Origin of the sequence: Streptococcus cristatus, assembly GCF_003943535.1 — a bacterium.
GTDB classification, from domain to species: domain Bacteria; phylum Bacillota; class Bacilli; order Lactobacillales; family Streptococcaceae; genus Streptococcus; species Streptococcus cristatus_L.
In genome coordinates this window covers 403,701-460,846 of record NZ_RJPU01000001.1, presented here as the reverse complement: position 1 = coordinate 460,846, position 57,146 = coordinate 403,701, and the positions used below count along the sequence as shown (strand labels likewise).

The following is a 57,146-nucleotide window of genomic DNA, read 5'->3' as shown; positions in this document are numbered from 1 at the left end:
CAAAAACGGGTCCCTGCTGTCCACCACCACAAGCTAAACCTAATATCTTTTTTCCATTTGCTTTTTCAAACCATTCTTTTGGAACTTTTTTCCCAACAGTTAAAGCAACAGAAATTGGATGATTTCTAACTTCTTCTAATTCTTCATGTGTCAATGGCTCAGTATAGGCATTTTTTACGTTATTCCATCTATCTTCATTTAATTTTATATAATCGTTCATCTTATAATCTCCTCGTAATTTTATACTGTTTAGATTTAGGTTAGATGTGTTGCCAGCACTTGATTTCATTCTATTATACCATATGTTCAATTACTATTTTTTATGCCATCTTTGACATATTTGAAGCTTTTGTACTAGCTATTCCTGTCATTCTAATTCAAACGTTAAACGTCGGCGCTCAAACTCTCGTACTAATGACGATTCTATTTCAACTCACATTTTTCGTCACACACATATCAGCTTTTTAGCTGAGCAAGGAATTCCACTCGAAGCAATTCAAGATCGTGTTGGGCACACACAAGGAAGTCGTGTTAGAGATATCTATTTGCACCTTACACAAAAAACAAAGAAAAAAGGTTTATCCAAATTGGATAAACCCTGTTATATCAAGCTTTTACAAGCTTCTTATGCTTTACCTTCTGAACCGAATACATCGATACGCTCTTCAACTGATGCTTGGATAGCTTTTACACCGTCAGCCAAGAATTTACGTGGGTCGAAGAGTTTCTTCTTGTCGTATTCTGCTTCGTTTGCTTCGTAGTCACGAGCAAATTTACGAGTTGCGTTAGCGAATGCGATTTGGCATTCAGTGTTAACGTTAACTTTTGCAACACCAAGTTTGATAGCTGCTTGGATTTGGTCATCAGGGATACCTGAACCACCGTGCAATACGATTGGGAATCCTGGTACAGCTTCAGTCAATTTTTGCAAGTGGTCAAGATGAAGACCTTTCCAGTTTGCAGGGTATGGACCGTGGATATTACCGATACCAGCTGCCAAGAAGTCGATACCAGTTGCAACCATTGCTTTAGCATCTTCGATTGGAGCCAATTCACCATCACCGATGATTCCGTCTTCTTCACCACCGATAGTTCCAACTTCAGCTTCTACTGATACACCATTTGCGTGAGCAAATTCTACAACTTTACGAGCTTTTTCAAGGTTTTCTTCAACTGGAAGGTGTGAACCGTCAAACATAACTGAAGTATAACCAACTTGAATACACTCAAGTGCATCTTCGTAGTGACCGTGGTCAAGGTGGATCGCTACTGGTACAGTGATACCCATTGATTCAACAAGGTTAGCGATCAAGTTGCGAGCAACTTTGTAACCACCCATATATTTAGCAGCGCCCATTGAAGTTTGGATCAAAACTGGTGCTTTTTTAGCTTCTGCTGCACGCAAGATAGCTTGAGTCCACTCAAGGTTATTTGTGTTAAATCCACCAACTGCATAACCATTGTCACGAGCTGCTTGGACAAATTTTTCTGCTGAAACGATTGCCATTTGTAATAGGCCTCCTCTAATTTTTTGTGGAATGAACCACTTACATTGTTTATTTTATCACTTTTTCATTAAAATTGCTAGTTTTTCCTGAAATTTTAAGTAATTCCCAAGCAATTTTTGAATTCAGAGATCTTCAGCTTCTTTGAGAAAACAAAAAAACTGACCGAAGTCAGCTAATCCTATGCGGAGAGAGGGACTTGAACCCTCACGACCTAAAGCGGTCACAGGATCCTTAGTCCTGCGCGTCTGCCAATTCCGCCATCCCCGCGATTGAGTACTTTACTAGTATAACAGGATAATCTCCCCTTGTCAACACCTTTTTTCAAAACTTTTAAAAAGTATTTTCAAAAATAAAAGTGAGACAGGACTCGTAAACACTGCCCCATCTCACTCTTTTCATTAATGTTTTTCTAAATTGCGTAACATTTGATCAATCTTATTACCGTACTCAATAGACTCGTCTTTGACGAAGGTCAAATCTGGAATCTTATACATCTTGAGGTTTCGGCCCAGTTCACGCTTAATGGTACCGGTTGCCTTTTCCAAGCCCAGCTGCGCCTTTTGATTGTCCGAAGCCAAGTCACTCATGATACTATAGTAAACCTTGGCCATAGACAGATCGCCCAGCATTTGGACATCGGTAATGGTCACACCTTGGACACGTGGATCACGGACTTTCTTTTGCAAAATCTCATTGACTTCACGCTTGATTTCCATTCCCACACGGTCGGTACGAAAATGATTTGCCATAGAATTTCCTTTCTAATTTTTTCTTCTGCAATATGAGGCTGGGACAAAAGTCCTAGCCTCTCAATTGTCTTTGGATTGTCGAGCAAGACGCAGTGGTTGAGCGGGCTCTACTACGCTGATTTCATCAGCTTTTACAGCCTTACTCAACTGTGCGGAGGTGGGACGACGAAATCGAATTCTAACGAATTACCGATTTCTGTCCCACTCTCATATTTTTAGTTTTAGTTGAATGAAATTCGCTCTAAACTCTTTGTGAGAAGGTTCTTGGACTAGAAGTATCGACTTCCATCCAATATGCTTTTCACTGGGAGTTTTCGACGGAATTCTCTTATTTCTTAATTTCTTCCATGATGTAGGCTTCAATCGTATCATCCACTTGGATATCGTTATAGCCGTCAATCATGAGACCACCTTCGCGGCCGTTAGTGACTTCTTTCACATCATCCTTGAAGTGCTTCAAGCTCGCCAACTGACCGTCGTAAATTACGACGCCATCACGGATGACACGAACCTTAGAATCACGGGTAACTTTACCATTGATAACCATGAATCCACCGATAGTACCAACCTTGGAAACTTTGAAAGTTTCGCGGATAAGGGCTTCCCCGATGATTTTTTCTTGGTATTCTGGGTCCAGCATTCCTTTCATGGCATCTTCCATTTCTTCGATAACCTTATAAATAATACTATGAAGACGGATTTCTACATCATCAGCTTCTGCTTGCTGGCGAGCTTGCGGTGTAGGGCGAACGTTAAATCCAATGATAAAGGCATTTGAAGCTTCTGCCAATGTTACGTCAGACTCATTGATGGCACCAACTGCTGAGTGGACAATGGTAATCTTAACGCCTTCCACTTCAATCTTCTGCAAGGAAGCAGCCAAGGCTTCTACAGAACCTTGTACGTCGGCTTTTATAATGACGTTAACAGACTTGACTTCACCAGCTTTGAGGGTATCAAAGAGATTTTCCAGACTAACACGATGAGTAGCTTGGCGTTGCTTGAGAAGGGCACGTTTAGCACGTTCTTCACCGGCTGCACGCGCAGCTTTTTCATCTTCATAGACGGCAAAATGATCACCTGCCATCGGAGTTTCATTGAGACCTGTGATAGAAACCGGCGTAGATGGACCTGCCGCTTTGACACGACGACCTAAGTCATTGGTCATAGCACGGACACGTCCGAAGGTATTTCCGACAACGATTGGATCTTGAACATTCAGCGTACCTTGTTGGACGAGAAGGGTTGCAACTGCACCTTTTCCTTTATCCAAACGGGCTTCGATAACCGTACCGATAGCGCGAACAGTCGGATCTGCCTTGAGTTCTTGAATTTCTGCTACAAGCAGAACTGTTTCCAAAAGCTCATCGATGTTTTGGTTGAACTTAGCTGAGATTTCAACAAACTCAGAATCTCCACCCCAAGCAGTTGACATAACACCATGCTCAGCCAATTCACCAATTACGCGCTCAGGATTGGCACCTGGCTTATCGATCTTGTTAATAGCCACAATAATTGGCACATTAGCCGCTTTAGAGTGGTTAATCGCTTCAATAGTCTGAGGCATAACACCGTCATCAGCTGCTACGACCAAGATGGTAATATCGGTAACAGAAGCACCACGCGCACGCATCGAAGTAAAGGCCGCGTGTCCAGGTGTATCCAAGAAAGTAATCTTCTTGCCATTTTCCTCAATCTGGTAGGCACCGATATGCTGAGTGATACCACCTGCTTCACCTGTCGCAACGCGAGAGTTACGTAGAGTATCCAAGAGGGTTGTTTTACCATGGTCAACGTGTCCCATGATGGTAACAACTGGCGGACGCTCTACCAATTCATCTGGATTGATATAGCCTTCTTCGACAAAGAAGCGCTCAATATCAGCTGTATCCACTTCTACCTTCTTCTTAGCTTCGATACCGTAATCCACCATGAGGAGCTCAATAGTATCACCGTCAAGAGATTGGTTTTGTGTTGCCATCACGCCCATCATAAAGAGCTTCTTAACAATTTCAGCTGGCTCGCGCTTGATCCGTTTTGCGATTTCCGCAACGGTCATGCCATCTGTGTATTCGAATTCGCTTGGCAACTCATGGAACTTGCGTTCTGTAACAGGTTTTGGAACCTGATTCTGGTTACCTTTTCCTTTTTTATTTTTCTTATTGTTATTCCAGTTACTGTTTCTTTGATTTCTCACTTGATTTTGACTATTTCGATTCTTTTGTTGTTTTCTTGGACCTTCTTCTTCGCGATCAAAATCATCGCGCTTCTTATCTGGTCGAGCTTGCTTTTTACGACGAGTATCTACCGCAGCTTGTGCTGGTGCAGGAGCAGCCGGTTGGACTGTTTCAGCTGGAGTAGCTTTAAATACTTCAGCAGTTGTTGGCTCTGCTTGGACTGGCTCTTTTCGTCTATTCTGGCGTTCCTGCGCTTCTTTAGCTGCTTGAGCCTGTTTGAAACGCTCCTCACTAGAACGGGCGTACTCCGCATTTTGCTCTGCTTTCAGAGCTGCTGCCCGAGCCTTAAAGTCAATTTTCGGACCTTGAGGCTGTTGGCGGTTTTGACCGTTAAATCCTTGATGATTCTGACCATTCCGACGGCCATCTTGACCACGATTATCACGACGGTCATTGCGGCGCTCTTGGCGATCGTTGTTGGCCTTGCGGTCATGACGATCACGCTCTTTACTTTCCTTCTGGTCAGAATTTTGTGGTTTCCGATTTTGTTGCTGCTTACGACGCTCTGCTTGTTCCTTGGCACGTGCTTCACGCTCTGCCTTAAAATTTCGACTTTGTGGCCGAGCTGGAGCCGGTTTAGCTGGAGCTTCAGTTGTCACTGCTTCGGCAACTTTTGGCTCTTCTCTTTTAGCTGGAGCCGCTTCCTTTTGAACTGGAGCAGCTGGTTTTTCAGCTACTTTATTTGATGCTGGCTGGACAGCCGCTTCTTTCTTTGGAAGAGGCTTAGCAACTTCTTTAGTCGCGAAGCTAGCCTTGATGCGCTGGCTTGCTTCTTCTTCTACGCTGGACGAGTGGCTTTTAACTTCTAGACCTAATTCCTTAGCCCGAGCTACTACCTCTTTACTTTCCTTCCCCAGTTCTTTTGCGATTTCGTACAATCTAATTCTAGACAATTCTTGTCCTCCTCTTCTATTGCATAAGAGACCTCATTTTCTTTGTAAAACCAGCATCTGTGATGGCGGCTACTTTACGAGCCTTGCCAATCGCAGTGCTTAATTCCAGTGTTGAAAACACGGTTGACACTTCTATCTTGTAATAATGGCTTTTATCAGTCATTTTTTTCGTCAGATTTGGTCCGGCATCCTCAGCTAGAAAGATCAGATGAACCTTTCCTTCTTGGATGGCTTTGATGACCAATTCTTCTCCTGAAATGATGCGGCCAGCCCGCTGGGCCAAACCCAGCAAGTTTGCTAGTTTTTCTTTATTCAAGACCCAACTCTCTTCTCTTGACCTTGTGATCGACATAGGCAATCAGCTCGTCGTAGAAGCTTTCTTCTACTTCCATACTGAAACTACGGTTAAAGACCCGTTTTTTCTTGGCCTGCTGAGCTTCTTCATTATCTAGCTTGATATAAGCGCCCCGCCCATTGGCCTTGCCTGTCGGATCAATGAATACTTGACCTTCTTTATTCTTGACGATGCGCAACAGATCACGCTTGTCAATCACTTCATTTGACACAACTGATTTTCTTAAAGGGATTTTTCTTGTTTTTGCCATATCTGTCTCCCTTATTCTGCGGCTACTGCTTCACTTTCTTCGAGTTCGATTTCAGTTGCCACTTCTGTATCATTCAGCTCTTCCGCTTCAAATTCTGCTGAAGGAGCATCTACTTCGGCTGGTACTTCTTCTGGTACGTAATCTTGGCCAAATCCACCAAGCTCGTTGGCTGCTTCCATTGCTTCAAATTCGCTGGCTGACTTGATATCAATTCTAAAGCCAGTCAAATGAGCTGCCAAGCGAACGTTTTGCCCACGACGGCCGATAGCCAGTGAAAGTTTATTATCCGGCACGACAACCAAAGCTCGCTTGTTGTCTTCTGCATGGAAGATAACTTGATCGACCTCTGCTGGAGCAATGGCATTGTAGATGTACTCGGCTGGATCAGCGACCCACTCAATAACATCGATATTTTCCTCAGTCGGAATCATACGGCCACTTTTGGCATCGTATTTGGCTGGGTAGAATTTGCTGGTAATCTTCTTGATATTGGCACCACCACGTCCGACGATGGTTCCGATCGCATCCACGTTTGGATTGTGGCTGCGAACCGCTACCTTGGTCCGATCGCCCGCTTCACGAGACACGCTCATGATTTCAACAGTTCCGTCGTAAACTTCAGGAATTTCCTGCTCCATCAAGCGCTTGATCATCTCTGGATGGCTACGGCTAACGAAGACATTGACACCACGAGGATTGTCTTCTACTTTGTAGACGAAAACTTCGATGCGGTCATGAGAGGCAAAGACCTCACCAGGAATCTGGTCTTGTTTAGATAATTGTGCTTCAATCGTGCCTAGATTGACATAGATAAAGCGATTATCAAAGCGCTCCACTGTTCCTGACATGATTTCATTTTCATGTTCTTTGTAGGTATTGTAAGTGATGGCACGAGTTTGCTTGCGCATCTTTTCCATGATGGTCTGCTTAGCAGATTGAGCTGCTACCCGGCCAAATTCAGCTGGCGCTTCTTCAAACTTGATCTTATCTCCCAACTCATAGGCAGAGCTGATAGCCAAGGCGTCCTTGAGGCTGATTTCCAAGCGGCTGTCAAAGACCTCGTCCACGACTTCACGGACAGTATAGACATGGAAATCACCTGTTTTTTCATTAAACTCAATGGCTGCGCTGTCTGCCTGACCGTAGCGACGACGATAAGCAGAGCGAAGGGATTCTGTCACTGCTTCGATAATATCTTCTTTTTTAATACCTTTGTCCTCTTCCAAAATACGGAAGGCCTCTAGCATTTCTTTACTCATCTTCATGTAACTTTTGCTGAAGCAAAAGTATTCCTTTCTTCATTATATTATTGCGATCTGTTACTAAAATTTAACGGCCAGTCTTGCTTTTGACACTAGATTATATGGAATTTCAACTTCTTTTTTGCGTGTTTTATCCATATATTCCATGAGCAAGACATCGTCTTCAAATCCAAGTAACGTTCCTTCGAAAACCTTATTTTTATCCAGTGCCTTATAAAGACTGACATGGATATAGCTTCCAACTGCGGCTGCCACAGCTTCCTTGGTCTTGAGCGGACGCTCCAAGCCTGGGCTAGTCACTTCCAGAAAATACTGGTCAGGAAAAGGATCGGGCTTGATAGAGTCCAACAGAGGACTGATTATATCAGTCAAATCTGCTGTATCATTGACCGTAATCCCCTCGGGCTTGTCTACAAAAACACTGAGAACATGGTCACCGCCCATCTTGCCGTACTCAATATCTACTAATTCATAGGGTTCTTGGATGGCTGGCTCAATAACTTCTCTTACTAATTCAACAATCGTTGTGATAAGACTGCACCTCCTCACAGACAAGAGGCGAAGATACTTCCTCGCCTCTCTTTTATATTCACTAAGATAATTATAGCATAGTCTGCCTTGAAAATCAAGGGATATACTTCTATTTCTCTACAAAGTCTAAAATAGACCAGATAGGATAACTGTAGCTAGACGCCTTATTGATGGTCTGTTGATGCTGTTGTAGAGCTGCTGGAAGAGCTAGAATGACTTTCACTCTCACTCGTGGTGCTGCTGGAAGGCGATGACGACGATGAACGTTCGCTTGTACTAGAAGAACTTGTTACCGTACCGTCTGTCACGTAGAAAGTAATCTTGGTATTTGATTTCAATTTAATACCTTGACCAGCTGCTGGAGACTGGGATGTCACCAAATCAGCTTGACTGGACTCCACGGAGCGATCAATCACTCGCTCAATACGAGACGAAGCGATTCCCATCTCCATCAGATAGGACCGCGCATAAGCATACGAAACTTGGAGATGACCAAAGTCCGGCATTGGAACAGTAGTCACTGTTTTAGCAACGGTCAGAGTAATCTGTTTATTGGACGTCACATCATAAGAAGAGCCTGCAGCTGGGGTTTGGCTGATGACCACTCCTTCTTCAACATCAGAACTTTCTTCTTCTACAATCTTGATCAGCTTCTCAGGAATATTGTAAGTGCTTTTCAGATCTTCAATCGCCTCTGAGGACTTCTTACCAACGTAATTTTCTATTGTAAAGGTTTTTGCTCCTTTGGAGACAATCAAATCCACTTTACTGTTTTCACGGCGTTGACTATTAGCTGGTGGATCTGTCTTGATGATCTTACCTTCCGCCACTTTATCACTGTAGTCCTCCTTGATTTCTCCTACCTCAAGACCCTTAGCAGTAATGGTCGAACGGGCTTCTGCCACTGTTTGCCCTGCTACATCTGGAACCGTAGTATTGGCAGGACTCTTGTAGATCAGAAAGAAGAAGGCTGCAAAAACTAAGAGAATAGCTAAGAACAGAACTTTGTATCTAGCTCTTAAATGACGTTTTTTCGTTTTTTTGACTGGAGCTTTTAAAACAGGGGTCTCTCTCTTCACATCAGCTGCAGCTTTAGGAGCCACTGCTTCTGCAACAGGACTTGGAGCTGACTGAGGAATTGGAGGAACTTTTGGCAAAGTTTTAGTATCTGCCTTGGCCCCATCATCAAAGACCAGTTTCTTTTCATTTCGGCGGTCATAGGATAAGCTGCTAGACAAGTCAACATACATCTCTGCAACGGATTGATAGCGATCGCTCAACTTTTTAGCCGTTGCCTTAATGACCACATTTTCCAAGGCCTGAGGAACATTCGGATTTTCTGCGATGATTGAAGGCAGGGGCTTTTGGAAATGCTGCAAAGCTATCGTCACAGCACTATCTCCATCATAAGGGATATGCCCTGTCAACATCTCATAGAAAATAATCCCCATGGCATAAATATCGCTCTGAACAGTGGCTTTGGAACCCCGTGCCTGCTCTGGCGAGAGATAATGCACCGACCCCAGCATCGAATTGGTCTGGGTTAGGCTGGTCTCTGCGAAAGCCACGGCAATTCCAAAGTCTGTTACCTTAGCATCGCCATCTGGTGTCAAGAGGACATTTTGTGGTTTTAGATCACGGTGGACAATCCCGCGTGTATGCGCCAGGCGCATAGCCAATAGGATTTGCCCCATAATTCTAACTGCTTCTTCGTTTGAAAGTGGAGAATTTTCTTTGATGTAGCGTTTGAGGTCAAGCCCAGACACATATTCCATGGCCAGATATTGCTGACCATCTTCTTCTCCAATATCGGAAATCCGGACAATGTAAGGATGATCCAAGTCCGCCATTGCTTTGGCTTCTCTTTGGAAGCGGGCAACTGCAATAGGATCTGTCTGATAATTGGTTCTAAGAACCTTTACAGCAACCTCCTCACCATCAAGTATCAGATCTCGCGCCAGATAGACATCTGCCATGCCTCCACGGCCAATCTGTTTGATGATTTTATATCGCCCGGCAAAGATCTTGCCGATTTGAATCATTCCTGTTCCTCCTTGTCAAAACGAACCAGAGCAACTGTGATATTATCCAGCCCTCCAGCATTGTTGGCAAAGCGAATTAAGGTTTCAGTTTTTTCAGATAGGCTGATATCGCTAGTGACAATATCATAAATTTCGCTGTCTGAAATCATATTGGTCAGACCGTCACTGTTGAGCAGAAGGTAATCACCATCTTCTAACGTGATCATGCCGTAGTCAGGCTGCACTTCGTCTTTTTGACCGATAGACTGAGTGATAATATTTTTCTGCGGATGGCGTTCCGCCTCTTCTTGTGTAATCTGTCCAGCCTTGAGCAAAGCATTAACAAGTGAATGGTCACTAGTTAATTGGCTATATTCCTCACCGCGAATCAAGCCAATGCGAGAATCACCAATATGAGCATAGATAGCTTGATTATCAATAATAGCCAAGGCTTCTAGCGTCGTGCCCATGCCCTTGTATTCTTCGTCCTGACCAAATTGGTGGATCCGCTGATTTTCTTGTTCCAAATGCTCTGCAAACCATTCACGGACTTGGTTCACTGAGTCAATCTGAGTATCAACCCATGCGGCACCCAGGTCTGTTACTGCCATTTCACTGGCAATGTTACCAGCTCTGTGACCACCCATACCATCAGCCAAGATAATCATAGTCTTGCCAGCCCGATTTACAAAAAGATTGGCATAATCCTGATTATTTGTCCGCTTTTGACCAACATCTGTTAATATTGAAATTTCCATACTGTCAGTTTCCTCCTCTTAGTCCGATATCTTCCTAAATTGACTGATAAAAAATCCATCGCTTCCGTATAATTCCGGCGTAATCAAAATACAACCGTCTTTCACGATATCTTCTCTTTCATTTTCTAGTCTAACTTGCTCAAAATTTGGGTGTCTTTCTAGAAATTTCTTGACTACTTCAAAATTCTCTGCAGACACAATCGTGCAAGTACTATAAGTTATTATACCACCTTTACGTAGACTTTGACAAACGCTGTCTAGTATATCCAGCTGAATTTTTTGTAAATTTTCAAAATCAGCGTTTTCTTTATTGTACTTAATGTCTGGCTTGCGGCGAATTAAGCCGATGCCAGAGCAAGGAGCGTCTACTAGGATTTTATCAAATGCATTTGGTCCAAAAGTCTCAAACACCTTGGTCGCATCCAGCTTTTTAGTGGTGATTTTATCTGTCAAGCCTAGACGTTCTGCATTTTGACGAATCAAGTTCAGCTTGTGATCGTAAAGATCTAAGGCTGTAATCTGGCCGCTTGTCAGATAGGAAGCCATGTGCACAGCTTTACCACCTGGCGCACTGCAGGCATCCAGAATCTGCTCATTCCCTTCAATATGCAAGGTTGGAGCAACCAGCTGACTAGACTCGTCTTGAATAGTGATCAAGCCTTTTTCAAAGAACTCATGACCAGCAAAATGACCTTGCTTCTTGACCAAGGCTGAAGGGGCCAAGAGCGAATCGTCCGCACTCAAAACTGCTTTAATTTCTTCCTTTCGAGCCACATCCGTCACTCGAATGCTGGCCTTGTTGCGCTCAAAGAGACTAGCAAAGATAGCTTCCGCGCGTTCCTCCCCGTATTCGTCAATCAACACCTTGACCAACCAGACCGGCAGAGAATACTGGACTGAGTAGCGCTTGTTCTTGCGTTTGATAGTAGTTGGATCAGCTGCGCCTTCCCGCTCGATCTTCCGCAGGATTGCATTGATATATTTTTCACTGCCACGCTTGCGTCCTTTTGCAATCTCAACAGCTTCACTGACAACAGCATGCTGGGGGATTTTATCCAGATAGAGCATCTGGTAGAGGCTGAGCTCAAGCAGGATATAAAGCCAAGCATCCAGCTTGTCTCTATCCTCCACCCAATGAGCTAGCTGCCATTCTAGAGTAATTTTGCGAGCGACCGTTCCATAGACCAGCTCCGTGACCAAGCTTTTATCAGCTGAACTGAGGCTACTTTGTTTCAGAGCCTTGTTGAGGGCAATATTGGAATAAGCTCCCTCTTCAAAGACTTCTTCTAGAATTTCAAGAGCAAGCTCTCGGGCTCTTTTTTGCTTACTTTCCAAATTCATCACCTACCGCTAAGTTCCGACCCAGACCGTTGAGAAAGTCCTTGATGTCCATTTTGGGCTTGCCGAATGGCTGTACCGTCTTTAGAGAAAGGGCTCCCTGACCCGCCGCGACCACCAATTCTTTCTTGCTGATCGTCAGGATTTCACCCGGACGACCACTGCCTTCTACTTGGCTAACCTCGTAAATCTTGAAGCGCTGGCCAGCTAGCAGGGTATGGGCCACCGGCCAAGGATTCATGCCCCGAACCTGATTGAAAATCTGGCGACTGGTCTTTGTCCAATCAATCCGCTCTTGCTCTGGGCTGATATTCGGTGAAAAAGTCACCAGCTCTGGATCCTGAGGCTGAGCTTGAATCTCTCCCGCCACATAGGCTGGCAAAACTTCTAAAAGAAGGTCGCGGCCAATCACTGCTAGTTTTTCAAAGAGAGTTCCTACATTATCAGACTCTTCAATAGCTGTCGCTCGACTGGCAATCATATCACCAGCATCCATCTCCTTGACCATCTCCATAATGGTCACACCCGCTTCTTGATCACCATTTATCAAAGCATAATGAATGGGCGCTCCGCCACGGTATTTAGGCAAGAGAGAGGCATGGACATTCACCGCGAAGTTAACGCTGTCCAGTAAGCGGCTCGGCAGAAATTGACCAAAGGCTGCTGTCACGATGCCGTCAGCTCCCAAATTCATAATCTCTTCCAAGTCCGCGCTTTTAGCCAACTTTTCTGGTTGGTAAACTGGCAAGCCGTTAGCTAAAGCCACTTCCTTAACCGGTGTCATGCGGATTTCCTTCTTGCGGCCCACCGCTCGGTCTGGTTGAGTGACCACTGCTAAAATTTCATATTGTTCACTCTCCAGCAGGCCTTTTAAGACCGTTGCTGAAAAGTCAGGCGTTCCCATAAAAATTAATTTCACTGTCATTTCCTCAAATCTGTCGCAGAATCCCATCCCTGCGACTGTTTTTCTTTCTATTATATCAGAAAAGCGAGCAAAGCTGACAGCTCTCGCTCACTTTTGCCATCAGATAAAATTCTGGGGTTCATTATCAATACTGAGCCGCAGGTCCTTGTTTTCCGCTTGCTGCGTTAATTCCAAGACCTGATTGAGTGTAGCTTGCAGGTCATCCTCAAAACGATATTTCAGTAAAATCTGATAGTGGTAGAGGTTGTGGGTTCGAGCAATGGGCTTGGGTGTGGGACCCAAAATTTGCACCTTGTCCGATAAACCACTCCGTAAAATATCCATAACCTGATAAGATTTCTTGACTACCGTTTCCTCATCCTTGTGGGATAGGGTCAGCCCAACTGTATAGTAATAAGGAGGATAGCCCAACTGCCGACGAATTCCCATTTCATAGGCGTAGAAGCCTTCATAGTCCTGCTTTCTGGCAAAGTCAATGGCATAGTGATGCGGGTTGTAAGACTGGATAAAGACTTGTCCTGCTTTCTCAGCCCGACCTGCCCGACCTGCTACCTGAGTCAACAGCTGAAAGGTCCGTTCCGAAGAACGAAAATCTGGCAGATTCAGAGCCGTATCCGCATTGAGAACGCCGACCAAGGTCACATTAGGAAAATCCAGTCCCTTGGCAATCATCTGAGTTCCCAGCAGAATATCTGCCTGCCCCTGACTAAAGGCCTCTAGGATTTCTTCGTGACTCCCTTTTTTACGGGTCGTATCCACATCCATGCGCAGAATGCGAGCCTCTGGAAAAAGAGTCGTCAGCTCATCATAAGCTTTCTGCGTCCCAGTACCATAATAGCGAATGCTGCGACTGGCACAATTAGGACAGGCTTGCGGAATGTCCTTGGTAAAGCCACAGTAGTGGCAGTTCATAGTCTTGGTATCCATATGCAGGGTCAGGGAAATATCACAGTTGGGACAGGTGTCCACCGTGCCGCATTCCCGACACATGACAAAGCTGGAATAACCTCGCCTGTTGAGCATGAGAACCGTCTGCTCGCCTTTCTCCAGACGATCCTGAATAGCTTCTAGCAGGACTGGAGTGAAATTACTAGCTTCATTTTGCCCGATATAATCTCGGAAGTCCACCACTTGAACCTGAGGAATCTGCGCCAGCGGATTGGCCCGCTTGGTCAACTGCAAAAAGTCATAAACGCCACGGCTGGCTCTGGCCCTGCTTTCCAAACTCGGAGTCGCCGAACCCAGCACCAAGACAGCTTGATTGTAACGAGCTCGCAAGAGAGCCACTTCTCTAGCATGGTAGCGAGGATTGGAATCCTGCTTATAGGAGGACTCATGCTCCTCATCAATGATGATAACTCCGATATTTGTCAGCGGAGCAAAGATAGCTGAGCGCGCACCAACAACGACCTGAGCTTCTCCCCGCTCCACCTTGCGCCACTCATCATACTTCTCACCGTCAGATAGACCGGAATGCAAAATAGCCACCTTGTCACCAAAGCGCGAAATAAAACGATCGGTCACCTGAGGAGTCAGGGAAATTTCTGGCACCAGCATAATCGCCGTCTTGCCCTGAACCAGAGCTTCCTCAATCACCTTGAGATAAACCTCGGTCTTGCCACTCCCTGTCACTCCTTCTAGCAAAACGGGTTGAGCCTTTTCTTTACCGATTTTTTGACAAATCGCAGCGACCGCGGCTGCCTGTTCCTCATTAAGAACCAGCTTTTTATCCTGTCGCTCCTTCTGGAAATGCGCCGCAGATCGGCTGACCTCTCTCTCCTCTGTATGAAGAAGCTCCTTTTCTAAGAAAATATTGACGACTGCAGGTGAAAAGAGTTTTCGTAAGTCTTTGAGAAGACCTGATTGCGGATTTTCCAGCAGAAATATCTGAAGCTCCTGCTGCTTTTTCGCTCGGGCAGAAGGCAGAAACTGAGCCAATTGCTCTCTATCAACTTGATACCAGGTTTCTGTCTTGATATGCTTACGGTCCGTCGCTTGGTATTCCAAGCGAATCTTACCAGCCTGAGTCAACCGCATGAGCTTGGACTGACTTTTCTTGTCCAAATCAGAAAAGCGAAGACTAGCTTCCTGACCAAAAATGGCCTGCCGCTCCTCAACTGAAAGCTGCTCCATTGGATAAAGCAACTTGTCATAGCTGGAATTAAGAAGACTCGGCAACATGGCCTTCAGGATGGAAATTTTATAGGAAAAGACAGACTGGCGCAATTGGTCAGCTAGCCAGAGCTGCTCCGCATTGAGAACCGGCCTAAAGTCAAGAACTTCAGCAATATCTTTCAATTCTCCGATATGCACCGCCAAATCTTCAGCTTCCTCATCAACCAAGCCAACAATCAGCCCCTGAATCAACCGACCGCCCTTACCAAAAGGCACATGCACCCGCATCCCAGCTTCCAGCATTCCTGAAAACTCCTCTGGAACCGCATAGCTATACGGTTTGTCCGTCTGCATCAGAGGAACATCGACAATAACCTTGGCAACTTTCACACTCTCACCCCGCTTTCCCTAAACGAAAAATAAGATTGAGTAACCCCAACCTTAAATTTTCTCACCCTCTTCTTTTTCTTTGGCAATTTGTTCTTTGATCTTGCGCTCTTCTTCTTCTTTACGCAAACGTTCTTCTTCCGCACGACGGCGAACCGCTTCGCGTTTTCCTTCTGGATCTGGATGAATCACAACATTACCAGATTCAATTTCTTCTAAAGCGCGTAGCGTTGATTTCACTGATTTGAAGTCTTGAGTTGGCTTAGCGCCAGCTTCTAGCTCATGGGCACGCTTAGCTTCTAAGATAACCAAAGAATATTTTGATGGTACCTTGTCCAACAAGGTATCAATAGACGGTTTTAACATCATAACTATTTACCTAATTTCTAACTTTATTAACGGACGACTGCTTCATCCTTAGGAAGCATGTCTTGATAGTGACCGATGACACGGTCCACACGAAAATGCTCGGCTTCAATCACACGTTTCACACGTTCAGCTGCCAAAGGTACTTGGTCATTGACAATAGCATAGTCATACTCACGCATCAAGGCAATTTCTTCTTTTGCTTTCTCAATCCGCTGAGCAATGACATCTGCACTGTCTGTACCACGGCCAACCAAACGGTCTTTCAGCTCTTCCAAGTCTGGCGGAGTCAGGAAGATAAACACAGCATCGGGCACTTTTTTCTTGACTTGGAGTGCTCCTTGGACTTCGATTTCCAAGAAAACATCTATCCCCTTATCCAAGGTCTCGTTGACATAAGTGAGCGGAGTCCCGTAATAATTGCCGACATACTCTGCATACTCGAGCATCTGCCCTTGACGGATCAACTCCTCAAACTCTTCACGAGTGCGAAAGAAATAATCAACACCATCAACTTCTCCAGGACGCTGCGGACGAGTCGTCATAGATACAGAATACTGAAACTGATTGTCCGTACTCTCAAAAATTTCCCGTCTTACTGTTCCTTTTCCAACGCCTGAGGGGCCAGAAAAGACAATTAACAAGCCTCGTTCTGTCATCATATCTCCTTCACAGTCTTTCTATCTAGTGTAACAAAATTACGCTCATATTTCAAGAAGATTCAAAGAGATTTCCTTGATAATACTCTAGAATTCTACTAGATTTTAGACGCCTTTATTCATCAAATAAGCCTTGAAGGCTGGCGAAAGGACTGTTGGCTTCTTTCTTTTCCATTTGCTGCTTTTGGTAGGCTTCCTCCGTCAACACCTGCCAGTCATTTCCCGTAGGCATACTCGCACCAGCTTCCTCTTCAGGAGTCAAAACTTTTAGCGGAATATGAAGTAAAATATTGTCCGCCACACTGGCTGCCAGATCGATCGAATCTCCCTCAAATGGCAGAACCAAGTCATCTTCCAGCAAATCTTTTTGCACAGAGCCATCTTCGACAGAAGCAAAGACTTCATGAACCATGTAGTCTTCTACTATGTCAACTGGAGCCATACTGCGACTAGAAGCGAGGGTAATCTGGTAGCTCAAGGTGTAATCCAAAAAATAAAGCCCATTTTCATACTGAGCCTGACCTCTAGCCACGATCTTCTGGATATCTAGCACTTCACGATTACGCTCTTGTAGCTCTTGCGCCAAATCAAAGTCTTGATCAAACTGCAAACCGCCAGCATTTTTCTTAATTTCTTGAATATTTAACATTTCAGCCTCGTTTTACCTTATTTCTTTCTTCATTATACCATTTTCTCGACCAAATACCTATACCCCAAACAGCCAATGAGACAAGAAAAAGAAAATCTCTCAGCCTCTTAGACTGAGAGAAAATATGCTGCTTCCTAAAAAGCTTTGTTTATTTTCGGAATTTGAACTGGCTGTAAAGACCAAAAACGATGATCCAGACAGCTGATCCGATTGCTCCCACTACCGTTGACTCTTGTAAGAAAAGAGTGATAAAGACAAAGGCAAAGAAGAGCATGGTCAAAGGATTGAGAAACTTGTAAGCTGGCATGAGATAACCATCTGCCATAAAATCTGGTGACTTGCGATATTTGAGGTGGGCCAGCATGGTCAAACCATAGATGGCGATGTAGACACCAGATGAGGAAGCCGTAATCAGAGCAAAGGAGTCCGATACTCCCGGAAGAATCTTGATAAAGGCCGCAAAGGCAATGACAGCCGCCGAAGTCAAAATCGCATTCTGCGGAACGTTTTGCCGAGATAGCTTCCCAGCTCCTATTTTCTCAAGAAAAGGATTGGGCGTATCGTGGGCAATCTGATACAAATGGCGACCTGTTGAGTAAAGGGTCGAGTTCAGTGCGGAGGCCGCTGAGGTCAGAACCACGAAGTTAATCAAGGCTGCCGCCCATTTGAGACCCGCTAACTGAAAAACAATAACAAAGGGAGAGTCAGCCGTTGCTAGTTTTTCCCAAGGAATGATAGCCATAATGGCAAGGAGAGAACCCCCGTAAAACAAGACAATCCGCAAAGGAATTTCTTTGATGGCCTTTGGCAAGACCGCCCGTGGATTAGCCGTTTCAGAAGTGGTAATCCCGATAAATTCAATAGCCTGATAGGCAAAGAAGACCATCTGGAAAGCCATGACAAAACTTACAAAGCCATTAGGGAAAAGCTGAAAACCTCGACCAATATTCCCAAGACTAGCTACTCCGTGAGGCGTTTTAAAGCCTGTCAATACCATAAAGACAGCCGTTGCAATCAAAGCAATAATAGCTACAATCTTTATCATAGCAAACCAAAATTCGACCTCGCCGAAAACTCGAACCGCTATCAGATTGACCAAGCTAAGAAGGGCTAGAAAGACAAGCTGAATCATCCAAGCTGGCCAGTCAGGAAACCAGTACTGCACATACTGGGCAACAGCCGTAATCTCAGCCATTCCGATAAAAATCAGAGAAATCCAGTAGGACCAACCAGAAAAATACCCCCAGCCAGTTCCCAAATATTTGGTAATAAAGTTGATAAAGGTATGCTGGTCAGGATCGTAGTAAAGCATTTCCCCAATCGCCCGCATCATCAGATACATGAAAAGGCCCGTCAGCATGTAAATCAAGATAATGGATGGACCCGTCAAACTAATCGAACGCCCCGCCCCCAAGAAAAGACCCGTGCCGATGGTTCCAGCAATGGCTATAATCTGAACATGCCGATTTTGTAAGCCGCGTTCCATCCCATTCTTTTCTGTTTTTTCATTATTTTTCAATTCATTTTCACTCATTCGATCATTTCCTTTCGCAAATCGCTTTATTGTATCATAATTCAGACAATTCTGCTAGAAATTCTTTTATTTTTATCTATAAAAGTTAGAAAAAATTTTCATTTATTAAACAATGGTCAACTTCTCTAGTCTCCAGCCCACACCCTTAAAATCGTCTTCCCTCTTTTAGATTTGACTGCCAAAGGAATTTAAAAATCAGCAAATCCCTACTTCAAACTCCAGCCACCGTCGATTTTGATAATTTCGCCCTGCATAGCAGCTGCCTTACCACTGGCTAGAAAGAGGCTGACATCAGCCACTTCCTGAGGATCCAGCCAGCGCTTGATCGGCGTTTCCTCAGCAACCCAGTCTGCCAGTCCGCCTGGCTCAAAATCTGCGGCAGTCATGGCTGTCTTGACAGCGCCTGGCGCTAGGCCAAAGACTTGGATATTTTGATCCGCATAGTCCAAGGCTATCTGCTTGGTCAGGCCAGCTAGAGCGTGCTTAGAGGCTGTATAGGCTACACCGCCTCCGCCAGCCAAAAAGCTAGCAATCGAGCACATATTAATGATGATACCAGACTTTTTCTCCAGCATTTTCTGCAGGTAAAAGCGAGTGATTTTCATGGTCGCGGTCAGATTGAGCGCAAAAAGCTGCTCCCAATCCTCGTCGCTGGTCTCGTGCAAGGGACGATAATCGTCCAAAATACCGGCCGTATTACATAGAATGTCCACTTCAGGTAAGCTAGTGAAGAGTGGCGTCAAATCATCTGTCAAATCCATTTTAAAAAAACGTAGTTCATTTAGAAAGCCAGGATTTTCGCCCTTATCTACTCCATAAACGAGATAGCCATTTTCCAAAAAGGTCAGGGCCTGAGCTCGGCCGATACCCGAGCTAGCTCCCGTCACCAGTACTGTCTTAGTCATCCACTTCTACCCAATCTGTCGCGAGGACATCACAAGGAGTTGGACTCCACATGGAGAAGCCCTCCCCTTCTCCTGAAACATTGATGAGGAAATAAGGTGTCACCTCGAGAGCCACCCCATTCTGCTCAATCGTGTCAAAGAGCTGGACGTAGTTTTCCGCTCCACCCCAGCCTGTACGTACATATTTTTTCTTGGCCTTAAGGCCTGGTAAAATTTCTTCAAATGTCATGGTTTTCTCCTTTGTTTATTGATATTCATTTACAAATTTGCTGTTAGCAGTCATAGGTAAGTTAAAGCTTCTTCTCCATCTCCACAAAGAGATGAATATCACCATTGCTTTCCTGCGGAATACGTCTCACCACTTCAAAGCCCATGTTGAGGTACAATTGCTGGGCTCGATGATTGAAGTCAGCCACGGATAGACTTATGACTTGGGGCGCAAAATTTTCCATGATAAAGTCCAGAATTTCCTGCAAAAATACAGCGCCCTGACCTTTTCCGCAATACTTTGGCTTCATCCCCAAACCAAGCTCCAAAGTTCGCTCTCCTTTCTGCTCCAAGCAGAAAAATCCATAGAGTTCCTCTTCTCGCAGGACTTGATAATAACGGTCTCCACGCGCTTCTGGAGAAACCAGTTCTTCACAATCCTCTAGGTCATTTTTCATATCATAAAAATCATAAGGCGCCTCGTAGTGCCAGTCCTTAACAATTTCCAAAGCATGTTGCTGGCTTAATTGTTCAATCATCGTCTAGTCCTCTTTTCTTTTAAATTCCCAATAAAATCGTTTCTGGTCTGCTTTTTCGTTGCAGCCAAGACTGCGGTAAAATTCATGGGCTGATGAGCGGGAAATGCCTGAATTAATCCGAATTCCTGTGTAGCCTGCCTCTTTTGCCTCTTCACGCAAAGCTTGCATCAGCGCTCTGCCATGCCCCTGCCCTTGAAAATCCTGAGCGACGGCCAAAGCCAAGAGATTGAGCAAGGACGGGAAATAGAGACAGTCGTAGCTAGCCGCATGAGCGTAACCTATGACCTGTTCGCCTTCTTCAGCTACCAAAATCAAATGCTGGTCATTCTCTAGCAGCCCCTTCAGTTGAGCCTCCGTCGCTTCCCTATCGAAGTCATAGCCCAGACACTCAGCATTAAGCTGCTGAATGGCTGCGGCGTCACTTAGTTTTACTTTACGAATCATTTGTCACCTCGTTCTTCTCTTTATTATAGCAGAAAAGCAGTCTCTTTGACTGCTTTCAATGAACTATTCTCCTATCTGTCCCTTCAACCAAGACTCCGCCTCTTCTAAAGGCTGGTCTGTTAGGACATCGGGCTGGATTGCCTCATTTTCAAAAGCTTATTTCCATCTTTCACTCTTGGAAATTGCAATCATGAGACCAGAACCAGCTAGAACCGCTAAAATGACAAGACAGATATTTTTCAGAGGATAGAGCCAGTCTTTATTTTCCTCATGCCACCTTGACTTCCAAAGCCCAACATAGTCAGCGCTCATATGTTCGGGTTGATTCAGCTGGATATTGATTACAATCGCCAGTAAAAGTAGGGCAAACAGCCAAACCAATAATAGGAAATTTAATCTGATATTTCATATCTATCAACTAATCTGTAATTGAAGACCAATTATTCGTATCAGGAAAATCCATATTCTTGGAAAGACTAATTAGTTTAATATCATTTAAATTTAGGTTTAAGCCAAAATTCTTGAATATTGCCACACCTATCAATACCAGCAATAGTATTTCTGAAAAATTCAACATAGCTAAGATCTTCACTCAAAATTTCAGAACCAATTTTAAGCCAACCTGGTTGCTCATCATAATATGTTTCCCAATTGTAAGCATAGTCAATGCGTAAACTATCTCCCCCATTAATGTCATTATCTGTAATAATAATAACACCTTTATCAGATTTAGGAGACACCAAACTTCTTTTAATCCAAGAAAAGTCGTTATGATGACCCCAAAATTGAGTGGATTCCATATTTTCTGAATTAAAACCTAAAAATAAATATATAAAACTAAAAGTAATATCGCTATTTATTGTTGGCGTAGCTATTAATTCCTTTGTATCTGTTTTATATATTAACTCCTCTTGCTGATTATACTTTTTTTTTATTATTTTAAACATATTTTCCTACCTATTAATAAAGTTAAAGTATACAATTTGATTTGTATCTAAATCAACAACTAATTCCCAAATACCATTGCTTCTTCCATTAAATGAACACTCCACTTCCCAACGCCAACCATTTGGTAAGTACTTATCTTTTACAGGGATGCCACCATCGATAATTTCTTGAATAATTAAATCTGTCCCAGCATTATCAACGAACGGCCTAGCTTTATCACCTATTCCCAAATTCTTCATGCTAAATCAATCTTCTAGAATCACGGGAAAAATATCTTTATTTACTGTGCAATATCGGACCAAAAAGGAATTTTGGGTAAATCAGACAAATTTATCTCTCTGCTTATTGTAATTCCATGCCAATAATCTGTTAAACTTTTAGAATAATAAATTATATCTGAACCAACAACTGAAAACACTGGCGAAATCGGAGTGTTATATGAAACAATATATCTATGACCCAAAATAGGCAATAATGTTGGAGAATTTGTTAAACGACTAAGTATCTCTCTTTTTGTAAGTTCTAAATTGTTTGGAACTTCTCCCCAATCGTCACTCCAATCAATATATTCTATTTCTTCTGCTATATTTTTTTTGATCACTTGTATATAATTACTCAATATCTTAACATTCTGAGGTGAAAAATCACTCCAATCATACCAGTTTTCTGGAAGTTCCTCCATATTTCCATATACTTTTTTAAATTCGTTAGGTAAATAAACGCTATAAATTTTTTCTATCTTTCTAAACGTTCTGTTATTAAATTTTTTTGACATTGTTTCCCCTTATTTTATTTTTATAAAAGTTTGATAGTGATCTCGAGTATACCAAATGGAACCATCATTACCTATAACAATTCTTTCCGTTCCTCTTGGTACCCTTTTTGATATGGATGAACATCGTACTCTTTATAAGTAATTCCATTAGGAAGGAGTTCTTCACCATTTAAAGGCTTATTTTTATAAAGTTTTCCTCCTTTAAATCCATCTGGTAGATTACCCTTTTTGCTTTTAATCTGTGAAATAGTATCTTCAACATATTGAGGAATTTTATTAGCATCTTTGACATCATCCACTTTATCCGCCACACAAGTAACATCTGACTCCTTGTCCACCGTCTTTGTAGCTTTCAAAGCATCATTGACAACGATACTACTTGTTGGTAGCTATACTAGAATGACTTCAAAAAATCAACAACTCCATCATGTAATTTAATTTCTCTCTTTTAAGTTTTTTCAAAAACATTCTAAGTAAATTATTTCTGAAATACTTAGAACTTTTCGATTTATTAACTTAATTAAATTCCTATAGTCTCAGATACTAAATAACAATCAATCTTCCAACTTGAAAATAAGAGGAGATTTCTCAGAAATTACATCTATCCCAAAATTAATACCATTTACTTGATAATGATGAAAAGTTTTGAAATACACTTGTTGTAATTTATCCCTTAACTGACTATGAGTAAGTTCAACAAGAATTCCTTTAGCAATAGATTCCATATTGTTATTATCTAAAATCTCACTAGGATTTAAATCCCAACTTTCATCAATAGCTTTACAAAAGCATATTTATCTGCTTTCAACCAAGATAGATCAGTTAACCAATCTATAATTGAGCTCCAATTATCCGAATCAGGAAGATCTATAGTTTCCTTAAGAAAACGAAATAATTCATTCTTATTGCGAATTTTCTTCCCGTCGAATAGAATTACAAAATCTTCAGAAGATAGTATTTCGTCAATCTTTTGTTTTAGTATAAAGTGAATTTTATTTTTTATCATTTTTTTCTAATCTACTTAATTTTTTTAAACGTTTATAATGGTCATCTGTGTAGTAAACACTTTTATAACTTCCTTATTATTCTGAAACGACTATTGCAAAATAAAAATTTTCTCCATTACTATTTGTATACTGTTTAATATAATTTTTGGCCACAGAAATCGACTTTAGTGAATCATTATCTTTATTTTTAGGAGAATAATACCAGCTATCATAAGTTAAATCAAATATATCACCTTGTCTTGAATACACATCTCCACCAAGAATAATAAACTTTTTTGATTCTATCCAGTCTATATATGCCAAAACATCTTTAAATGTATATGCATAATTTGTAACACCAAACTCTTCTAACGAACTACCTCTATTTTCAAAATTATATTTACTTAATTCCATATTGTTTAGCTCCTACTTTTTAGGTCTAAAGAACCTATGATTTACAGTATTATCAGGTTCAATTATATATTCGAATACTCCATCCTTACCTTTATAGGATCCCGGAATTTCAAGTTTTTTCCCGGACAATACCGTCTCCACCTGTTATTGTTGATAATTTCCCTTCTGATCCAAATGGTTCTACCACTTCTGGAAATGAGTGTAGATCTCCTTGTTTCATTTGTTTTTTTACCTTATCTGTAAATATGATATCTTCTAAAGGATTTATCTTTATCCCATCTTTGACATCATCCACTTTATCTGCCACACGAGCAACATCTGATGCTTTATCAGCTGCCTTCGTGGCTTTTGAAGCATCATTGACTGCATCTACTGCATCGAGTGCTTTTTCAAGTTTCCTTAATTTGCCAGCCTTAGCTATAGGATAGAAATTATTTGCAATATCAACAGCCAACTCTGCACCTGTCTCTTAATAATGCACTATCTCGTCTAACAATTCCAAAAAAAGTTCTGGTCACTCACTAAAACCTTAGAGACTTGAATATCTTGGCATACAATGTCAATTAACATACTTGATAAAGTAATTGTAGCTCGTATCATATTATTTTTCTCTTCAATAAGTCTAATGTCATGTACAGTGTGAGACATGAGATTTTCAAAAGGAATATCTTTCATATTGAAATTTCTTGTGCCATCCTCACTTTCCCAACATGTCCAACCAGCATCCGTCTCATAGTCAACCTTAAAACAACGGTAGAAAACTATCTCCCAGCAATACTGATCCGATTTGCCATTTTCAATCTCGATATAGAGTTTACATTCATCCCCGAAAAATGAAACTCTAAAGTCTAACGCATAGGCATCCCAGTAATTCGTACTGTCAATCTGTCCTTGAATTTTTAAAATATTCATTAACTACCTCCATTGTTCCACGGTATATGACCAGCTGGATCTTTTCTACCAACAATTTCTCCATCAATGTTTAATAAATTTTTATTTTCATCATATATATGCATATGAGGATAGGTTGTAACCTTATCTGGAGGATCTAATTTTATCCTGTCTACACCATTTTTCTTAATATGTACAAAACCATTATGCTCATAAACAACCCATCCGCTATTATCAGGTATAGTACTTTTGATTTCATCGAGAATCATATTTTGCAGTCCCTTAGGAGAAGGCTCATCAATACTCTTCACTACTTTATTAGCATCTTTAACATCATCTACTTTATCAACCACACGAGCAGTATCCGAGGAGGTATTTGCTATTTTAGTAATATTATGCCATTAAAACACTATCTTTAACCAATAAACCTTAATCGGGTCATAATATAAATTTCCTGAATAATTCTGGAATTCCACCTTCTTGTGTAAATAAAGTCTTTACAGCAAAATCATTATCGCAAAAAACAACTTCTTGAAAGTTATTATCAATTCTCCACTCAATATCCGTATAAGGAATATTATCATTTTCTACATTAACAATTTCAAACCACCCTATTTTCACTCCATAAAAAATAATATCTTCTAATATCTGAGTTGAATATCCTTTATTTTTAATAAAAAATGAAAATAAAGTCGAAATGATAGCATCTTCTTCCGCTATTGATAGTAATAGTTCTCTTAAATCCATAAAAGTCATTTTGCTCACCTCCAGTCAATGGAATTCTAACTGTACCCTCACCTACTGTTGCTTTTAAATATGGACCACTATGAATTTCATCCGTAGCGTCAACATAACCATAATTCAATTGCCAAGACTTCCCTTTTCCATCATAATATCTTACTCCGTCCCCACGTTTTAAAGGTGCTTTTGTATAGCCTTCCAATGTTTCGTCCAAATATCTTTCAACAGTTTTTATATCAGCTCCCCTAAATGAATCAATGTCTGATATACACATAATATGACTAACATCATCTACTTTATCCGCCACACGAGTAGCATCGGACGCCTTGTCTACCACTCTTGTAGCTTTCGAAGCATCATTAGCTTTATCCACTGCCTTTGTAGCTTTTGAAGCATCATTGACTGCATCTACTGCATCGAGTGCTTTCTCAAGTTTCCTTAATTTGTCAGCCTTAGCTATAGGATAGAAATTACTTGCAATATCAACAGCTAACTCTGCACCTGCCGCCCAACGATTTGCGTCTTCGCCCGTTAGTGGATCTTTCCCTGTAACTAAACGTTCTCCATTATTCCACCCTATGAATTCAGCTGCTATAGTTGGAAGTTTAGCTTTATTTTCTTGGTTAAACTTCGCAAATTTTACATTAGATGCATAGGCATTTTCCTCAGGAGTCATTGGGGGAGCCTTTAGATACTCCTCTAATGTCATCCTATCAATTCGCTCTTTTTGATCCGGTCTAAGTCCATGTCTTGCCGCATCTTCATACTTTCTAAAATCTGCGACAGATGGAACTTTATTTTCTCCCTTATCGGAGGCACCAGTTGTTTTTGGATCACAGACATGCTTCAAGGTGTTCTGTAAAGCCGTGTTCCAATTACGAAGTAAATTTAGTCCTTCTCGGATTGTTGGTGAAGACTTGATGCCTGTAGCTAGGGCATAGGCAGACCGAACCACTTGTTGGCGCTTAGCCTCTATCTGTGCTGCTGCTTGCTGGTATTTCGTTTGTACATAGTCGCGGGCACTATTGTAGGTCGTTTGAACCTTATTCCACTGTCGACGACCCCAATTAACCGCACGGTTGTATTGGGTGCTAATCCAGTTGGTCGCGTGGTTAAAGGCACTCTTAGTCGCATTCCAAGCCTTGGAGGCGAAGCTCTTCACACTATTCCAAGTATTTGAGGCCACTCTTTTTACCGTATTCCAGGTATTAGATGCGACTCGTTTTACACCATTCCAAGCATTAGAGGCCGTCTTTTTAACATAGTTCCAGCCTTTTTGATACTGTTCCAGAAGTGCCCACTCGGGTCGGTATAGTTGACGGGGTTGTTCTGCACATAGCTATAATGGTTCTGGCTGAGAGGATCCGTGTCCTCACCTGGGTAGCTATCCTCAGTTAAGAAAGTGCCTCCCTGACTATCATAATACCTTGCACGTAAGTAGTCAAGTCCAGTATCGTCACGAGCTTCACCGTTATAGGCAAAGGGATTCCCTGTTGTGTCTGTGCTTGTCTTTCTTGTCCCATAGAGATGATAGCGACTGGATGCGACGGCTTGTCCATCCTTGGTCAAGCCTGTCACAGAGCCTGACTGGTTGGTCAAGTAGTTGTAGCTGTCGCCTGTTTGGTTGTTGAGGTAGCTGGTTCGACCCTTGCCATAGCTATAGGTCTCACGGGCCTTGCCATCATGGTCATAGGTTTCGAGGACTTCTGCATGTTCACGATTGACATCGTTGACATAGTTGCGTTCCTCGTAGTAGTTGTAGGTATCCTCTCGTGTGGTATAAGGGATGAGGACATCCTGAACCTGACTGGCATAGGTCACTTCTCCCTGACCCGGTAAGTTCCCAAGTTCTGGTGGGTTGACGACGATTCCCTCCTTGGTCGCTCGGTCCTTAGCCACTTTCTGGTGGTAGGCTGTCGACACATCGTCAAAGATGCTGTGCCAGATGCTTCCTACTGTTTGCGGTAGGGTGGATAGGGCTTGTAGGACATTCTGAGTAAAGCCATACCAGAAGAGGGAGTTTTCTTCCCCACTCGGGGCTGTGTATGGTGATTTACGGCCTGACTTGGTATCCTTTGGCTTATGTTGGAAGAGCTGGTAGGTGTTCTTGCCTTCCTTACGACTGGCAGTGAAGACGCGGTTGTCATCCCCGTCGTAAAACGCAGCCATGAGAAGCCCCTTCTTGTCCTTGATCGCAAGCAAGCGATTCTCTGTATCGTAGATGTAGTCTAGCTTTTCTGAGTTCTTCTCAGAAGCGATGCGATTGCCATTCTTGTCGTAGGTATAGGTGATGGTACCATCTGGACCTTCTAGTTTGGTCAAGCGGTCATGGTCATCATAGGTAAAGCGTGTCTGGCTCTCCTTACCATCAACTGTCTCGGTGCTAGTCAGTTTATTGCCCGCTAGGTCATAGGTGTTAGGTGTAAGAGAGTTTAGAGAGTTCCTTACCAGCTCCATCCGATACGGTCATATTTTCCACTTGACCGAGAGTATCGTAGGTATAGGTATGGACTAGGGTTTCGCCATCCTGCTTAATGGTTTCTTTAGCGATATGAGCTTATCCTGCTTGTCTACTGTGAAACTAGTATAAAATAAACTAGGGGAAAATTTCCCCTAGTTAGCAATTGAACTAAGTCACAAATTGTCTTTGTGAAAGTAATTTATACTTTCTCCACCTTTACATCGTTTTCGGATACAACATCCACTAAAAAATGCGTCGACATTAATTTGTAGTGATGGAGCTTTTTATTAGCTATATTTGCAGAAGCGACCAAGTCACCAAATTCTGCATTCTCGACTTCATAGATATAGTTGGTCAGATAAAGTGGTCTGTTCTTTGCCAATCCTTGCTCCCAGTAACTATCTATTAATTCTAAACTTTCGTAGACTGAACGGAAAGCCCAAACTTTTGTAAAGGTAAATTTAAATTTTTCTGAATCTTCCAAGTAGGCAATTAAAGTATCCCCATCTATATTTATCTCAATACCATAGTCACCAAAAGGGATGAAGCCCGATTTAATTTCCGTCCATTTTTCCATATCATTTCTCCAAGTTCTATTTTCTGATAATTGTACTAAAGTCATGTACTTGTTTGATTAGCAAATTTTCTAGTATTGACTGATACTTAAATCAGAATTTGCAGACACAAGAATCTCCACTACACTATCTTGAGTTATGATTATATAATGTTGTGAATACAGAGTTCCTGCACTACCATAGGCTGTATATCCGAGTTTATTCACTAATTGACTATTTTTGACTTCGTAAATGATATTTTGAAAATTATTTTTTTCAAATTTTTTAAACATCTCTTTATCCAGAATTGCAGATAAATACAATTCCCTGCTAAAGAATCGTGCTTCATCATAGCAAAAACATGATAATTTAAAACGATTCTGTTCTCCAATCAGCCTAAATTCTTGACCATCTGATAAGTTTGTCAACAAGACTTTTAACTTATAGTTATCTACAGGAATCAAACCTTTAAAGACTTCTACCCATTCTTCATTTTTAGTCTCCATATCTAATTTCATATGTAGATCCTCCTTTGAAAGCTTTTATTATATAGACTTGAAAACTCTTTAAAACTCCTACTACTACATATTTTTTAGCATCATTTTCCCACCAGGGCAACACTTCTTCTTTCAGAATTTCTAAAAATAGCTCCTTCGAAACAAGATCATCCGCTAAGAAAGAATTATAATTGTCAAATACAAAAGCATATTTATCTGCTTTCAACCATAAAAAAGTAGGTATCCAATCTATTGTTTTAGTTAACTTTTAATAACTGATAAAAACTTAATACTCTTCACAGATAACTTCAATATCTTCATCTGAAATATCTGGATTATATTTTAGGATAAATTTTTTTATATTATTTATATCCTCATCTGTCATATATTCAACTTGGAACTCAATAATAAAATCAACTATACTTTCATTTCCTGAAATAATAATCATAGCATCCTTAAAAAACTTTCCTAAAAATATTTGTCCTACATGTAAATATCCTGTAGATGGACTAGAAAAATACTGCCCCCATTTTATATCATTTGAATAGTTTATATCCTGTTTATTATAATAAAAATGAGAATTAATTATCTGTTGACTAATATCTAACAATTTCAATAATCTATCTATAATGGCTAAATCTACTACCGCTATTCTCAATTCAATGTTTACCATAATTTCATTCCTATTTATCAATAAATCCCTTGAAAGAACCATCCATATTTAATCTCATCCCCCGTCCATCAGGTAATTTTTTCTCAAAAAAACTAATACCTCTATCAGTTGTATGAATCATGAAGTCCCCTGGTGATTTAAGTATATCATTAATATGTTCCATGGCTTGCCTATTTATTGACTCTGAATTCCCTTTTACTGCGCCCCAAATCTGCGGATTTCTGCCAGCGTGCTTTTGTAAAGCATGGCCTGCTATAGTTTCCCCTCCGCTGTTTCTAATTATATTAGCAGTATCATTAATTCTATCTACATCAACTATTTTTACTATATCTGACGCCTTGTCAACCGCCTTTGCAGTATCCGTAGTCTTATCCACCGCCTTGACTGCATCTGCTACATCATCTACCTTGTCAGCTGTCTTTGCGATTTTCCCTAACTTACCCGCTTTGCCAGCTTTGAGGAAGGGTAATATATCTAAGGCGAGCCATAAACCTGCTTCTAAGCGACTGGTCTCCTCACCCGTAACTGGATCAATCCCTGTAATCAAGCGGTAAACGTCATAGATTCCAAAAATTTCGCCTAAAATATGTTGGCCAGTTGTGAGGGTCCTATCCCAAACTTCTTGATTTAACCGAGCTAATTCAGCTTGAGAACGATAAGGCACGGTCCTCTCCATCGTCTTATCATAGCGATAACTCTTAGAAAGCTCACTAATAGCCTGAAGATCGCCTTTGTTAGCTTTCTCAATCAAGTCTTTGGTCTTCGCATCCAGCTTATATGGTTGCATGGAAGCCTGAACAGGACGCTTACTGTAATAGGAATCTACCAAGGAACGAGCTAGTTTCTGCTGAAGCATGACTCTATAATTGGACTGGTGACTAAGTAGCTGGTATTGCGTTACAGATAAAGCAAAGTTTTGATTCGTATAAAGTGCCCTGGCCTTTTCAGTCGCATACTGCGGCCCCTGAACAGATCTCAGTACTCCAAGTTGGGCATTCTGTTGCGAGATAATACTGGAAAAAGTCTCTGGTCTAGGCAAATCATTGAAAGCTGACATCTTATCCGTTGTATCCGTCAAAATTTGCTTAGCCGCACTCAGATTACTGGATATATCCGAGGTTGAAGACGCATCCAGTGTGATTAAGTCTGATATCCTTGAATAAGTTCCAGATAGACTCTGCCGAATAGTGGCCAAGCCCTGACTAATCCCTGGAAAGATAGTGCCCAACTCTGCCAGATAGTCCGTATCAATCACTGCATCCTGAGCACTCTCTCCCACCTCCGACTGAAAGGTGCTAATCAATGCCTCGTAGTCAGCTGACATAATCTCCAAAGCTGTCAGATAATGCGTCATCATAGGCATCTGGTGGTTCTTAACTTTAGCATCAATAGCTGTCTTGACATCTCCCTGCAGTGCCTGACTCTCTACAATCTGATTCAATTTTGAGCGGGCTAATTCAACCTGCCCCCGCATCAGCTTGATTGAAGTAGCCAATTTGGTCTTGTTACTCTGCACTTCATTCATATCAATCTTCATTGGCAACCTCCACATCATAAATGGTAGAGTAGACAGATCCCTTGAAATAGAACTCTCTCAACTCCTTATCGCAATGCTGGCTGTCTTTTGCATCACTGTAACCTTCGGAAATCACCCGCTTGATAAAGAGATTACTGATGTAGAGAGGCAATGTATCAAAACGCATACCGTAAGGATAGACATGTCCTGCGTAATCAATGTATGACTGAGAATCCAATTGCAGTCGACGACCAGATAGAACTGCATAAAAATCCATCTCCTCCGAAGCAAACTGCTCAACCAACTCGGTCGGAAGCAGCTCCTTATCCAGCTCCACAATCGTTCCCAATGGGTAGATCTTACTGAAGGCCAAATCAACTAAAGCAAAAAAGCGAATAAACACAGAAAAGGATACACGATAGGCGGTCTCAATCCGCTCAATCTCAACTTCTTCCTGATGATAATGAAAACTGAATAGAAGCGGAGCCCCAATCAATGGCTTGTACCTGCATTTGGACTCTCCTTTCAGAAAAGCAATATAGCAGGAGCGCAACACTTTGGGATGACCCGCTAAGGTCATGCCAATCGTGCGTAAATGTTGGTGTTCTGCTTCACACAGACTCAGCTCCTCTAATCCCTGCTCGAATATATACAACTGCAATTCGTTCATTTCTTCCCCCTCGAACTTTGAATATTGGATGCTTCCGTATGATCATCAGCAACTTTATTCTGTGCTGCACGGTTCATATTTACCACATCCGTACTGGTAAAAGTCCGCAAACTACTTAATGAACTGTTTAATAGCGTAATATAGTCATTAAAATTCACAAAAGGGGTTAAGTCTGAGTTGTTAAATTCCAGCGGAGTCATATCAAAAATAGAGGATACATAAGTTTCAGCAGATTTAGTAGTACTCTCCCATACTGACAAATCAACTTTTGTTTCTGACATTTAATTTCCTCCTACGAATAGCTGAGAGCTATGGAGTAGTAACTATCTGCTTCTGTAAAGGCCATCGAACTCTTTCTTAGTAAACTATCTGCTTCATCTTGAAGTTCCTTAATTTTACTACTAATCTCACCTTTATTTGAAGTTTGTTTAGACTGGTAGGTCATTAGATTTTGTTTAGCATGGGTGCATTTCTCTAAAAATCTACCCTTTACACTTCCTCTAAAACGAGACCCATCTACCTTCTCCAGTCGAGAAAAATCATTGCTCAGTAGTGAATTGATATTTTCAATTTGTTGGTCTAACTCACGATTTGCCTGCTCTAAGCGCTCAATCTTAGCAAGTAGCTCTTGACGTTGAGCTTGCAGATTGTTGCCTTTCTTTATACTTGTCTGATATTTTTCCATATAAAAATTGGCCAGTTGAGGATTTGACTTCATAAAATCTGACAATTCCTTCCGTTTTTATATCATTGTCACTATCCACATTCTACCATATTTTATTACTGATTTCTAGAAAATATAGATGAATATTGACAGAGAAGAAATTGCAAAATTATCATATTACTGCTCTTATGTCCTCATAGCAGATTCGGATCATATTCAAAAAAGAAACTCTTCACAGAGTTTCTCAGATTGAAGACAAAGTCCTTAGAACTCAAGTTTCTAAGGGCTTTTCTTTTTGTAAAGTCGTATAATAGAGGTAAGAACAGTTGTGAGGTGCTCCCTATGTTTCACAAAGAAAAACCAGATTATAATCGTCGCCAATATGGCTTCTATACGATCGACGAATTGGTCCCAGAGGATCACTTTCTTCGACAAGTGGATTCAAAGGTTGATTTTGATTTTATCTATGACTTGGTAGAAGGCACCTATAGTCCAGATAATGGTCGTCCTAGTCTCGATCCTGTCATGTTAGTCAAAATCCCTTTGATTCAATGTTTTTATGGCATTCGCTCCATGCGCCAAACCATTAAAGATATTGAAGTAAACGTAGCTTATCGTTGGTTTCTTGGACTAAGCTTGGATGACAAGGTGCCCCATTTTACTACATATGGAAAGAATTACAGTCGTCGCTTTCAAGATAAAGCACTGATTGCTGAGATATTTTCACAAGTACTCCATCAAGCTTTATGTGCTGGTTTAATTGATCCTTCTGAAATATTTGTGGATGGCACCCATATCAAAGCGGCAGCTAACCGTCACAAGTATCATAAGGAAATGGTTGCCCAACAAGCTAAATTTATGAGTGAGCAATTGGCAGTTGAGATTGATTTAGATAGGAGAAAACACGAAAAAAAGTCCTTAAAGCCCGCAAAAGAAAGCGAGGCTAAAGAAAAGAAAATATCAAGGACAGATCCTGAGAGTGGTTGGTTCCACAAGGGTGAACACAAGGAGGTATTTGCCTATTCTGCCCAAGTAGCTTGTGATAAGCATGGTTGGGCCTTGGCTTATACGGTTGAGGCAGGAAATGTTCATGATAGTCAGGCTTTTCCTACCCTTTTTTCAAAGTTAGAAGCTTTCTCCCCACGCTACATTATTGCGGACTCTGGCTATAAGACCCCAGCTATTGCCCATTATTTATTAAAGCGAAACATTATCCCTGTCTTCCCTTATACCCGCCCCAAGGGAGTAAGGGGGAACTTAAGACCCAGTGATTTTGTTTACGATTCCTATTATGACTGTTACCTCTGCCCAGAGAACCAAGTGTTTACCTATTGCACGACGACCCGAGCAGGCTACCGTGAGTATAAGAGTGATCCAACAGTATGTGTCGCCTGTCCCCTATTATCCGTTTGTACTCGAAGCCAGAATCAACAGAAAGTCATCACAAGACATGTATGAAAGGACGCGCTTGAATTTTGTGAAGAGATTCGCCACCAAAAAGGGATGAAGGAGCTCTATAAGAAACACAAAGAAACTATTGAGCGGCTCTTTGGGACAGCCAAAGAATACCACAATCTCCGTTATACAAGAGAGAAAGGCAAGTCCAAGATGGAAGATAAGATTGGGCTTACTTTGGCGTGTTTGAATCTCAAAAAACTAGTAAAAATGAGGGTGAGCAAGCCTTTTTATTTTGTTCTAAATCCGATTTTTGGATGGAATAGCAGATGATGAGACAAAATATTTTTGAAAATACAAAAAGACAAACGCCAAAAATGACGTTTGTCTACGTTCTGAGAAACTCTTCACAGAGTTTCTTGCATTATCTTTCTTTCACTTCTATTTCTGAATGGCGGTAACCATAGCCAAAGTAAATCAAAATTCCCAAAAGTAGAGCGATGCCAAAGGCCAACCAAGTGTCCAAAGTGTACTGAGTCATAAAGGAAAGGCAGATGACAATGGACAAAATCGGAGTTAGAGGAACCAGCGGAGTTTTGAATTCTCCAGCTTTAGGCTGTCCCTTTTCCTTTCGCAACTTCAAAATGGCAAAGGCCAGCATAATCAGATAAGTCAAGGTACAGATATTGAGGAAAGAGGCAATGCTAGCAAGAGGAAAGATACCCGCACAAATAGCTGAGGCAATCCCCACTAAGATGGTAGCATTTTGAGGCACACGGCTAGTAGCAGTTAATTCCTTGAAAGACCGCGGTAAAAGTCCGTCGCGCGCTATACTGTAAATCATCCGAGACAAGGCATAGGTCATGGAGATGCAGACAGTGATCAGGGTCAAAATCGCTACGATAGAAACATAATTGGCAGCCCAATCTAGTCCAATACTGCGAAGTGAGAAAGCTACTGCATCTGGAACATTTAGCTTGGTATAGTGTACCAAGCCTGTCAAGACCAAGGTTACTAAGATATAGAGAATGGTCACGATCCCAAGGGAAAGGACAATGCCGCGTGGCACATTTTTTTGCGGTTCTTTGATCTCATCCACAGACATAGAAATCGACTCAAAGCCCAGAAAAGCAAAGAACATCAGAGAAGCTCCAGCCATAATCCCCGTCTGACCGCCATAGATCTGACCAAAACCGAAAGGCGCAAAGTTGGACCAATTCTCAGGTCGAAGATGGAAAAGCCCAACGAGAATAAAGAGAGCCAATGCCGAAAATTTGAGGACAACCAAGGCTGAGTTAAAGCGCAGGGCTGCTTTTGAGTTTAGAAGTACCACGCCTGTCACAAAGACCAAAACCAGAATAGGCAATAAATCCACATAAGTTCCTGCTTTTGGATTGAATGTGCCATTCAAGGCTGTCGGTAGCTGGATATGAAAGCCGCTCAAAAGCCCTTTCAAGTAAGAACCCCAGCCAGAAGCCACACCTGATATAGCTGTCATAAATTCCATAATGGTCAGCCAACCAGCCAGCCAAGCCAGAAATTCCCCTAAAACAGCGTAAATATAGCTGTAAGCTCCGCCATTAGCTGGAACTCGAGAGGCAAACTCTGCATAAAATAGGGCAGAGATGCTGACACACAGGGCAGAAATCACGATCGACACAATCAGAGCTGGACCAGCATAAGTCGCCGCCCCAATTCCTGTAACCGTGAAAATCCCTGTACCAACCATGGCACCGATCCCTAAAAGAATCAAATCCATCAGTTTCAGGTGCCGCCGCATTCCCGTCCTGTTTTTACTGGCATCTTTTTTTCGAAAAATATTCATAAAATCTCCCTCCAAAGCATAGATGGTTTATTATATCATAGATTATTGGATTTACCAAAGTCTCTTTTAAAATGCCACTTTATCGTTTGGCAAAGAAATGCAAAATAAGAAGCTGGGAAATCCCAACTTCTTACATAGAGACATTTTTACGATAACTGCGAGAAGTAATCATGAAGACAATCACATAGCTGATAAAGAAGATTGCACAGACACCCAGTGTCACAGCCAGCATGAGAGCTGAGTTAAGAACACCAAGAGCAGACAAGATCAAGCTCAGCATATGATAGGCAAAGGTCAGATGGATAAAGGCAAAGGCCAGCGGCAGGAAGAAAACAATTAAGATCTGTTTCCGAATAGTTTGCCTGATTTGCTTCTCATCCAGACCGACCTTTTGTAAAATCACAAAGCGATCCCGATCCTCGTACCCTTCTGAAATCTGCTTGTAGTAGATGATGAGGATGGTTCCCAGCATAAAGACGATTGATAGGAAGATTCCGATGAAGAACATCCCACCCAGCATGCCTTTGATTTCTTGCTTATCAAAAGCTGTTACCGAGCCATAGACCGCTTGATTTTCAGGCAAGGTCTGATTAAACTGCTGCAATTTTTCTTGGTAAGCATCCCTCAGATTGCGCTGTTCTTCCGTTGACAGCTTTGTATCAAGCCAGCCATAATAATTAAGGTTTACAGCATATTTATCCGTCATTGCAGAGAATATTTGGTCAGGATTTTTAAGAACCATGTAGATTTTCTCTGGGACGATCATGTTCATCTGATCGGGTAAATGACCAAAGATAAAGTCTTCTTTGAGTTCTTCTTTTATTTTAAAGGTTTGACCAGCCAGCTGCAAGTCTTGCTTGGGATCCAGTTTCACTCCTTGCTGATAAAGTGCCACTTCATCATCTCCAAGATCAAGAGTTTTCCCCGTCATACTTTGATAGTCCGCTTCTGAAACAGCCAAAATATACGTTTTCGGTGTGACAAATTTTTGAGCGGCAGCGTTGATATCGAGCTGGTTGCCAGCACGGCTCGTCACTCCCATCGTATAGTATGGATAGACACCTTTCTTAGTGACTGGCATCTGCTGCTCATTCACAAACTCTGTCAGCGCTTGGTCCATCTGCTCACCCGTGGTTCCTTTTCCTTGAATGCTAAAGTCATGAGGAAACATAGCCTTTTGCATGTAGTCACCGCCAGCATAGATATTAGCTCCGCCAGATAAGGTTACCAAGACCATGGTTGATAGGATAGCAATTGTTGCCAAGCCCACTGCATTTTTCTTCATGCGGAAAATCAGGTTGGAAACGGAAATCATGTTATTGGGTTGGTAATAATAGGACTTCCTCTTTTTCAAAAATTGCAGAAAGACTGTAATTCCAGCATTAAAGAGCAGGTAGGTGCCTAGAATCACAAAGAGCACTGCGACAAAGAAGGTAACGACTGCTGATAAGGGATTGGTCACTCCTAATGCAAGGAAGTAACCGTATGCCAAGGCTGCAAGTCCAAGTAGCGTTTGTAGGAATAAAAAGCGACTTTTCTTTTCTCCACTATTCTTTTCTTTGACCAATTGCAGCGCATCAAGCTTTCTCAGGCGCAAACCATTGCTAATCATCAAGCAGAAAAAGACAAAGGCATAGAAAACAGCGACCGCGATAACGACAGCAGGCTGAAAAGTTGAAACCAAGACGACCTTTATCGCCATGATTTTCAGCAAGAGGGCATAGATCAACTGGTCAAATAAGAGCCCAATCCCTAGTCCAAGGATAAGGGTGACCAGACCAAATAACAGTAATTCAATTACCACCATGACAAAGAGGTGGAATTTATTGAGCCCTAGCACACTGTAGAGCCCCAGCTCTTTGGAGCGATTCTTGAAAACAAAGCTATTAGCATAAAAGACGATAATGCTGGTCGTGATGCTGACAATCACCATCCCAAAAGATAGCACCATAGAAACGGCGCTTGCCCCCGTCATTTTTACTAAATTAGGATTAAAAGTCAGGGAGAAAAAGATGTAGGAGATGGCGATAGCCAGACAGGTCGCCAGAGCGAAAGGATAATAAAGCTTACGATTTTTGATTAAGTTAGAAAGCGCAAGCTTACTAGTTAATCTAAGCATGAGCTTCCACCTCACTTGCCATAACTGTCAGAGTATCGGAAATCTCTTGAAACATCTGCCGCTCGGTCTTGTTGCCGCGAAAGATTTGATTGTAAAGAATCCCGTCCTTGATAAAGAGCACCCGTTTGGCCCGACTAGCTGCCGAGGTCGAGTGAGTCACCATGAGAATGGTTTGGCCGCGGTCGTTGATATCGTCAAAGACATCCAAGAGAGCAGCCGAAGACTTAGAATCCAAGGCTCCTGTTGGCTCATCCGCCAGCAAAATCTCAGGCTCTGTGATGATAGCGCGAGCAACTGCCACCCGCTGCTTCTGACCACCGGAAATTTCATAAGGAAACTTCTCTTGGAGTTTGTTAATCCCCAGCTCGTTGCAGGTCGTAACTAGCTTTTGCATCATCTCGGTAATGGGACGACGAGAGAGCACCAAAGGCAGGAGAATATTATCCTTGACCGATAAGGTATCCAGCAAGTTGAAATCCTGAAAGACAAAGCCCAATTTCTCCCGGCGGAAGCTGGAAGCCTGGCTGTTTTTGATGGTTGCCGTGTCAGTTCCGTTGAGAAAGACGCGCCCTTCGGTCGGCTTGTCCAGCATGGCTAGGATGTTGAGCAAGGTGGACTTCCCAGAACCTGATTCCCCCATGATGGCGACATATTCACCTTTTTCTACCGTAAAGTGAATGTCCTTTAGCGCCTCTACTTGGCTGCCCTGAAAGCGGGTTTTATAAATTTTTTTCACGTGTTGTACGTCTAATAATGTCATACTTGAACCTCTTTTTTTATTTATATGTAAAATGGTTATTTAGCTTAACTTCCAATGCTTTATTAGCTGGCTCTGCTCCAAGATTACCTGAGCTACTGCCTCCTACTGAAAGCAAACTAAAAACGATACTATTATCATACCGAAAAGCCCGATATGTTTCCATAAGCTAATCTTTCATTTTGGACGCTAATCTTACATTTTTGTCACCTAGCGTTCTTCCAGTTATGGAAATACCTGGCTTCCATTAGAGGGAAAGGGCTGTATGATTTGGGTTACTTTCCCAGTTTGCCTCCCTAAACTTTCAGTTCTATTTGAGCAAAAAGGTGGTGGGACTGGGAAAAAAGGCCTAGCCTCTCAATTGTCTTTGGATTGTCGAGCAAGACGCAGTGGTTGAGTGGGCTCTACTACGCTGATTTCATCAGTTTTTACAGCCCTACTCAACTGTGCGGAGGTGGGACGACGAAATCGAATTCTAACGAATTACCGATTTCTGTCCCACTCTCTATCCCAGCCCCTTCACTGCATCTGCTTCTTAATGACTATATTGTAGCCAGAAATAATACTGGCTTGATGCACAGCCCAGTCTGGTTTTTTCGATTTCTTTTTTGGAAATCTTTTGTGCCATTGGTGTCTTTTGCTTATGGTTGAAGAGATTTGTTTTCATAGTGGGCCTCCTTTTATGTGAATATTATTTTTGATTTGTTTTTCCTTACACCTATATGATATAAAATTCCCCGTCCTCCTACCATCGAATAACCTTTCATTTTAGGATTTAAACTTACATTTTTGTCATCTTAAATAGAAAATTTGACGATTGATAGTTCAGTTGTTCTATTTTCTACAATTCCCCTCAAAAAACAGCAAAAGAGGCTGGGACAAAAGTCCTAGCCTCTCAATTGTCTTTGGATTGTCGAGCAAGACGCAGTGGTTGAGTGGGCTCTACTACGCTGATTTCATCAGCTTTTACAGCCCTACTCAATTGTGCGGAGGTGGGACGACGAAATAGAATTCTAACGAATTACCGATTTCTGTCCCACTCTCCAGCCCCTTCACTGCATCTGCTTCTTAATGACTATATTGTAGCCAGAAATAATACTGGCTTGATGCACAGCCCAGTCTGGTTTTTTCGATTTCTTCTTTGGAAATCTTTTGCGCCATTTGTGTTTTTTGTTTATGGTTGAAGAGATTTGTTTTCATAGTGGGCCTCCTTTTATTTGGATATTATTTGTGATTTGTTTTTCCTTACACCTATATGATATAAAATTCCACGTCCCGCTACCATCGAATAACCTTTCATTTTAAGTTTTAAACTTACATTTTTGTCATTTTAAAAAGGATGAGTGATTATCACCCATCCTTTTCCTATAGATTTATCATATAAATCATCCACTCTTAGAATTTAGCTAGGTATTCCTGCACAAGTTTGATGTCCTCTTCCTTGCCACCTCGGTCAATATCACAGATATGCGGCAGCCCATATTTTTCGATAATCAAAGCTGTAGCTCCGCAGAAGGTCCGTCCATGCTTCACTGAATCTCCATTATTGACAAAGCCTTTAATCATGCTTGAGTGCTTCTTGATGAAGCGTTTGCTTGACCAGGGAATTTTCCCAGCCCCTGCATTTCGCGTGATCAGAATACAAGGCTCTTCCAACTTTTCCTTGATAGTTTGTGTCGGATAGCCCAGCGATTCTGCAAATTGCTTCCCAACACCCGTTACTGAATCATAAACTATGATCATTTCCTCTCCCTACTTTCTCAAAAGAAGCACTGCTAGAAAAGCAGCAAAGCCTACAACCGCCACATCCGATATTAGTTGTAAGAGAAATGCTAAATCAGGCATACTGTGAATATAGAGCAAGATACTGATCGTCGTCAAGGCCAAGACCACCAGCTTGACAGCTACCGCCACGCTCGGCATTACAAGCAATCCAAGCAAGATACAAAGGAGACCACCAATCAGAAATGACTGAAAGCCTAAACTTAGGCCAAAGCCAAATNCCACACCGCCATAACCAAGGGTCAAAAAACCAATCACAACTAGGCAAAGCCCCAAAATAGCCCTTCCACTCAACAGCATTCCACCTTGTTTCATCATCATTTTCCTCACTTCCCTGTTTGAATGAATATTATTAAGCATTCATTCACATCTTCTCAAAAAATTGTTTTCCTCTAATTTGCTTTCTCCATCGTCTATATCACACAAATCTACCCCCTTATCTGAATGAATATTTTTATAAATTCATTCAGATCATCTTCCAAGAAAAGGAAATTCTTATTTAGCAAAAATTCCCTTTAAAAAATATTTCACCAAGGTCTCGATACTCTCAAAATAGCCGGGAAAATCCTGCTCTGTCACATGCATGTCGATGTAGTAGATCAAATCATAAGCCTTCATGATTTGGGCGACTTCCTCTTGCGAAAAGCCCTTCTCCTGCAAACGCTGGCTGAAAGTCTGAATCAGAAACTGGTGAAAGGCATTGGCCGCTCGGCCAGCATCCTGATTATAGTAGTCGTGCAAGATCTGAGAAATGCCCGGCTTGCTCCACTCAGCCAAAATTTTATTAGGCGAAATCAACTCAAAAGTGACCGCAAAAAGCTGCTCAACGACTGCCTCTGGCTCACCCTGCCAATCCACGCGCTGCATGGTTTCCTCACGTATGCGGTTATTCTCAGCTACATAAACCTCTAAAAAAATAGCTTCCTTGGACTCATAATACTTATAAAAGGAGCCAACAGCCATGCCAGCACGCTTGGTAATATCTGAAATATTCGTCTTTTTATAGCCCTTCTCAGCAAACACCTGCCTAGCCTCAGCCAATAATTCAGCTTTTTTGTCCATGACCTTCTCCTGTTGTGAATGAATTTAATTTTCTATTCATTCAAATTATAACACTTTTAAAACCTTTGTCAAGAAAAGCGGAAATCGTACTTTGAAAGGAAGACGGCAGTTTGAGATAATAGCTCCTTTGTTAAACAAAAAAACAAACAAGTTCTCGATAAAACTTGCTTGCGTCTTGGATACATTAGTTTTTTCTACGATTTTTCAAGGCCTCGTTGATTTTCTTGGTTTTGATCATCGAATCGACGGAGACAAGAAACCAAACCAAGAGGTAAATCAAAACAAAACTTAGCCAGAAGGGCCAACCAAAGAGCATAGTCCCCCAGCCATTGCAGATCACAGCTAGACAAACGATGGTCGCTGTCACTACAAAGTGGCAGAAAAGTAGGAAAGGAAATGGAAAGCGATCTGTCGCATCAAAGATATAGCTTGCTACTCCGATTAAGGCGCTGACAAGGAGGACACTGAGAATAGAGCTAGGAGTCAACAAAAATGTTTTTCCTGAGAACAGGCCTACCAGCAGAAAGACCAAGCCACCTGTTCTCAGACCATCCTGCATACCGATAAGAATTTTTTTAAAGGTCATGATTTTCCTCCTAAATTCCCAAATAGTCCATAAGCAGCTTGACATAGCGACGACTGACATCGGTTTTGAGCTGATTGGTCAGCTTAGCAGTCATGTTGCCCGAAAAGCTATCCGACAAGGATTCCAGATGATCGATGTTAATGACTGCATGCCGCGACACCTGAATGAAATTGCGACTATTGAGACGATTTTGAAAACGAGTCAGCGTTTCTGTCGTTGTATAAACGCCCTCGGTGCTGTAAATCATAAGGGTTGTCTGATTAATATCAGCTAGGATAATATCCTCTGTCTTGAGCATGACCAGCTTATCATCCGACTTAATAGGCAGGACACCACTTGGTCCAGCCTTGAAGTTTTCCAAATAATCTAGGACAGCCTTGGCCTCACCAACCAACTGATCCGCTTTCACGATGACCAGCGGGTCTTGGGAAGAAATCTGAGCATCTTCTTCAAATCTTGTCTGCAAACCTAGGCCTCCTACTTTCTTTACTTGAAGCTCATCCGTCGATTCAGCAGCCAATTTTGACCTAGCCAGAACAGGACTGCTGCCGTGAGCACTACTCCAACTATATAGTATGTTTCTTGGCTTGTCAAGAGCTTTTGCCATTCGATACGGATACCTAGGAGCTTCTCAAATTCTTGCTGGAGCTGACTCTGGTCCGCAAAAACTTCTGTCAAAGACTCCTTCATCAGGACTTGTCTGAAAAGGGAAGCCATGTAGGTTGAGGGAGTCAGTTTCATGAGATTTTGGGCCAGGCTGGGCAGAGTCCCGATTGGAATATAGGTTCCCACTAGAAAACCAGAGGCCGCTCCGATAACCGTTGCATATTGTCCCAAGGAATTTACCGATTTAAAATAAGGAACAACTAGCGCATTGAGGAGACTAGCCAGCAAGCTATTGAGCAGCATGAGGCAGAGCAGCTGGGGAAAAAGCCCCCAGTCAAAGGAAATCTTGTCCGCTAGAATAAAGTAGGTCAGCATGACAGCAAACATGAAGACCTGCATGACAAAGCCAATCGCAAAGGCACTGATTAGGTAGCTAAACCGCAAGCCCCATTGCCCCAAATCTGTGATAAAGAGGTCAGCGGTCACCTTTCTTTCTCGGTCTTCAGTTTGTTGCGAAAAAGCTGATAGGGTAGTTGTCAAGGCGGTGACAGCCAGCGTTCCGCTAATCAACCAAAAGTCAAGCAGTTCCGTCGCATGGCTACTGTCTGACCAAGAGCCTTTCATGTTGTTCTTTAGGAAAACCAGATATAAAACAAAGGGAATAATGGCTCCAAAGAGAGATAGGATCACCCCACTATGATTGCGAAAATAAAGTAAAAAGTTTCGTTTGATCAACATTAACATTTAACGTACCTCTCTTCCTGTCAGAGCCATAAAGGCATCATCCATCGTTCCTGGTTGAAATTCAAATTGTTCAATATAGGAGCCAAGCTGGCTCAGCAACATCAGCGCTTCTTGGGTCGTCTCTGGATAAAAGAAGAACTCATTTTCCTTGCCTTGCTCCCATTCGCAGCGAGTCTGCAAAGCAACCTTCAAGCCCTCTGAATCTGGGGTCAGAATCCGCAAAACATTGCGGGCATAGCGCTCCTTGATCTGGTCAGCAGAGCCTTGCGCAATGACTTGACCATGGTCTACGATGTAAATCTTATCTGCGTCGTCAGCTTCATTGAGATAGTGGGTGGTCAAAACTACGGTCATCTTTTCCTTCTGCTGCAAGTCTTTGAGCAGCTTCCAGATACTTTCTCTAGTCTGGATATCCAAGCCTGTCGTCGGCTCATCCAGAAAAAGTAAGTCGGGACTATTGAGCAGCGCACGGGCAATGTCCACCCGTCGCTTTTGTCCACCAGAAAGCGTCCCGTAGCGTTGTTTAGCAAAGCTAGTCAGCCCCAGTTGCTCGATCAATTGCTCAATCTTACCAGTTTCCACCTGCTTGTACTGCTTAGCACGAATTCGCAGATTTTCAACTACTGTCAAATTGGCATCCAGCACACTATTTTGAAAGACTACGCCCAGCTTGGTTTGTTCTGCATAAATGATTTGTCCTGATGTTGGCTGCAAGAGTCCAATCAGCATCTGAATCGTTGTCGACTTGCCTGCTCCATTAGGGCCTAGAATGGCTGTAAAACTACCTGCCTCAATTTCTAAATTCAGGCCATTTACTGCTACCTTGTCTCCATAAACTTTGGTCAGATTTTTTACTTGGACTAACATGATCTTTTCTCCTATCTTAACTTCTGAGACTATGATAGCAAGTCTTTTTTGAAAAATCTCGGCTTTTTGGACAAGCGGTAAAATGAGAGAGATGAGAGGTAAAAATCCAGACATCAAAAAATCCCCGACCAAGGGTCAAGGATTTGCTCTTATCTGGCAACAATCTTGCGGTAACTGCGAGAAGTTAGTAAGAATACTAAAATATAGGTCAGGAGGAAGACGCCGCAAGTCGCAAGTGTTGTCTGAATTAAGAGAGGAAGATTGGTCACACCCAGTAGGGCAACTATCAAGCGCAACATATGAAAAACAGCCGCTATATGTAGAAAAGCAAAGATGAGAGGTAGGAAGAAAACAGTCAAAATCTGCTTGCGAATGGTACTTCTGGTTTGCTTTTCATCTAAACCAACCTTTTGCAAGATGATAAAGCCATCACGGTCCTCATAGCCTTCAGAGATTTGCTTGTAGTAAATCACAAGAACAGCTCCTAGAAGGAAGATAACGGATAAGAAGACACCGATGAAGAGCAAGGTTCCAGTAAGTTCCTGATAGCTCTTTTCTGCGCTATGACGATCACTAGCCATTGCGTAGCTGCCATCTTGGGCCTGTTCCTGATCCAAAGTGTCCCTCAGTCCCAGCTGGACTTGCTCGACAAATTTCTTACTGTCCTTAGTCTCTGAAGCAACTCCAATGTAGTAATAGTGTGCAACATTTAGTCCTACTTCTTTACTATCATTGACCACCATATAGAGGCCCTGCTCCATGGCCACGTCGTTTGGATTAGGGATTTCCCCATGCGTGAAATTCGACGGTAAAATCTGCTTGATCTTCCAGTCCTTACCATTTACTCGGAGAGGTTTATCCTTATTTAAGGAAACATTTTTTCCATAGACAAGAGTTTCATCATCTGCCAAGTCTATCTTTTTCCCTGTCATTTGTTCATAATCCTGACGATTGATAACTGTAATCGTGCCGGCAGACTTGGTCAAGATACTTGGATCCGAATCCAGCTCGCTTTGCGCTGGAACCGTGATATCATTTCCAGCTAGTTTCATGATGAAGGCTGATTGATAGAGATAGGTAGTATAGCTTGGCTTCTTCAGACCTGTATCCTGAGCGACCTGCTGAACCTTATCCAACAGAGCCTCCTTCTGCTCGGTTGATTTCGGCAAGACGACGCTAACATTGTAATCCTTTGGATGCAAGGTAGTAATATAATCCTGACCTCCAACATAGATATTGATTGTACCAACCAAAGTCACAAGGAGCATGGTAGATAGAATGGAGATGGTTGCCAATCCTGCCGCATTTTTACGCATCCGCGAGATGAGATTGGAAACAGAAATGAAATTCTGCGTTTTATAGTAGTAGCCTTTGCGCTTTTTGAGAAATTGCAATAGTGTAATCGAACCGGCATTAAAAAGCAGATAGGTTGCTAGGATAACCATGATCACAGCTACAAAGAAATTGCCGATAGCAGCGACAGGTTTGGTAACGGTCAAAGCCATGTAATAAGCCACTCCCATGAGCAAGAGCCCCAGCAAGGTTTGCACCCAAAGGAAGCGCCCCTTCTTCTCGCCTGCTTTCTTTTCTTTCATTAGGTTAAGAGAGCTATAGCGTAGAAGACGCGTAGAGTTGAGCAACAAAATCACTGCAAAAGCGACACCTAGACTGGCTAGAGTCATCCAGACGTTCTGCCATTGGAAGGTCGAGGCAAGAACGGCCGGCATTCCCATCAATTTCAAAAGAACGGCGTAGAGCATCTTATCTAAAGCTAGGCCAGACAAGATACCCAGACCAACTGTAGCTAGATAAAAGACACAGAGTTCAAAGAAGGTCATAAGCAGCAGGTGACGCTTCTCCATCCCTAGCACACTATAAACGCCAAGCTCCCGCGAACGGTTCTTCATGACAAAGCTATTGGCATAGGTGATAAGGATGAGCACCGCAATCTGAATGACCTGGATACCAAACTGCAAGGTCATCCGAGCTGCTGTACCACCATAAGAGGTCTCCATATTTGGACTGTGAGCCAGTGAGACAAAACTATACAAAATCGCTGTTGCCAGTACTGTCGCCAAAGCAAATGGATAATACAAACTGCGATTTTTAACCAGATTGGACAAAGCAAGTTTACTCGTTAGTTTGAACATAGTTGCCCACCTCACTTGCCATAACTGTCAGAGTATCGGAAATCTCTTGGAACATCTGCCGCTCGGTCTTGTCACCGCGGAAGATTTGATTGTAGAGGATACCGTCCTTGATAAAAAGTACCCGTTTAGCGCGACTAGCCGCTGAAGTCGAGTGGGTCACCATGAGAATGGTTTGGCCGCGGTCATTAATGTCATCAAAGACATCCAACAAGGCTGCTGAAGACTTGGAATCCAAGGCTCCCGTCGGCTCGTCCGCCAGCAGAATCTCAGGATCTGTGATAATGGCCCGAGCTACTGCTACCCGCTGCTTCTGGCCACCGGAAATCTCATAAGGAAACTTCTCTTGCAGCTTGTTAATCCCCAACTCATTGCAGGTGGCAACCAGCTTTTGCATCATCTCGGTAATGGGACGGCGAGAGAGGACCAAAGGCAGTAGAATATTATCCTTGACCGACAGAGTATCCAACAGATTGAAATCCTGAAAGACAAAGCCTAATTTTTCTCGGCGGAAGCTGGAAGCCTGGCTGTTCTTGATGGTTGCGGTGTCAGTTCCGTTGAGAAAGACGCGGCCTTCGGTCGGCTTGTCCAACATGGCTAGGATGTTGAGCAAGGTGGACTTCCCAGAGCCAGACTCACCCATGATGGCGACATATTCGCCATTTTCTACTGTAAAGTGTATATCTTTCAACGCCTCTACTTGGCTACCCTGAAAGCGAGTCTTATAAATCTTTTTCACGTGTTGTACATCTAATAAGGTCATCATGATCTCCTTTTCTATAATTCCATTTTAATACAGAAACAGCTTTATTTCCATATTTTACTAATTTTTAAATGCCAATAATTTTATTTCTGCACCAGATAAGCAATCAGTGCGATGATCCAGAGATGGGCTGGGTAAAAGATATAGAAGAAATACTTGCCCCACTTGCCATTATAGCCTCGCTCGCCATTGTAGAGATGGAGGAAGGGCAAGACGGTAATAAAGGCCCAGTCTGAATTGTAGAGCATCATCGAAATGGTGGCTCCCATGGTTGGGTAAATTTCAATGCTCAGACAGAAGAGTAGAAAAGCCAAGACCATGTAAGAAAAAGTTCTGAGAGCAGGCTGATTGCGGAAGATATAGCTAATCAGCATCAAAGGAATAATGGTCATGCCGCCTTCTGTCAAAAAAACTCCTGCCAAACCAATTAATACTGCCGCTCCAATCCGCAAATAGCGCTTCTCATCCATAATCTTTTCACTATTTTTGGAGAGACCAAACACAAGATTAAGCACCAGAACGCCACAGGCTAAGCTGAGAAAGATATTATTCTCAAGATGAATCCCCTTGCTATGAAAGAGCATAGTCAAGATGGTATTGCCCAGCTGCATGATAGCCGCCCAGATAAACAAGCGGGCATTGTAAGCCAAGCGATTGCGCGTATGCAGAAAGCCTTCTACTGCGCTAAAGGCAAACCAGGCAGCTACACAGCGAGTCAGCAGGTGGAAAATCCCGTCCCAGCCCGTCGGCAAAAGCCCTGGAATCTTACCAATATGATCAAAAACCATTAAAAAGGCCATGAAAAGCTTGAGTTGGAAAGCATTTAATCCTCTTGTTTTCATTTCATATCTCCTTGTCTTCTTTATACATCTATCTTACAAAAAAAGAAAGGTTGGTACCATAACCTAACCTTTCAATTTCACTAGCCAACCTTACAAATTTGTAAGAATGCCTTATTCAAATATCATCTTCTTCTCTGAAAAACTAATCATGACAGTTGTTCCCTGACCGACCTGCGAAGCGATGCTGATCTGATGCCCCAGCTCATCTGCTATTTTCTTTGACAGATAAAGTCCCAAGCCAGACGACTGCTGGGTCAAACGGCCATTATAGCCCGAAAAACCTCGCTCGAAAACCCGCAGCAAATCCGCATCCTGAATGCCCAAACCGCTGTCTTTGATATAAAGCGTATCCTCCTGAAAATAAATTTCAATCCCGCCTTGACTGGTATATTTCAGACTATTTGACAGCACTTGCTCCAAAATAACAACGAACCATTTTCTGTCTGTGATGATGGTTCGATCCAGATCATGCAAATTGAGGCTCAAGCCCTTTTGGATAAAGAAAATCGCATACTTCTTGACAATCTCCTTGACCAAATCTTCAACATTTTCCTTTTTCAAGACCAAATCCTCGTGGAAACTCTCCAAGCGAAGATACTGCAAGACGATATTGACATAGGACTCGATCTTAAAAAGCTCTTGCTCCAGCTGATTCTTGACCTTCTTGTCCTCAATCTCTCCGACCAGCAATGAACTAGCCGCAATAGGCGTCTTAATCTGATGAGCCCAGAGCGTATAATAGTCCATCAGGTCATTTAGCTTCTCCCTTTCCTCAATCGCACGGTTCTTCTTGTCCATTTCCAAAAGAGCCAGTTTCTCAAAAAGGAGAACCTCTAAGGCTGTCTGAGGCCGACCTGAGGCATAGAAGAGCTGGTTGCGGTATTCCTTATAGGCACTAGCTAAGTCCATTCCCAAGAAAAAGCTAGCAAGGAGAAAGGCCAAGAGCAGCTGATACTCTAGCAGACTGCGCCCGTCTTCGAAAATAAAGGCAAACATCCCCATAATCGAAAATACAATCAGCAAGAGCAACAAGATGAAGCGACGAGAATACAGATGATGCTTCAAGAAGAAAAATTTATCCTGCATGTCCATTGGTCAAACCATATCCTATCCCTTTTTTCGTCTCAATAAAATGCTTCAGACCGTGCTCTTCCAGCTTCTTGCGCAGGCGGGCAACATTGACGGACAAGGTATTGTCATCAATAAAGAAATCACTGTTCCAGAGCTCCTTCATCAAGTCATCACGCGCCACAATGCTGCCAGAATGCTCAAACAGCACCCGCAAAATCTGAAATTCATTCTTGGTCAGCGTTACAAGCTCGCCCTCATAGACCAAATCCATGGATTTAAGATTTAAAATCACGCCCTGATATTCCAAAAGACTTTGATCTGTCCCAAACTCATACGAGCGCCGTAGCAACCCTTGAACCTTGGCCAGAAAGACATTATTATCAAAAGGCTTGGTCACATAGTCATCTGCGCCCATATTGATGGCCATGACGATATCCATGGACTGGTCGCGCGAAGACAGAAACATAATCGGCACCGTCGAAATCTTCCGAATTTCCTGGCACCAATGGTAGCCGTTAAAGAGGGGCAGGCCAATATCCATCAGTACCAGCTGGGGCTCCTCCTTGACAAAGGTTGTCAAAACCTGCATGAAGTCTTCAATCGCCACAACCTGATAGCCCCATTGCTCCAGCATTTTTTTGATCATTTGACGGATGACCGCATCATCCTCGACCAGTAAAATCTTGTGCATTTCATTTCCTCACTCATTTTTCTTACTGCTATTATATCAAATTATCCTTTAAATCACAGAGACTTTTTTAGTCTGAAATTCATGTTGTTTTCAGAAAGTTTCAAGAAAACCTTCAATAAATATTGACAAAAGTAGGGTAAAAAGATAAAATAACACTATATTCAGAATTGTCTGAAAATTCATTTTTTATAATAAGGAGATTATTATGCTAGAACAAACTCAGACATCTACCTGGCAGTCTAAACTGAAAGCCCTAGGTCCTGGGATCCTCATGGCCTCTGCTGCTGTTGGTGGCTCTCACATTGTTTCCTCTGCTCAAGCGGGCGCCAAGTATGGCTGGGCTTTGATGGGACTGGTCATCTTGGCCAACCTCTTCAAATATCCCTTCTTTCGCTTCGGTGCTGAGTACACCTTAGAAACTGGTCACAGCTTAGTTGAAGGCTATGCCCAAAAAGGAAAAATCTACTTAGGCATCTTCTTCGTTTTAAATGTCTTCTCCGCCTTGGTCAATACAGCAGGAGTCGGAATTCTCTGTGCTGCCATTATCGCCAGCGCCTTTCCAAACGCCCTTGGACTCAGCATTACTCAATGGTCTCTGATCCTCATCATCCTGATCTGGGCAATGCTACTCTTTGGTGGCTACAAGTTCCTAGATGGCCTTGCCAAATGGATCATGTCCGCTCTAACCTTTGCAACCGTTATTGCGGTCATCGTTGCCATTATCAAGCATCCTGAGTACGGAGCAGACTTCGTTGAAAAGACACCTTGGCAAATGGCTGCCTTGCCTTTCATCGTTTCTCTAATGGGCTGGATGCCAGCTCCAATCGAGATTTCAGCAATCAACTCCCTCTGGACTGCTGAGAAAGGAAAATCTGTCAATATCTCTGTTACGGACGGACTCTTTGACTTTAACGTTGGCTATATCGGTACGGCCATTCTGGCTATCTTCTTCGTCGCTATGGGCGCTCTCATCCAGTATCCAACTGGTCAAGCAGTTCAAGATGCTGGTGCTGCCTACATCCAGCAATTCGTTGGGATGTACGCATCCGTTCTTGGCGACTGGTCACGGATTCTGATTACTTTCATCGCCTTTCTCTGTATCTTTGGTACGGTTATTACCGTTATCGATGGCTATTCCCGTGTAAATGCTGAATCCTTACGCCTCCTTCTCAATGAAGAGAAGACTTCTCAAAAAACTCTGCATATCTGGATGACAGCTACAGCTATTATCGGTGGCGTTATCATCTACTTCTTCCAAGGTAGTGTGGCCCTCATGCTTCGTTTTGCCATGATTGCTTCCTTCCTGACTACTCCATTTTTTGCTCTTCTAAACTATCTCCTCGTTACGAGCGAGAATAAACATCTGAGCAAATGGCTAAAAGGTCTTTCCATCCTTGGTCTGATCTTCCTCTTTGGCTTCGCCTTATTCTTTATCTACGCCATCCTCATCGGTAAGGCTTACTAGATTAAAAGAGCTGGAAATTCTGAAGGATATCTTCAGGTTTCCGCTCTTTTCTTTTTTCCTTCCTAACAATCTGCGTCCACTTATGCTATACTGGAAGAAGATAGAATATTGGAGATAAATATGGGAATAATTTTTGATTACCTAGACCAAGTAGCTTACGATAGTATCTACGACACCCCCTTTAATGAACTGGATATGCTGATGCTGACGGAGATAACTTATCTGCCTTTTGACCAGATCGTATCTGATCAGATGTCCCCTGATTGTACTTGCCGCTTGTTTGAAGCTGCTGAAAAAGTGCCCCAAGATTTGTCCATGTTGGTGACTAAAAATCGGCTGAAGCTCTTGGAAAAAGCAGCCAGCTCAACCCGCTTCAAAAATATTAAGCTCATGGGTTATGTCAATGATATTGACCCTGATGTTCAAAAGCAATTTGCAGCTATGATTTTCAAAATAAAGCCCGATAGTTATGTCCTGACCTTCCGCGGAACTGATGATTCCATTATCGGCTGGAAAGAGGACTTCCACATGACCTATATGGATCAGGTCCCAGCTCAAAAAACGGCGGTCAATTATCTGCGAAAAGCTATGAATGCTCTGCCTGGTCAGTTCATCCTGACAGGTCACTCAAAGGGCGGCAACTTAGCTTCCTACGCTGCTAGTCAGATCGAGCCAGAATACCAAGAGCGGATTCAGAGTATTTACAGCTATGATGCTCCCGGACTGAATCACTCGGTCATCACCAGTCAAGGCTACCAGACTATTTCGGACAAGATAAAGCGCTATATTCCGCAGGGCTCTATCGTCGGAATGATGCTCGAAACACCCAAGCAGGCTCAGATTGTCAAAAGTACGGCTATCGGTGGTCTGGCCCAGCACGATACCTTCACTTGGCAGATCAGTGGCCAAACTTTTGTCCTACTGGACAACCTCAATCCAGACAGCCTTCAAGTAGATAAAACGCTGAAAAACTGGGTTGATAGCGTTTCTGATGAGGAATTAAAAGACTTTTTCGATCTCTTTTTTGGCCTCATCCTAGATGCTGGCATCAGCTCCATCAATGACCTCACCAAGCTGGAAAATTTCAAAAAAATCCTAGCTGTTTTTGAAAATACCAACGCCCTCACTGACCAGGAGCAGGAAATGCTGACGCGCCTAGCCAAACTACTGGTAGACATGCGCTACCAGTCTTGGAAAGACGACATGAACCTGCTGAAGACTGCAGAAATCCAAAAAGAAATCCGAGAAAATATTTCTCAGTTTGTCAATCAACTACCTTTTGTCAATACTGAAAAGCCAAAAGAAAACAACTCTGAGACTACTGAAGAGGATACTTTACCCTCTTAAATATGGGGGCGTCAAACCCTAGCTAACCAAGAAAAATCAGGAACAGTATGAACACTGTTCCTGATTTTTGGATATTAGAAATAATTATAAGATTTTAAGATTGACTTATTCATTCATATTTTTAAAGGTCACTTTAGCTTCTGGGTCAATACCAGTCACAATCGCTCTATAATATTGCTCGGCTGATTCTGTGATAAGATTTTTATATTGTTTAAGATACTCTTCTTGTTCTTTATTGCTAAGAGATTTAGCAACATGTTCTCCAGTATCAATATTTTCTGTTGAACCGCTCAACAACTGTCCACTCGTATCATATAGTTTATATCGATCTTTGGGATTATCAGGTATCTGAACTCCTATAACTTCATATTTAGGGATAGTCAGCTCATACTCATGCTCAGCAATTTTCCTAACCTTGACTCCTTCCTTAATTCCAAATTTAGCCGTATAATTAATAATAATGATTGCTTTCTTAACAGAGAGTGGAATACTGATATTAGTACCAGGTATTTTTTTATCTTTCTCAATCGTTTCAACTTTTTGAATTCCCACATTCAAAAAAACACTTTCATTAACTTTTTCCAAGTGAGTTATCTGCGTGTAGATTTGGCTTCGTTCATCTGAAGCGTTTTTCCCTTGGAAATATCCAACGATATTATAAGTTTTCGCAACAACAAAAAAGATAGCGAGAACGGCTACCACAATCCAAACGTAAATCTTAGCTCCCAAAACTTTTCTTATGAAATTCTTAACTATTTTCATTATCCTATTTCCTCCGAATCAAAAATGCTGTTCCAAGACTAATTATAGCGAGGATAGCTGATAAATAGGGATTCAGCGGAAAAAGAAGGACAATTAAAAGCAACAACAAAACAAGTGATGCAATTTTTACTATTTTCATAATATAACTCCTAAAACCTTTTCAATAAAAATTATATAAATATATATACCTTTTGTCAAGCGGTTCCAAAGAGAATAATACATCAAAAATCCCCCAGCAGTCTCCTGCTAGGGGAAAATTATATAGAACAAAGCTAAAAATCTTTCTTTGTAGACCCTATCAGTCTATTAAAGCTTGTTACCCAATCAAACTTCCATTTGTCACTTTCTCGTCCACGGTAAGGAGAGTCAGTTTGTCGCCGTGTTCAGCTGAGAGAATCATGCCTTGGCTGATGCGGCCCATCATTTTGCGCGGCTTGAGGTTGGCTACGATTTGGACTTTTTTACCGACCAGTTCTTGCTCGTTTGGATAGTATTTAGCAATACCAGAGAGGATTTGGCGGTCTTCGCCATCTCCAGCATCTAGGCGGAACTGGAGGAGCTTATCAGAGCCTTCAACCTTAGAAACTTCTTTGACTTCTGCAACACGGATTTCTACCTTATCAAAGTCGTCAAACTTGATCGCTTCACGGTTAAGTTTGAGCTCCACTTCTTCAGGATTCCATTCTTTTTCAACCGCAGGTTTGTTACCTTCCATTTGTTCCTTAATATAGGCAATTTCTTCTTCCATATCCAGACGAGGGAAGATGGGCGTCCCTTTTTCTACAACTGTCAGACCTGCTGGGAGCTGGTCAATTGCTAGGTTTTCTAGTGAAACTGCTTGAGGCAAGCCAAGTTGGCTGAGGACAGCCTTGCTGGTTTCCATCATGAAAGGCTCAATCAAGTGCGCCACAACACGAAGGCTAGCTGCCAAGTGGCTCATGACTGCTGCCAGTTCTTTGACCTTGGTTTCATCCTTAGCCAGAACCCAAGGAGCGGTTTCATCGATGTATTTATTGGTGCGGGAAATGAGCGTCCAGACTGCTTCTAGGGCGCGTGGGTAGTCCACTGCATCCATGTGTTTGTAGTAGTCAGCGATGGATTCAGCTGCCACCTGAGCCAGAGCTCCGTCAAAATCCGTTACATTTTCTTCATAGGCTGGCACTTGACCGTCAAAGTACTTATTAATCATGGAAACAGTACGGTTGAGGAGGTTTCCAAGGTCGTTGGCTAGCTCGTAGTTGATACGGCCAACATAATCTTCTGGCGTGAAAGTTCCGTCTGAGCCGACCGGAAGACTGCGCATGAGGTAATAGCGTAGGGCATCCAAACCATAGCGTTCTACCAGCATTTCCGGATAGACCACATTGCCCTTAGACTTGGACATCTTGCCATCTTTCATGACAAACCAACCGTGAGCAATCAGGCGGTCAGGCAGCTTGATGTCCAGCATCATGAGCAAGATTGGCCAGTAGATAGAGTGGAAACGCAAAATGTCCTTGCCCACCATGTGAAAGACTGTTCCGTTCCAGAATTTATCGTAGTTGGCATGGTCTTCCTGACCATAGCCAAGGGCTGTCGCATAGTTGAGCAGGGCATCAATCCAAACATAGACAACGTGTTTAGGATTTGATGGCACAGGCACGCCCCAAGTAAAGGTCGTCCGAGATACGGCCAAGTCTTCCAGGCCCGGCTCGATAAAGTTTTTCAGCATTTCATTGAGACGGCCATCAGGTGTGATAAAGTTTGGTTGAGATTTGAAAAATTCTACCAAGCGGTCTTGGTACTTGCTGAGGCGAAGGAAGTAAGACTCTTCTGATACCCACTCCACTTCGTGTCCAGATGGCGCAATTCCGCCAGTTACTTTCCCATTTTCATCACGGAAGACTTCAGCCAGCTGGCTTTCAGTAAAGAATTCCTCATCAGATACAGAATACCAGCCTGAGTATTCACCCAAGTAGATATCATCTTGGGCTAAGAGACGTTCAAAGACATCAGCTACAACCTTTTCATGGTAGTCATCGGTCGTCCGGATAAATTTATCGTAAGAAATATCTAAGAGTTGCCAGAGTTCCTTAACGCCAACCGCCATACCATCGACGTAAGCTTGCGGGCTGATACCAGCTTCCTCCGCTTTTTGCTGGATTTTTTGACCGTGCTCATCAAGACCAGTCAGATAGAAAACATCGTAGCCCATGAGACGCTTGTAGCGAGCCAAGACGTCGCAGGCAATAGTCGTATAGGCAGACCCGATATGGAGCTTACCAGACGGATAGTAGATAGGGGTTGTAATATAAAATGGTTGTTTTGTAGTCATTTTTAATCCTTTCAAGGCTAATGAAACCTTTTTTGATAACACTTCATTATATCATATTTCCTAGCGATTGAAAGAGGGGACCTGACATTGATTTTAGACGTTCTTCTCTTAAAATAAATAAGGACAAGAGGTTTTATTCCATAGTTTCTTTCGACGATAGTAATAGTAAAGAACAGCTCTATTCATCAAATCGGTTGAGAAACGATCTTCTTAGTTTGTTCATAATTCTTTTCTAGGGCTATAATAAAACACCTTGATTTAGCCATCTATTTTGTTCTGGCCAAAGTTCGCTATTTCCCCAAAACTTGCCAATTCTTGCTAAATTATAGTAGACTATATAAAAAATATTTAAGGAGATTACTACATGATTGATGCATATAAAAAATTTTGGAAGGGCTATGTGGATTTCACCGGTCGCTCAACTCGCCCAGAATATTGGTGGCCAATTCTCTGCCATTTTTTAGTAATGATACTAATACTTTGTACTGCTCTTCTGATTGAGACGGTTTTGAACTCTGAGACTGGAGGAGCCTTATCTACCGCCTTTGCTGGCCTGATGGTTATCTATTACATTGCAATTCTGCTTCCCTCTCTCGCCATTCAAGTTCGACAATTGCGAGATGGTGGCTATCATTGGGCTCTTCTCTTTTTGTACTTGGTCCCACTTTTTGGTTGTTTTATTCTATTTATTTTTTATTGTCAGCCTACAAAATATGAACCCGTTAGCAATGATTCCTATAGTAATACAAACTATCAAGAGCAGCAAAATTACCAACAAAATTTTGTGGCAACTGAAAACGAGTAAAGCCCATTGAATCAAACAAAAAGTATTCTACTTTAACAGGCCTCCCAAAAAGTTAGATTTTTTGTGTCTAACTCTTTGGGAGGCCTATTAAATTCATCTGATTTTTTATGTTTGTTAAACCATATTATTTTTCCACAGCTTCATTATAGATTCGAATCCAAGGAGCAACTTGATTTATTACATCTAAAAACTGTAATAAGTCAATATATTTTTGATCCGTATAAGGTCCAAAAGCTAGACGAATATCTTTGTTAGAACTCATTGGATTGTAATACAGATACAGGTGATGAACTTTTGCATACTTTGTTTCTTGCACTTCCTCAATCTTAATGGTCACATCAACTAAATCAGAAAGCATGAGAAATTGGAAATAAGCATCCACCCGTATGATGGCATCCTTGTAGAGATAAAGAGATAGGCTTTCACGCGCATAATGAGAGTCACTATAAATCAGTTGAAAATCCTTTTCAAGCTCTGGAAAGTAAGAATAAAGTTCTTGACAGCGTCGCAAACTCTTTTCCCTATTGACTATAGCAAGGCAAGTAAATAGGCCACTCATTGCCATTAGCAAGATGATTAAAATCAGGGTCATTCTCCCCCCGACTTCATCTGTCTGTGACAAAGCCAAGAGCAAAACGAAAGCCCCTAGACCACAAAAAATAGGAAAAAATAATTCCTTATAAAATTTAACATTTATTTTTTCTTGCACCAATTATCCTCTCAATCCAAACATGGCTGGTTTTACACCTCGATCCTAGGCCCAAGGATTATAAA

The 57,146-nt window shown here is 42.2% G+C and carries 67 protein-coding genes, 1 tRNA gene and 3 pseudogenes (2 of these 71 cut by a window edge); 5 read left to right on the top strand and 66 right to left on the bottom strand.

Features of this window, described 5'->3' with window-relative positions:
- Positions 1–220, bottom strand: partial view of a class I SAM-dependent methyltransferase gene (locus D8790_RS02520; protein ID WP_125387450.1) — the start only. It extends 545 nt beyond the left edge of the window; 220 of the gene's 765 nt are visible here — the first part of the coding sequence; it begins with the start codon at positions 218–220; the stop codon falls past the left edge of the window.
- 205 nt (positions 221–425) lie between these two features.
- On the opposite strand from D8790_RS02520, the pseudogene D8790_RS10995 reads away from it, so the two are divergent.
- Positions 426–500, top strand: a pseudogene (locus tag D8790_RS10995) (hypothetical protein); the annotation flags it as partial.
- A 125-nt stretch (positions 501–625) separates the two neighbouring features.
- On the opposite strand, the gene D8790_RS02505 reads toward D8790_RS10995, so the two are convergent.
- From D8790_RS02505 to D8790_RS02290, 44 genes are all read right to left on the bottom strand, one after another.
- Positions 626–1,507, bottom strand: a complete 882-nt coding sequence (locus tag D8790_RS02505; protein WP_001019005.1) for a class II fructose-bisphosphate aldolase — start codon at positions 1,505–1,507, stop codon at positions 626–628.
- A gap of 182 nt (positions 1,508–1,689) precedes the next feature.
- A tRNA-Leu gene (locus tag D8790_RS02500) sits at positions 1,690–1,775 on the bottom strand.
- 131 nt (positions 1,776–1,906) lie between these two features.
- Positions 1,907–2,257: a 30S ribosome-binding factor RbfA gene (gene rbfA, locus D8790_RS02495; protein WP_005590924.1), complete on the bottom strand. Its 351-nt coding sequence runs from the start codon at positions 2,255–2,257 to the stop codon at positions 1,907–1,909.
- 328 nt (positions 2,258–2,585) lie between these two features.
- Positions 2,586–5,387, bottom strand: a complete 2,802-nt coding sequence (gene infB / locus D8790_RS02485) for a translation initiation factor IF-2 (RefSeq protein WP_125387448.1) — start codon at positions 5,385–5,387, stop codon at positions 2,586–2,588.
- A gap of 16 nt (positions 5,388–5,403) precedes the next feature.
- Entirely contained in the window at positions 5,404–5,703 is a 300-nt protein-coding gene (locus D8790_RS02480) for a YlxQ-related RNA-binding protein (protein WP_015605605.1), read from the bottom strand.
- A complete protein-coding gene (gene rnpM, locus D8790_RS02475) occupies positions 5,696–5,992 on the bottom strand; it encodes an RNase P modulator RnpM (protein WP_045498837.1) in 297 nt (98 codons plus the stop codon). The genes D8790_RS02480 and rnpM overlap by 8 nt, the downstream gene beginning before the upstream one ends.
- An 11-nt stretch (positions 5,993–6,003) precedes the next feature.
- Positions 6,004–7,251 carry a transcription termination factor NusA gene (gene nusA / locus D8790_RS02470; protein WP_312023744.1) on the bottom strand — a complete coding sequence of 416 codons (1,248 nt, stop codon included), beginning with the start codon at positions 7,249–7,251 and terminating at the stop codon, positions 6,004–6,006.
- A 63-nt stretch (positions 7,252–7,314) separates the two neighbouring features.
- A complete protein-coding gene (rimP, locus tag D8790_RS02465; RefSeq protein WP_185761902.1) occupies positions 7,315–7,803 on the bottom strand; it encodes a ribosome maturation factor RimP in 489 nt (162 codons plus the stop codon).
- A 146-nt stretch (positions 7,804–7,949) separates the two neighbouring features.
- A complete protein-coding gene (pknB, locus tag D8790_RS02460; RefSeq protein WP_125387445.1) occupies positions 7,950–9,827 on the bottom strand; it encodes a Stk1 family PASTA domain-containing Ser/Thr kinase in 1,878 nt (625 codons plus the stop codon).
- Positions 9,824–10,564 carry a Stp1/IreP family PP2C-type Ser/Thr phosphatase gene (locus D8790_RS02455; protein WP_045498827.1) on the bottom strand — a complete coding sequence of 247 codons (741 nt, stop codon included), beginning with the start codon at positions 10,562–10,564 and terminating at the stop codon, positions 9,824–9,826. Before D8790_RS02455 ends, pknB begins: the two co-directional genes overlap by 4 nt.
- 18 nt (positions 10,565–10,582) lie before the next feature.
- Complete coding sequence (rsmB, locus tag D8790_RS02450) at positions 10,583–11,899, bottom strand: 16S rRNA (cytosine(967)-C(5))-methyltransferase RsmB (RefSeq protein ID WP_185761893.1); 1,317 nt, start codon at positions 11,897–11,899, stop codon at positions 10,583–10,585.
- A complete protein-coding gene (gene fmt, locus D8790_RS02445; RefSeq protein WP_045498821.1) occupies positions 11,889–12,827 on the bottom strand; it encodes a methionyl-tRNA formyltransferase in 939 nt (312 codons plus the stop codon). Before fmt ends, rsmB begins: the two co-directional genes overlap by 11 nt.
- A 99-nt stretch (positions 12,828–12,926) precedes the next feature.
- Positions 12,927–15,332, bottom strand: a complete 2,406-nt coding sequence (locus tag D8790_RS02440; RefSeq protein ID WP_125387443.1) for a primosomal protein N' — start codon at positions 15,330–15,332, stop codon at positions 12,927–12,929.
- A gap of 51 nt (positions 15,333–15,383) precedes the next feature.
- Positions 15,384–15,698: a DNA-directed RNA polymerase subunit omega gene (gene rpoZ / locus D8790_RS02435; RefSeq protein WP_005590937.1), complete on the bottom strand. Its 315-nt coding sequence runs from the start codon at positions 15,696–15,698 to the stop codon at positions 15,384–15,386.
- Between the two features lie 26 nt (positions 15,699–15,724).
- The gene (gene gmk, locus D8790_RS02430; protein WP_005590938.1) at positions 15,725–16,357 is read right to left on the bottom strand and encodes a guanylate kinase; all 633 of its coding nucleotides are present in this window, start codon (positions 16,355–16,357) and stop codon (positions 15,725–15,727) included.
- A gap of 112 nt (positions 16,358–16,469) precedes the next feature.
- Positions 16,470–17,003 (bottom strand): DUF177 domain-containing protein, encoded by a 534-nt coding sequence (locus D8790_RS02425; protein WP_125387442.1) that lies wholly within the window; start codon positions 17,001–17,003, stop codon positions 16,470–16,472.
- A 148-nt stretch (positions 17,004–17,151) separates the two neighbouring features.
- Positions 17,152–18,537, bottom strand: a complete 1,386-nt coding sequence (locus D8790_RS02420; protein WP_185761892.1) for an amino acid permease — start codon at positions 18,535–18,537, stop codon at positions 17,152–17,154.
- Between the two features lie 206 nt (positions 18,538–18,743).
- Positions 18,744–19,442 carry a 3-oxoacyl-ACP reductase gene (locus D8790_RS02415; RefSeq protein WP_125387441.1) on the bottom strand — a complete coding sequence of 233 codons (699 nt, stop codon included), beginning with the start codon at positions 19,440–19,442 and terminating at the stop codon, positions 18,744–18,746.
- Positions 19,435–19,671 carry a DUF2829 domain-containing protein gene (locus D8790_RS02410; protein ID WP_002899859.1) on the bottom strand — a complete coding sequence of 79 codons (237 nt, stop codon included), beginning with the start codon at positions 19,669–19,671 and terminating at the stop codon, positions 19,435–19,437. Before D8790_RS02410 ends, D8790_RS02415 begins: the two co-directional genes overlap by 8 nt.
- A 61-nt stretch (positions 19,672–19,732) precedes the next feature.
- Positions 19,733–20,188: a GNAT family N-acetyltransferase gene (locus D8790_RS02405; protein ID WP_125387440.1), complete on the bottom strand. Its 456-nt coding sequence runs from the start codon at positions 20,186–20,188 to the stop codon at positions 19,733–19,735.
- 3 nt (positions 20,189–20,191) lie between these two features.
- Complete coding sequence (locus tag D8790_RS02400; protein WP_125387439.1) at positions 20,192–20,632, bottom strand: GNAT family N-acetyltransferase; 441 nt, start codon at positions 20,630–20,632, stop codon at positions 20,192–20,194.
- A gap of 156 nt (positions 20,633–20,788) precedes the next feature.
- Positions 20,789–21,034, bottom strand: a complete 246-nt coding sequence (locus D8790_RS02395) for a hypothetical protein (protein ID WP_125387438.1) — start codon at positions 21,032–21,034, stop codon at positions 20,789–20,791.
- An 89-nt stretch (positions 21,035–21,123) separates the two neighbouring features.
- Positions 21,124–21,579, bottom strand: a complete 456-nt coding sequence (locus tag D8790_RS02390; protein ID WP_125387437.1) for a hypothetical protein — start codon at positions 21,577–21,579, stop codon at positions 21,124–21,126.
- A 6-nt stretch (positions 21,580–21,585) separates the two neighbouring features.
- Positions 21,586–21,819 (bottom strand): hypothetical protein, encoded by a 234-nt coding sequence (locus tag D8790_RS02385; RefSeq protein WP_125387436.1) that lies wholly within the window; start codon positions 21,817–21,819, stop codon positions 21,586–21,588.
- Between the two features lie 41 nt (positions 21,820–21,860).
- A complete protein-coding gene (locus D8790_RS02380; RefSeq protein ID WP_125387435.1) occupies positions 21,861–22,355 on the bottom strand; it encodes a hypothetical protein in 495 nt (164 codons plus the stop codon).
- Between the two features lie 9 nt (positions 22,356–22,364).
- Positions 22,365–22,430, bottom strand: a complete 66-nt coding sequence (locus D8790_RS11040) for a hypothetical protein (protein WP_223367802.1) — start codon at positions 22,428–22,430, stop codon at positions 22,365–22,367.
- Complete coding sequence (locus tag D8790_RS02375) at positions 22,427–22,711, bottom strand: hypothetical protein (protein ID WP_221765895.1); 285 nt, start codon at positions 22,709–22,711, stop codon at positions 22,427–22,429. The genes D8790_RS11040 and D8790_RS02375 overlap by 4 nt, the downstream gene beginning before the upstream one ends.
- 198 nt (positions 22,712–22,909) lie before the next feature.
- Positions 22,910–23,080 carry a hypothetical protein gene (locus tag D8790_RS02370; RefSeq protein ID WP_185761891.1) on the bottom strand — a complete coding sequence of 57 codons (171 nt, stop codon included), beginning with the start codon at positions 23,078–23,080 and terminating at the stop codon, positions 22,910–22,912.
- A 29-nt stretch (positions 23,081–23,109) separates the two neighbouring features.
- On the bottom strand, positions 23,110–23,361 hold the full coding sequence (locus D8790_RS02365; protein ID WP_221765894.1) for a barstar family protein: 252 nt from the start codon (positions 23,359–23,361) through the stop codon (positions 23,110–23,112).
- Positions 23,362–23,437: 76 nt separating this feature from the next.
- Positions 23,438–23,755 (bottom strand): Imm40 family immunity protein, encoded by a 318-nt coding sequence (gene imm40, locus D8790_RS02360; protein ID WP_125370902.1) that lies wholly within the window; start codon positions 23,753–23,755, stop codon positions 23,438–23,440.
- 109 nt (positions 23,756–23,864) lie between these two features.
- Complete coding sequence (locus tag D8790_RS10725) at positions 23,865–24,209, bottom strand: hypothetical protein (RefSeq protein WP_221765893.1); 345 nt, start codon at positions 24,207–24,209, stop codon at positions 23,865–23,867.
- 35 nt (positions 24,210–24,244) lie between these two features.
- Entirely contained in the window at positions 24,245–24,667 is a 423-nt protein-coding gene (locus tag D8790_RS02350) for a PIM7 family immunity protein (protein WP_125387434.1), read from the bottom strand.
- A complete protein-coding gene (locus D8790_RS02345) occupies positions 24,667–24,999 on the bottom strand; it encodes a hypothetical protein (RefSeq protein ID WP_221765892.1) in 333 nt (110 codons plus the stop codon). Before D8790_RS02345 ends, D8790_RS02350 begins: the two co-directional genes overlap by 1 nt.
- Positions 25,000–25,084: 85 nt before the next feature.
- Positions 25,085–25,393, bottom strand: coding sequence for a hypothetical protein (locus D8790_RS02340; protein WP_260470260.1), 309 nt, complete (start codon positions 25,391–25,393; stop codon positions 25,085–25,087).
- Positions 25,317–26,573: a pre-toxin TG domain-containing protein gene (locus D8790_RS10805; protein WP_260470259.1), complete on the bottom strand. Its 1,257-nt coding sequence runs from the start codon at positions 26,571–26,573 to the stop codon at positions 25,317–25,319. Before D8790_RS10805 ends, D8790_RS02340 begins: the two co-directional genes overlap by 77 nt.
- Positions 26,574–26,611: 38 nt before the next feature.
- The gene (locus D8790_RS02330) at positions 26,612–27,844 is read right to left on the bottom strand and encodes an RHS repeat-associated core domain-containing protein (RefSeq protein WP_260470258.1); all 1,233 of its coding nucleotides are present in this window, start codon (positions 27,842–27,844) and stop codon (positions 26,612–26,614) included.
- A 203-nt stretch (positions 27,845–28,047) separates the two neighbouring features.
- Complete coding sequence (locus D8790_RS02325; protein ID WP_125387432.1) at positions 28,048–28,425, bottom strand: hypothetical protein; 378 nt, start codon at positions 28,423–28,425, stop codon at positions 28,048–28,050.
- Between the two features lie 69 nt (positions 28,426–28,494).
- On the bottom strand, positions 28,495–28,920 hold the full coding sequence (locus D8790_RS02320) for a hypothetical protein (protein ID WP_125387431.1): 426 nt from the start codon (positions 28,918–28,920) through the stop codon (positions 28,495–28,497).
- On the bottom strand, positions 28,898–29,125 hold the full coding sequence (locus D8790_RS02315; protein WP_125387430.1) for a hypothetical protein: 228 nt from the start codon (positions 29,123–29,125) through the stop codon (positions 28,898–28,900). The genes D8790_RS02320 and D8790_RS02315 overlap by 23 nt, the downstream gene beginning before the upstream one ends.
- 60 nt (positions 29,126–29,185) lie before the next feature.
- Positions 29,186–29,572, bottom strand: coding sequence for a Cdi1I family immunity protein (locus tag D8790_RS02310; protein WP_061423253.1), 387 nt, complete (start codon positions 29,570–29,572; stop codon positions 29,186–29,188).
- A 10-nt stretch (positions 29,573–29,582) separates the two neighbouring features.
- A complete protein-coding gene (locus D8790_RS02305) occupies positions 29,583–31,109 on the bottom strand; it encodes a tRNase toxin domain-containing protein (RefSeq protein WP_185761890.1) in 1,527 nt (508 codons plus the stop codon).
- On the bottom strand, positions 31,099–31,758 hold the full coding sequence (locus D8790_RS02300; RefSeq protein ID WP_061422387.1) for a DUF4176 domain-containing protein: 660 nt from the start codon (positions 31,756–31,758) through the stop codon (positions 31,099–31,101). The genes D8790_RS02305 and D8790_RS02300 overlap by 11 nt, the downstream gene beginning before the upstream one ends.
- Positions 31,755–32,039: a hypothetical protein gene (locus D8790_RS02295; protein ID WP_061422386.1), complete on the bottom strand. Its 285-nt coding sequence runs from the start codon at positions 32,037–32,039 to the stop codon at positions 31,755–31,757. The genes D8790_RS02300 and D8790_RS02295 overlap by 4 nt, the downstream gene beginning before the upstream one ends.
- Positions 32,040–32,050: 11 nt before the next feature.
- Entirely contained in the window at positions 32,051–32,488 is a 438-nt protein-coding gene (locus tag D8790_RS02290) for a hypothetical protein (protein ID WP_125387428.1), read from the bottom strand.
- Positions 32,489–32,764: 276 nt separating this feature from the next.
- Between D8790_RS02290 and D8790_RS02285 the strand changes: the two are divergent.
- Positions 32,765–34,150: pseudogene (locus D8790_RS02285) on the top strand (IS1182 family transposase).
- 91 nt (positions 34,151–34,241) lie between these two features.
- On the opposite strand, the gene D8790_RS02280 reads toward D8790_RS02285, so the two are convergent.
- From D8790_RS02280 to D8790_RS02205, 17 genes and pseudogenes are all read right to left on the bottom strand, one after another.
- A complete protein-coding gene (locus D8790_RS02280) occupies positions 34,242–35,642 on the bottom strand; it encodes an amino acid permease (RefSeq protein ID WP_125387427.1) in 1,401 nt (466 codons plus the stop codon).
- A gap of 130 nt (positions 35,643–35,772) precedes the next feature.
- Positions 35,773–37,761: an ABC transporter permease gene (locus tag D8790_RS02275; RefSeq protein WP_125387426.1), complete on the bottom strand. Its 1,989-nt coding sequence runs from the start codon at positions 37,759–37,761 to the stop codon at positions 35,773–35,775.
- Positions 37,754–38,521, bottom strand: a complete 768-nt coding sequence (locus D8790_RS02270; RefSeq protein ID WP_005590953.1) for an ABC transporter ATP-binding protein — start codon at positions 38,519–38,521, stop codon at positions 37,754–37,756. Before D8790_RS02270 ends, D8790_RS02275 begins: the two co-directional genes overlap by 8 nt.
- Before the next feature lie 532 nt (positions 38,522–39,053).
- On the bottom strand, positions 39,054–39,185 hold the full coding sequence (locus tag D8790_RS10800) for a hypothetical protein (RefSeq protein ID WP_260470257.1): 132 nt from the start codon (positions 39,183–39,185) through the stop codon (positions 39,054–39,056).
- Positions 39,186–39,586: 401 nt separating this feature from the next.
- Complete coding sequence (locus tag D8790_RS10795; RefSeq protein ID WP_005590956.1) at positions 39,587–39,718, bottom strand: hypothetical protein; 132 nt, start codon at positions 39,716–39,718, stop codon at positions 39,587–39,589.
- A 195-nt stretch (positions 39,719–39,913) separates the two neighbouring features.
- A complete protein-coding gene (locus tag D8790_RS02260; RefSeq protein ID WP_125387425.1) occupies positions 39,914–40,261 on the bottom strand; it encodes a class Ib ribonucleoside-diphosphate reductase assembly flavoprotein NrdI in 348 nt (115 codons plus the stop codon).
- A gap of 9 nt (positions 40,262–40,270) precedes the next feature.
- Positions 40,271–40,618, bottom strand: coding sequence for a hypothetical protein (locus D8790_RS02255; protein WP_185761901.1), 348 nt, complete (start codon positions 40,616–40,618; stop codon positions 40,271–40,273).
- Positions 40,619–40,795: 177 nt separating this feature from the next.
- The gene (locus tag D8790_RS02250) at positions 40,796–41,362 is read right to left on the bottom strand and encodes a TetR/AcrR family transcriptional regulator (protein ID WP_125387424.1); all 567 of its coding nucleotides are present in this window, start codon (positions 41,360–41,362) and stop codon (positions 40,796–40,798) included.
- 184 nt (positions 41,363–41,546) lie between these two features.
- Positions 41,547–41,948, bottom strand: a complete 402-nt coding sequence (locus D8790_RS02245) for a DUF3021 domain-containing protein (RefSeq protein WP_125387423.1) — start codon at positions 41,946–41,948, stop codon at positions 41,547–41,549.
- Between the two features lie 10 nt (positions 41,949–41,958).
- Complete coding sequence (locus tag D8790_RS02240; RefSeq protein ID WP_125387422.1) at positions 41,959–42,414, bottom strand: LytTR family DNA-binding domain-containing protein; 456 nt, start codon at positions 42,412–42,414, stop codon at positions 41,959–41,961.
- Between the two features lie 20 nt (positions 42,415–42,434).
- On the bottom strand, positions 42,435–43,298 hold the full coding sequence (locus D8790_RS02235) for an ABC transporter permease (protein ID WP_125387421.1): 864 nt from the start codon (positions 43,296–43,298) through the stop codon (positions 42,435–42,437).
- A gap of 218 nt (positions 43,299–43,516) precedes the next feature.
- Positions 43,517–44,165, bottom strand: a pseudogene (locus D8790_RS02230) (ABC transporter ATP-binding protein); the annotation flags it as partial.
- 149 nt (positions 44,166–44,314) lie between these two features.
- Positions 44,315–46,315: an ABC transporter permease gene (locus tag D8790_RS02225; protein ID WP_125387419.1), complete on the bottom strand. Its 2,001-nt coding sequence runs from the start codon at positions 46,313–46,315 to the stop codon at positions 44,315–44,317.
- Positions 46,296–47,075, bottom strand: a complete 780-nt coding sequence (locus tag D8790_RS02220) for an ABC transporter ATP-binding protein (protein WP_125387568.1) — start codon at positions 47,073–47,075, stop codon at positions 46,296–46,298. The genes D8790_RS02225 and D8790_RS02220 overlap by 20 nt, the downstream gene beginning before the upstream one ends.
- An 83-nt stretch (positions 47,076–47,158) precedes the next feature.
- On the bottom strand, positions 47,159–47,917 hold the full coding sequence (locus D8790_RS02215) for a TraX family protein (protein WP_125387418.1): 759 nt from the start codon (positions 47,915–47,917) through the stop codon (positions 47,159–47,161).
- A gap of 111 nt (positions 47,918–48,028) precedes the next feature.
- Positions 48,029–49,009: a sensor histidine kinase gene (locus D8790_RS02210; protein WP_061422372.1), complete on the bottom strand. Its 981-nt coding sequence runs from the start codon at positions 49,007–49,009 to the stop codon at positions 48,029–48,031.
- Positions 48,993–49,679, bottom strand: coding sequence for a response regulator transcription factor (locus D8790_RS02205; protein WP_037615348.1), 687 nt, complete (start codon positions 49,677–49,679; stop codon positions 48,993–48,995). The genes D8790_RS02210 and D8790_RS02205 overlap by 17 nt, the downstream gene beginning before the upstream one ends.
- Positions 49,680–49,884: 205 nt before the next feature.
- Here D8790_RS02205 and D8790_RS02200 point away from each other — a divergent pair, with 205 nt between their 5' ends.
- Both D8790_RS02200 and D8790_RS02195 read left to right on the top strand, forming a co-directional pair.
- Positions 49,885–51,144, top strand: a complete 1,260-nt coding sequence (locus D8790_RS02200; protein ID WP_125373919.1) for an NRAMP family divalent metal transporter — start codon at positions 49,885–49,887, stop codon at positions 51,142–51,144.
- A 120-nt stretch (positions 51,145–51,264) separates the two neighbouring features.
- Positions 51,265–52,491 carry a DUF2974 domain-containing protein gene (locus D8790_RS02195; protein ID WP_125387417.1) on the top strand — a complete coding sequence of 409 codons (1,227 nt, stop codon included), beginning with the start codon at positions 51,265–51,267 and terminating at the stop codon, positions 52,489–52,491.
- A 105-nt stretch (positions 52,492–52,596) separates the two neighbouring features.
- Here the strand turns inward: D8790_RS02195 and D8790_RS02190 are convergent, their stop codons facing one another.
- Positions 52,597–53,253 (bottom strand): DUF4230 domain-containing protein, encoded by a 657-nt coding sequence (locus D8790_RS02190; protein WP_125387416.1) that lies wholly within the window; start codon positions 53,251–53,253, stop codon positions 52,597–52,599.
- Between the two features lie 316 nt (positions 53,254–53,569).
- Positions 53,570–55,567, bottom strand: coding sequence for a methionine--tRNA ligase (metG, locus tag D8790_RS02185; protein WP_125387415.1), 1,998 nt, complete (start codon positions 55,565–55,567; stop codon positions 53,570–53,572).
- 364 nt (positions 55,568–55,931) lie between these two features.
- On the opposite strand from metG, the gene D8790_RS02180 reads away from it, so the two are divergent.
- Complete coding sequence (locus tag D8790_RS02180) at positions 55,932–56,372, top strand: DUF805 domain-containing protein (RefSeq protein ID WP_125387414.1); 441 nt, start codon at positions 55,932–55,934, stop codon at positions 56,370–56,372.
- A gap of 124 nt (positions 56,373–56,496) precedes the next feature.
- Here D8790_RS02180 and D8790_RS02175 read toward each other — a convergent pair whose 3' ends face one another.
- Together D8790_RS02175 and D8790_RS02170 are read right to left on the bottom strand one after the other, a co-directional pair.
- Complete coding sequence (locus D8790_RS02175) at positions 56,497–56,964, bottom strand: hypothetical protein (RefSeq protein WP_260470256.1); 468 nt, start codon at positions 56,962–56,964, stop codon at positions 56,497–56,499.
- Positions 56,965–57,126: 162 nt separating this feature from the next.
- On the bottom strand, positions 57,127–57,146 hold the 3' portion of the coding sequence (locus D8790_RS02170; RefSeq protein ID WP_125387412.1) for an energy-coupling factor transporter transmembrane component T family protein. Its footprint extends 817 nt past the window's final position; the window shows 20 of its 837 coding nt (coding positions 818–837); its start codon lies beyond the right edge, outside the window; the stop codon is at positions 57,127–57,129.

Bases quoted from the DNA above. Each gene is read 5' to 3' on its own strand.
- D8790_RS02505 (WP_001019005.1), bottom strand. From the start codon at position 1,507: ATGGCAATCGTTTCAGCAGAAAAATTTGTCCAAGCAGCTCGTGACAAT.
- rbfA (WP_005590924.1), bottom strand. From the start codon at position 2,257: ATGGCAAATCATTTTCGTACCGACCGTGTGGGAATGGAAATCAAGCGT.
- rnpM (WP_045498837.1), bottom strand. From the start codon at position 5,992: ATGGCAAAAACAAGAAAAATCCCTTTAAGAAAATCAGTTGTGTCAAAT.
- nusA (WP_312023744.1), bottom strand. From the start codon at position 7,251: ATGAGTAAAGAAATGCTAGAGGCCTTCCGTATTTTGGAAGAGGACAAA.
- pknB (WP_125387445.1), bottom strand. From the start codon at position 9,827: ATGATTCAAATCGGCAAGATCTTTGCCGGGCGATATAAAATCATCAAA.
- D8790_RS02455 (WP_045498827.1), bottom strand. From the start codon at position 10,564: ATGGAAATTTCAATATTAACAGATGTTGGTCAAAAGCGGACAAATAAT.
- fmt (WP_045498821.1), bottom strand. From the start codon at position 12,827: ATGACAGTGAAATTAATTTTTATGGGAACGCCTGACTTTTCAGCAACG.
- rpoZ (WP_005590937.1), bottom strand. From the start codon at position 15,698: ATGATGTTAAAACCGTCTATTGATACCTTGTTGGACAAGGTACCATCA.
- gmk (WP_005590938.1), bottom strand. From the start codon at position 16,357: ATGATGACAGAACGAGGCTTGTTAATTGTCTTTTCTGGCCCCTCAGGC.
- D8790_RS02425 (WP_125387442.1), bottom strand. From the start codon at position 17,003: ATGTTAAATATTCAAGAAATTAAGAAAAATGCTGGCGGTTTGCAGTTT.
- D8790_RS02420 (WP_185761892.1), bottom strand. From the start codon at position 18,537: ATGAGTGAAAATGAATTGAAAAATAATGAAAAAACAGAAAAGAATGGG.
- D8790_RS02415 (WP_125387441.1), bottom strand. From the start codon at position 19,442: ATGACTAAGACAGTACTGGTGACGGGAGCTAGCTCGGGTATCGGCCGA.
- D8790_RS02410 (WP_002899859.1), bottom strand. From the start codon at position 19,671: ATGACATTTGAAGAAATTTTACCAGGCCTTAAGGCCAAGAAAAAATAT.
- D8790_RS02405 (WP_125387440.1), bottom strand. From the start codon at position 20,188: ATGATTGAACAATTAAGCCAGCAACATGCTTTGGAAATTGTTAAGGAC.
- D8790_RS02400 (WP_125387439.1), bottom strand. From the start codon at position 20,632: ATGATTCGTAAAGTAAAACTAAGTGACGCCGCAGCCATTCAGCAGCTT.
- D8790_RS02390 (WP_125387437.1), bottom strand. From the start codon at position 21,579: ATGTTTAAAATAATAAAAAAAAAGTATAATCAGCAAGAGGAGTTAATA.
- D8790_RS02385 (WP_125387436.1), bottom strand. From the start codon at position 21,819: ATGAAGAATTTGGGAATAGGTGATAAAGCTAGGCCGTTCGTTGATAAT.
- D8790_RS02380 (WP_125387435.1), bottom strand. From the start codon at position 22,355: ATGTCAAAAAAATTTAATAACAGAACGTTTAGAAAGATAGAAAAAATT.
- D8790_RS02370 (WP_185761891.1), bottom strand. From the start codon at position 23,080: ATGGAATCTATTGCTAAAGGAATTCTTGTTGAACTTACTCATAGTCAG.
- D8790_RS02365 (WP_221765894.1), bottom strand. From the start codon at position 23,361: ATGATAAAAAATAAAATTCACTTTATACTAAAACAAAAGATTGACGAA.
- imm40 (WP_125370902.1), bottom strand. From the start codon at position 23,755: ATGGAATTAAGTAAATATAATTTTGAAAATAGAGGTAGTTCGTTAGAA.
- D8790_RS02350 (WP_125387434.1), bottom strand. From the start codon at position 24,667: ATGAATATTTTAAAAATTCAAGGACAGATTGACAGTACGAATTACTGG.
- D8790_RS02340 (WP_260470260.1), bottom strand. From the start codon at position 25,393: ATGGATTTAAGAGAACTATTACTATCAATAGCGGAAGAAGATGCTATC.
- D8790_RS02330 (WP_260470258.1), bottom strand. From the start codon at position 27,844: ATGGAGCTGGTAAGGAACTCTCTAAACTCTCTTACACCTAACACCTAT.
- D8790_RS02325 (WP_125387432.1), bottom strand. From the start codon at position 28,425: ATGGAAAAATGGACGGAAATTAAATCGGGCTTCATCCCTTTTGGTGAC.
- D8790_RS02320 (WP_125387431.1), bottom strand. From the start codon at position 28,920: ATGAAATTAGATATGGAGACTAAAAATGAAGAATGGGTAGAAGTCTTT.
- D8790_RS02310 (WP_061423253.1), bottom strand. From the start codon at position 29,572: ATGGTAAACATTGAATTGAGAATAGCGGTAGTAGATTTAGCCATTATA.
- D8790_RS02305 (WP_185761890.1), bottom strand. From the start codon at position 31,109: ATGAAGATTGATATGAATGAAGTGCAGAGTAACAAGACCAAATTGGCT.
- D8790_RS02300 (WP_061422387.1), bottom strand. From the start codon at position 31,758: ATGAACGAATTGCAGTTGTATATATTCGAGCAGGGATTAGAGGAGCTG.
- D8790_RS02295 (WP_061422386.1), bottom strand. From the start codon at position 32,039: ATGTCAGAAACAAAAGTTGATTTGTCAGTATGGGAGAGTACTACTAAA.
- D8790_RS02280 (WP_125387427.1), bottom strand. From the start codon at position 35,642: ATGAATATTTTTCGAAAAAAAGATGCCAGTAAAAACAGGACGGGAATG.
- D8790_RS02275 (WP_125387426.1), bottom strand. From the start codon at position 37,761: ATGCTTAGATTAACTAGTAAGCTTGCGCTTTCTAACTTAATCAAAAAT.
- D8790_RS02270 (WP_005590953.1), bottom strand. From the start codon at position 38,521: ATGACATTATTAGACGTACAACACGTGAAAAAAATTTATAAAACCCGC.
- D8790_RS10800 (WP_260470257.1), bottom strand. From the start codon at position 39,185: ATGAAAACAAATCTCTTCAACCATAAGCAAAAGACACCAATGGCACAA.
- D8790_RS10795 (WP_005590956.1), bottom strand. From the start codon at position 39,718: ATGAAAACAAATCTCTTCAACCATAAACAAAAAACACAAATGGCGCAA.
- D8790_RS02260 (WP_125387425.1), bottom strand. From the start codon at position 40,261: ATGATCATAGTTTATGATTCAGTAACGGGTGTTGGGAAGCAATTTGCA.
- D8790_RS02250 (WP_125387424.1), bottom strand. From the start codon at position 41,362: ATGGACAAAAAAGCTGAATTATTGGCTGAGGCTAGGCAGGTGTTTGCT.
- D8790_RS02245 (WP_125387423.1), bottom strand. From the start codon at position 41,948: ATGACCTTTAAAAAAATTCTTATCGGTATGCAGGATGGTCTGAGAACA.
- D8790_RS02235 (WP_125387421.1), bottom strand. From the start codon at position 43,298: ATGTTAATGTTGATCAAACGAAACTTTTTACTTTATTTTCGCAATCAT.
- D8790_RS02225 (WP_125387419.1), bottom strand. From the start codon at position 46,315: ATGTTCAAACTAACGAGTAAACTTGCTTTGTCCAATCTGGTTAAAAAT.
- D8790_RS02220 (WP_125387568.1), bottom strand. From the start codon at position 47,075: ATGACCTTATTAGATGTACAACACGTGAAAAAGATTTATAAGACTCGC.
- D8790_RS02215 (WP_125387418.1), bottom strand. From the start codon at position 47,917: ATGAAAACAAGAGGATTAAATGCTTTCCAACTCAAGCTTTTCATGGCC.
- D8790_RS02210 (WP_061422372.1), bottom strand. From the start codon at position 49,009: ATGGACATGCAGGATAAATTTTTCTTCTTGAAGCATCATCTGTATTCT.
- D8790_RS02205 (WP_037615348.1), bottom strand. From the start codon at position 49,679: ATGCACAAGATTTTACTGGTCGAGGATGATGCGGTCATCCGTCAAATG.
- D8790_RS02200 (WP_125373919.1), top strand. From the start codon at position 49,885: ATGCTAGAACAAACTCAGACATCTACCTGGCAGTCTAAACTGAAAGCC.
- D8790_RS02195 (WP_125387417.1), top strand. From the start codon at position 51,265: ATGGGAATAATTTTTGATTACCTAGACCAAGTAGCTTACGATAGTATC.
- D8790_RS02190 (WP_125387416.1), bottom strand. From the start codon at position 53,253: ATGAAAATAGTTAAGAATTTCATAAGAAAAGTTTTGGGAGCTAAGATT.
- metG (WP_125387415.1), bottom strand. From the start codon at position 55,567: ATGACTACAAAACAACCATTTTATATTACAACCCCTATCTACTATCCG.
- D8790_RS02180 (WP_125387414.1), top strand. From the start codon at position 55,932: ATGATTGATGCATATAAAAAATTTTGGAAGGGCTATGTGGATTTCACC.
- D8790_RS02175 (WP_260470256.1), bottom strand. From the start codon at position 56,964: ATGACCCTGATTTTAATCATCTTGCTAATGGCAATGAGTGGCCTATTT.